The organism is Erythrobacter epiphyticus (assembly GCF_034653295.1).
In the GTDB taxonomy this organism is placed as follows: domain Bacteria; phylum Pseudomonadota; class Alphaproteobacteria; order Sphingomonadales; family Sphingomonadaceae; genus Erythrobacter.
Window position 1 is genome coordinate 732875 of record NZ_JAYEEU010000007.1, and the last position, 56532, is coordinate 789406.

At 63.9% G+C, this 56532-nt stretch carries 52 protein-coding genes, 1 tRNA gene and 1 pseudogene (2 of these 54 only partly in view); 32 read left to right on the forward strand and 22 right to left on the reverse strand.

Annotation, left to right across the window (positions count from 1 at the left end; translation table 11 throughout):
- Positions 1 to 1262, forward strand: the 3' portion of a protein-coding gene (locus SOQ14_RS09045) for a DUF389 domain-containing protein (protein WP_322897744.1). The gene continues 298 nt to the left of window position 1, outside the view; 1262 of the gene's 1560 nt are visible here — the last part of the coding sequence; the start codon falls outside the window, past its left edge; the stop codon is at positions 1260 to 1262.
- Positions 1263 to 1270: 8 nt separating this feature from the next.
- Here SOQ14_RS09045 and SOQ14_RS09050 read toward each other — a convergent pair whose 3' ends face one another.
- Positions 1271 to 3004 (reverse strand): fatty acyl-AMP ligase, encoded by a 1734-nt coding sequence (locus tag SOQ14_RS09050; RefSeq protein ID WP_322897745.1) that lies wholly within the window; start codon positions 3002 to 3004, stop codon positions 1271 to 1273.
- A gap of 140 nt (positions 3005 to 3144) precedes the next feature.
- On the opposite strand from SOQ14_RS09050, the gene SOQ14_RS09055 reads away from it, so the two are divergent.
- From SOQ14_RS09055 to SOQ14_RS09070, 4 genes are read left to right on the forward strand one after another with little or no spacing between them, the layout of a single operon-like run.
- Positions 3145 to 3849 carry a regulatory protein RecX gene (locus SOQ14_RS09055; protein WP_322897746.1) on the forward strand — a complete coding sequence of 235 codons (705 nt, stop codon included), beginning with the start codon at positions 3145 to 3147 and terminating at the stop codon, positions 3847 to 3849.
- Positions 3843 to 4346, forward strand: a complete 504-nt coding sequence (locus tag SOQ14_RS09060; protein ID WP_322897747.1) for a DUF192 domain-containing protein — start codon at positions 3843 to 3845, stop codon at positions 4344 to 4346. The genes SOQ14_RS09055 and SOQ14_RS09060 overlap by 7 nt, the downstream gene beginning before the upstream one ends.
- A 44-nt stretch (positions 4347 to 4390) precedes the next feature.
- Positions 4391 to 4822: an NADH:ubiquinone oxidoreductase subunit NDUFA12 gene (locus SOQ14_RS09065; protein WP_322897748.1), complete on the forward strand. Its 432-nt coding sequence runs from the start codon at positions 4391 to 4393 to the stop codon at positions 4820 to 4822.
- Between the two features lie 9 nt (positions 4823 to 4831).
- Entirely contained in the window at positions 4832 to 5437 is a 606-nt protein-coding gene (locus tag SOQ14_RS09070; protein WP_322897749.1) for a DUF2155 domain-containing protein, read from the forward strand.
- Between the two features lie 74 nt (positions 5438 to 5511).
- Here SOQ14_RS09070 and aat read toward each other — a convergent pair.
- A pseudogene (gene aat / locus SOQ14_RS09075) lies at positions 5512 to 6255 on the reverse strand (leucyl/phenylalanyl-tRNA--protein transferase); the annotation flags it as partial.
- Here aat and SOQ14_RS09080 point away from each other — a divergent pair.
- A tRNA-Trp gene (locus tag SOQ14_RS09080) sits at positions 6229 to 6304 on the forward strand. The pseudogene aat and the gene SOQ14_RS09080 overlap by 27 nt on opposite strands.
- 261 nt (positions 6305 to 6565) lie before the next feature.
- Here SOQ14_RS09080 and SOQ14_RS09085 read toward each other — a convergent pair.
- A complete protein-coding gene (locus SOQ14_RS09085; protein ID WP_322897751.1) occupies positions 6566 to 7402 on the reverse strand; it encodes an oxidoreductase in 837 nt (278 codons plus the stop codon).
- Positions 7403 to 7475: 73 nt separating this feature from the next.
- Between SOQ14_RS09085 and SOQ14_RS09090 the strand changes: the two genes are divergently transcribed.
- A complete protein-coding gene (locus SOQ14_RS09090) occupies positions 7476 to 7910 on the forward strand; it encodes a MerR family transcriptional regulator (RefSeq protein ID WP_322897752.1) in 435 nt (144 codons plus the stop codon).
- A 239-nt stretch (positions 7911 to 8149) separates the two neighbouring features.
- Here SOQ14_RS09090 and SOQ14_RS09095 read toward each other — a convergent pair whose 3' ends face one another.
- The 4 genes from SOQ14_RS09095 to SOQ14_RS09110 form a co-directional block, all read right to left on the reverse strand.
- On the reverse strand, positions 8150 to 9331 hold the full coding sequence (locus tag SOQ14_RS09095; protein WP_322897753.1) for a PQQ-dependent sugar dehydrogenase: 1182 nt from the start codon (positions 9329 to 9331) through the stop codon (positions 8150 to 8152).
- Between the two features lie 456 nt (positions 9332 to 9787).
- On the reverse strand, positions 9788 to 10312 hold the full coding sequence (locus SOQ14_RS09100) for a thioesterase family protein (protein ID WP_322897754.1): 525 nt from the start codon (positions 10310 to 10312) through the stop codon (positions 9788 to 9790).
- Positions 10313 to 10413: 101 nt separating this feature from the next.
- Positions 10414 to 11718 (reverse strand): hypothetical protein, encoded by a 1305-nt coding sequence (locus SOQ14_RS09105; protein ID WP_322897755.1) that lies wholly within the window; start codon positions 11716 to 11718, stop codon positions 10414 to 10416.
- A gap of 4 nt (positions 11719 to 11722) precedes the next feature.
- On the reverse strand, positions 11723 to 14914 hold the full coding sequence (locus SOQ14_RS09110) for an outer membrane lipoprotein-sorting protein (RefSeq protein ID WP_322897756.1): 3192 nt from the start codon (positions 14912 to 14914) through the stop codon (positions 11723 to 11725).
- Between the two features lie 305 nt (positions 14915 to 15219).
- On the opposite strand from SOQ14_RS09110, the gene SOQ14_RS09115 reads away from it, so the two are divergent.
- The 9 genes from SOQ14_RS09115 (at position 15220) to SOQ14_RS09155 (ending at position 26211) form a co-directional block, all read left to right on the forward strand.
- A complete protein-coding gene (locus SOQ14_RS09115) occupies positions 15220 to 18015 on the forward strand; it encodes an AAA family ATPase (RefSeq protein WP_416232751.1) in 2796 nt (931 codons plus the stop codon).
- A 9-nt stretch (positions 18016 to 18024) separates the two neighbouring features.
- Positions 18025 to 18723, forward strand: a complete 699-nt coding sequence (locus SOQ14_RS09120) for a Crp/Fnr family transcriptional regulator (protein WP_322897758.1) — start codon at positions 18025 to 18027, stop codon at positions 18721 to 18723.
- Position 18724: 1 nt separating this feature from the next.
- The gene (locus SOQ14_RS09125) at positions 18725 to 20197 is read left to right on the forward strand and encodes an NAD(P)/FAD-dependent oxidoreductase (RefSeq protein WP_322897759.1); all 1473 of its coding nucleotides are present in this window, start codon (positions 18725 to 18727) and stop codon (positions 20195 to 20197) included.
- Positions 20198 to 20212: 15 nt separating this feature from the next.
- Positions 20213 to 22117 carry an FAD-dependent oxidoreductase gene (locus SOQ14_RS09130; RefSeq protein ID WP_322897760.1) on the forward strand — a complete coding sequence of 635 codons (1905 nt, stop codon included), beginning with the start codon at positions 20213 to 20215 and terminating at the stop codon, positions 22115 to 22117.
- A gap of 34 nt (positions 22118 to 22151) precedes the next feature.
- Entirely contained in the window at positions 22152 to 23081 is a 930-nt protein-coding gene (locus tag SOQ14_RS09135) for a polyprenyl synthetase family protein (RefSeq protein ID WP_322897761.1), read from the forward strand.
- Between the two features lie 211 nt (positions 23082 to 23292).
- Positions 23293 to 23856 (forward strand): hypothetical protein, encoded by a 564-nt coding sequence (locus SOQ14_RS09140; RefSeq protein ID WP_322897762.1) that lies wholly within the window; start codon positions 23293 to 23295, stop codon positions 23854 to 23856.
- Between the two features lie 344 nt (positions 23857 to 24200).
- Positions 24201 to 25616 (forward strand): Ivy family c-type lysozyme inhibitor, encoded by a 1416-nt coding sequence (locus SOQ14_RS09145; protein ID WP_322897763.1) that lies wholly within the window; start codon positions 24201 to 24203, stop codon positions 25614 to 25616.
- 80 nt (positions 25617 to 25696) lie between these two features.
- Positions 25697 to 25972, forward strand: coding sequence for a hypothetical protein (locus SOQ14_RS09150; protein WP_322897764.1), 276 nt, complete (start codon positions 25697 to 25699; stop codon positions 25970 to 25972).
- A gap of 80 nt (positions 25973 to 26052) precedes the next feature.
- Positions 26053 to 26211 carry a hypothetical protein gene (locus SOQ14_RS09155; RefSeq protein ID WP_322897766.1) on the forward strand — a complete coding sequence of 53 codons (159 nt, stop codon included), beginning with the start codon at positions 26053 to 26055 and terminating at the stop codon, positions 26209 to 26211.
- A gap of 10 nt (positions 26212 to 26221) precedes the next feature.
- Here SOQ14_RS09155 and SOQ14_RS09160 read toward each other — a convergent pair whose 3' ends face one another.
- Entirely contained in the window at positions 26222 to 27760 is a 1539-nt protein-coding gene (locus SOQ14_RS09160) for an alanine/glycine:cation symporter family protein (RefSeq protein WP_322897767.1), read from the reverse strand.
- A 261-nt stretch (positions 27761 to 28021) separates the two neighbouring features.
- Here SOQ14_RS09160 and secE point away from each other — a divergent pair, with 261 nt between their 5' ends.
- From secE to SOQ14_RS09175, 3 genes are all read left to right on the forward strand, one after another.
- Positions 28022 to 28234 carry a preprotein translocase subunit SecE gene (secE, locus tag SOQ14_RS09165; protein WP_322897768.1) on the forward strand — a complete coding sequence of 71 codons (213 nt, stop codon included), beginning with the start codon at positions 28022 to 28024 and terminating at the stop codon, positions 28232 to 28234.
- Positions 28235 to 28288: 54 nt separating this feature from the next.
- Entirely contained in the window at positions 28289 to 28825 is a 537-nt protein-coding gene (nusG, locus tag SOQ14_RS09170; protein WP_322897769.1) for a transcription termination/antitermination protein NusG, read from the forward strand.
- Positions 28826 to 28970: 145 nt separating this feature from the next.
- Positions 28971 to 29147, forward strand: a complete 177-nt coding sequence (locus tag SOQ14_RS09175; RefSeq protein ID WP_322897770.1) for a hypothetical protein — start codon at positions 28971 to 28973, stop codon at positions 29145 to 29147.
- A gap of 82 nt (positions 29148 to 29229) precedes the next feature.
- Here SOQ14_RS09175 and SOQ14_RS09180 read toward each other — a convergent pair whose 3' ends face one another.
- A complete protein-coding gene (locus SOQ14_RS09180) occupies positions 29230 to 30141 on the reverse strand; it encodes a LysR substrate-binding domain-containing protein (protein WP_322897771.1) in 912 nt (303 codons plus the stop codon).
- 128 nt (positions 30142 to 30269) lie between these two features.
- On the opposite strand from SOQ14_RS09180, the gene SOQ14_RS09185 reads away from it, so the two are divergent.
- A complete protein-coding gene (locus tag SOQ14_RS09185; protein ID WP_322897772.1) occupies positions 30270 to 31007 on the forward strand; it encodes an SDR family oxidoreductase in 738 nt (245 codons plus the stop codon).
- A 177-nt stretch (positions 31008 to 31184) separates the two neighbouring features.
- On the opposite strand, the gene SOQ14_RS09190 is transcribed toward SOQ14_RS09185, so the two are convergent.
- The 4 genes from SOQ14_RS09190 to SOQ14_RS09205 form a co-directional block, all read right to left on the reverse strand.
- The gene (locus SOQ14_RS09190) at positions 31185 to 31499 is read right to left on the reverse strand and encodes a C45 family peptidase (RefSeq protein ID WP_322897773.1); all 315 of its coding nucleotides are present in this window, start codon (positions 31497 to 31499) and stop codon (positions 31185 to 31187) included.
- A gap of 57 nt (positions 31500 to 31556) precedes the next feature.
- Positions 31557 to 31922 (reverse strand): C45 family peptidase, encoded by a 366-nt coding sequence (locus tag SOQ14_RS09195; protein ID WP_322897774.1) that lies wholly within the window; start codon positions 31920 to 31922, stop codon positions 31557 to 31559.
- A complete protein-coding gene (locus SOQ14_RS09200; protein ID WP_322897775.1) occupies positions 31919 to 33115 on the reverse strand; it encodes a CobW family GTP-binding protein in 1197 nt (398 codons plus the stop codon). Before SOQ14_RS09200 ends, SOQ14_RS09195 begins: the two co-directional genes overlap by 4 nt.
- Positions 33116 to 33254: 139 nt before the next feature.
- Complete coding sequence (locus SOQ14_RS09205; RefSeq protein WP_322897776.1) at positions 33255 to 34133, reverse strand: LysR family transcriptional regulator; 879 nt, start codon at positions 34131 to 34133, stop codon at positions 33255 to 33257.
- A 270-nt stretch (positions 34134 to 34403) separates the two neighbouring features.
- Between SOQ14_RS09205 and SOQ14_RS09210 the strand changes: the two genes are divergently transcribed.
- The 3 genes from SOQ14_RS09210 to SOQ14_RS09220 all read left to right on the forward strand — a co-directional run bounded on the left by SOQ14_RS09210 (position 34404) and on the right by SOQ14_RS09220 (position 36355).
- Positions 34404 to 35003 carry a metal-independent carbonic anhydrase family protein gene (locus SOQ14_RS09210; RefSeq protein ID WP_322897777.1) on the forward strand — a complete coding sequence of 200 codons (600 nt, stop codon included), beginning with the start codon at positions 34404 to 34406 and terminating at the stop codon, positions 35001 to 35003.
- A 67-nt stretch (positions 35004 to 35070) separates the two neighbouring features.
- Entirely contained in the window at positions 35071 to 36039 is a 969-nt protein-coding gene (locus SOQ14_RS09215; protein ID WP_322897778.1) for a sodium-dependent bicarbonate transport family permease, read from the forward strand.
- Between the two features lies 1 nt (position 36040).
- On the forward strand, positions 36041 to 36355 hold the full coding sequence (locus SOQ14_RS09220; protein WP_322897779.1) for a P-II family nitrogen regulator: 315 nt from the start codon (positions 36041 to 36043) through the stop codon (positions 36353 to 36355).
- Positions 36356 to 36467: 112 nt separating this feature from the next.
- Here SOQ14_RS09220 and SOQ14_RS09225 read toward each other — a convergent pair whose 3' ends face one another.
- The 4 genes from SOQ14_RS09225 to folE all read right to left on the reverse strand — a co-directional run bounded on the left by SOQ14_RS09225 (position 36468) and on the right by folE (position 42111).
- Complete coding sequence (locus SOQ14_RS09225; RefSeq protein WP_322897780.1) at positions 36468 to 37148, reverse strand: superoxide dismutase; 681 nt, start codon at positions 37146 to 37148, stop codon at positions 36468 to 36470.
- 75 nt (positions 37149 to 37223) lie between these two features.
- Entirely contained in the window at positions 37224 to 39341 is a 2118-nt protein-coding gene (locus SOQ14_RS09230; RefSeq protein WP_322897781.1) for a M3 family metallopeptidase, read from the reverse strand.
- A 54-nt stretch (positions 39342 to 39395) separates the two neighbouring features.
- Positions 39396 to 41489 carry a TonB-dependent receptor gene (locus SOQ14_RS09235; protein WP_322897782.1) on the reverse strand — a complete coding sequence of 698 codons (2094 nt, stop codon included), beginning with the start codon at positions 41487 to 41489 and terminating at the stop codon, positions 39396 to 39398.
- 19 nt (positions 41490 to 41508) lie between these two features.
- Positions 41509 to 42111, reverse strand: a complete 603-nt coding sequence (gene folE, locus SOQ14_RS09240; RefSeq protein ID WP_322897783.1) for a GTP cyclohydrolase I FolE — start codon at positions 42109 to 42111, stop codon at positions 41509 to 41511.
- Between the two features lie 147 nt (positions 42112 to 42258).
- On the opposite strand from folE, the gene cysS reads away from it, so the two are divergent.
- The 4 genes from cysS to SOQ14_RS09260 are packed head-to-tail and all read left to right on the forward strand — an operon-like array spanning position 42259 to position 45283.
- Complete coding sequence (gene cysS / locus SOQ14_RS09245; RefSeq protein WP_322897784.1) at positions 42259 to 43656, forward strand: cysteine--tRNA ligase; 1398 nt, start codon at positions 42259 to 42261, stop codon at positions 43654 to 43656.
- On the forward strand, positions 43653 to 44138 hold the full coding sequence (gene hisI / locus SOQ14_RS09250; protein ID WP_322897785.1) for a phosphoribosyl-AMP cyclohydrolase: 486 nt from the start codon (positions 43653 to 43655) through the stop codon (positions 44136 to 44138). The genes cysS and hisI overlap by 4 nt, the downstream gene beginning before the upstream one ends.
- Positions 44139 to 44156: 18 nt before the next feature.
- Positions 44157 to 45122, forward strand: a complete 966-nt coding sequence (locus tag SOQ14_RS09255; RefSeq protein WP_322897786.1) for an iron-containing alcohol dehydrogenase — start codon at positions 44157 to 44159, stop codon at positions 45120 to 45122.
- The gene (locus tag SOQ14_RS09260; protein ID WP_322897787.1) at positions 45119 to 45283 is read left to right on the forward strand and encodes a hypothetical protein; all 165 of its coding nucleotides are present in this window, start codon (positions 45119 to 45121) and stop codon (positions 45281 to 45283) included. Before SOQ14_RS09255 ends, SOQ14_RS09260 begins: the two co-directional genes overlap by 4 nt.
- 6 nt (positions 45284 to 45289) lie before the next feature.
- Here SOQ14_RS09260 and SOQ14_RS09265 read toward each other — a convergent pair whose 3' ends face one another.
- On the reverse strand, positions 45290 to 45787 hold the full coding sequence (locus tag SOQ14_RS09265; protein ID WP_322897788.1) for a Fur family transcriptional regulator: 498 nt from the start codon (positions 45785 to 45787) through the stop codon (positions 45290 to 45292).
- 935 nt (positions 45788 to 46722) lie between these two features.
- Here SOQ14_RS09265 and rplK point away from each other — a divergent pair.
- From rplK to SOQ14_RS09280, 3 genes are all read left to right on the forward strand, one after another.
- Positions 46723 to 47154, forward strand: a complete 432-nt coding sequence (gene rplK, locus SOQ14_RS09270) for a 50S ribosomal protein L11 (RefSeq protein ID WP_322897789.1) — start codon at positions 46723 to 46725, stop codon at positions 47152 to 47154.
- A gap of 4 nt (positions 47155 to 47158) precedes the next feature.
- Positions 47159 to 47851, forward strand: a complete 693-nt coding sequence (gene rplA, locus SOQ14_RS09275; RefSeq protein ID WP_322897790.1) for a 50S ribosomal protein L1 — start codon at positions 47159 to 47161, stop codon at positions 47849 to 47851.
- A gap of 191 nt (positions 47852 to 48042) precedes the next feature.
- The gene (locus SOQ14_RS09280; protein ID WP_322897791.1) at positions 48043 to 48366 is read left to right on the forward strand and encodes a hypothetical protein; all 324 of its coding nucleotides are present in this window, start codon (positions 48043 to 48045) and stop codon (positions 48364 to 48366) included.
- A 24-nt stretch (positions 48367 to 48390) separates the two neighbouring features.
- Here SOQ14_RS09280 and SOQ14_RS09285 read toward each other — a convergent pair whose 3' ends face one another.
- Together SOQ14_RS09285 and SOQ14_RS09290 are read right to left on the reverse strand one after the other, a co-directional pair.
- Positions 48391 to 49152, reverse strand: a complete 762-nt coding sequence (locus SOQ14_RS09285; RefSeq protein ID WP_322897792.1) for a competence/damage-inducible protein A — start codon at positions 49150 to 49152, stop codon at positions 48391 to 48393.
- A gap of 87 nt (positions 49153 to 49239) precedes the next feature.
- Positions 49240 to 50748, reverse strand: coding sequence for a flavin-containing monooxygenase (locus SOQ14_RS09290; RefSeq protein WP_322897793.1), 1509 nt, complete (start codon positions 50746 to 50748; stop codon positions 49240 to 49242).
- A gap of 313 nt (positions 50749 to 51061) precedes the next feature.
- Here SOQ14_RS09290 and SOQ14_RS09295 point away from each other — a divergent pair, with 313 nt between their 5' ends.
- Positions 51062 to 53620 (forward strand): TonB-dependent receptor, encoded by a 2559-nt coding sequence (locus SOQ14_RS09295; RefSeq protein WP_322897794.1) that lies wholly within the window; start codon positions 51062 to 51064, stop codon positions 53618 to 53620.
- A gap of 115 nt (positions 53621 to 53735) precedes the next feature.
- Here SOQ14_RS09295 and SOQ14_RS09300 read toward each other — a convergent pair whose 3' ends face one another.
- Positions 53736 to 54899, reverse strand: a complete 1164-nt coding sequence (locus SOQ14_RS09300) for an acyl-CoA dehydrogenase family protein (protein ID WP_322897795.1) — start codon at positions 54897 to 54899, stop codon at positions 53736 to 53738.
- Between the two features lie 120 nt (positions 54900 to 55019).
- Positions 55020 to 55790 (reverse strand): crotonase/enoyl-CoA hydratase family protein, encoded by a 771-nt coding sequence (locus SOQ14_RS09305; RefSeq protein ID WP_322897796.1) that lies wholly within the window; start codon positions 55788 to 55790, stop codon positions 55020 to 55022.
- 139 nt (positions 55791 to 55929) lie between these two features.
- Here SOQ14_RS09305 and SOQ14_RS09310 point away from each other — a divergent pair, with 139 nt between their 5' ends.
- Positions 55930 to 56532, forward strand: partial view of an acetyl-CoA C-acetyltransferase gene (locus SOQ14_RS09310; protein WP_322897797.1) — the start only. The gene runs 666 nt beyond the window's last position; 603 of the gene's 1269 nt are visible here — the first part of the coding sequence; its start codon is at positions 55930 to 55932; the stop codon falls past the right edge of the window.

The following is a 56532-nucleotide window of genomic DNA, read 5'->3' on the forward strand; positions in this document are numbered from 1 at the left end:
ACCCGATCATCGGGCTCGGCTTTGCCTTGGCGATTGGCGATTATCGCTGGCTCAAGCAGGCGGCGCGCACCCTTGCGTGGGGCGCGGTGTTGGCGGTGGGGCTGTGCGCCGTCCTGGTGTTCATCTCGCCGATCCAGACCGTGACGAGCGAGATTGCCGCGCGCACCCGGCCCAATCTGTTTGATCTGTTCGTCGCGCTGTTTTCGGCGCTCGCCGGTGCCTATGCGATGATCCGCGGACGCGAGGGCACCATCGTGGGTGTCGCGATCGCCACCGCGTTGATGCCGCCGCTCGCCACGGTCGGGTTTGGCCTTGCCACGCTCAACTGGACCGTGTTCTCGGGCGCGCTGTTGCTGTTCGCCACCAACTTTCTGACCATCGCGCTGACCGCGTGGGGCATGGCGCGGCTTTACGGATTCAGTCAGGATCTTGGAAAGGAACAGACGCGGGCGCAGAACCTTGCGGTGGCGGCGGTGTTCATCGCGCTCGCCATTCCGCTTGGCTTTTCGCTCCAGCAGATCGCGTGGGAAGCCAATGCCCAGCGCATCGTGCGCAGCGAGCTTAGGCAGACCTTCGACAACCGCTCGCTGATCGATACCTTCGAGATTGATTTCACCACCCAGCCTCTGGCGATCAATGCCACCATGCTCACCCCCCAGTTGAAGCCCGCAGCCGAGGCCGAAATCGCCCGCGCGCTGGAAGAGCGGCTCGGTCGTAAGGTCGATCTGACGCTGAACCAATATCAGGTTGGCACCAGCGCGAGCGCCGCCCAGCAGGCGCAGCTTTCCGCCTCGCGGGCGCGCGACGAAGCCGACGCGCTGGCCCGCGCCGATGCGCTGGCGGTTCGCCTTGGTCTGGTCGCCGGGGTGTCGCAGAACGAGGTGCTGATTGATCGGGCACGCCGGCACGCATTGGTGCGCGCCGCTCGTTTGCCGGGCGCCGGGCTTGCCACCTATCGCGCGCTGGAAGCCCGGATCGCCGCGACCGAGCCGGACTGGACGATTGAGGTGGTGCCGCCGCCGCTGCCCTTGCCGCGCACCATAGCAACCGATGCCGAGGGCCTGACTGCGCAGGGGCAGGAAACCGTGGCGCTGATCGGCTGGGCGGCCAAACGCCTTGGCCAGCCGGTGGCGCTTACGGGAAATGCCGAGCAGGCAACCACCGTCGCCGACTTGCTGCGCGAAGAGCGCGTCGAGGTGGTGCTGGATCCGACGTCAGGTGCGCTGGCAGCCGAATGGAGCGATCCGGCGGCGGCGGAATAGCGCAAAGATCAGGCGGCGAGATCAATCGGGACGATTTCGCCCGCCAGATAGAGCTTCTTCGCCTTGGCGCGCGAGAGCTTGCCCGATGAGGTGCGCGGCAGGGTGCGCGGCGGCACCAGTTCGACCACGCAGCTCATCCCCGTGACCGAACGCACCTTGTCGGCGATCTGGTCGCGCAGCTTGATGCGCTCATCCGGGTCGGAAACGCGGCAATGCACCAGCACGGCGGGGGCTTCCTCGCCGCTCTCGGTCTCGATCGAGAACGCCGCGATATCGCCGTGGTTGAAGCCGGGGAGCTGTTCCACCGCCCATTCGATATCTTGCGGCCAGTGGTTCTTGCCGTTGATGATGATCATGTCCTTCGCCCGGCCGACGATGAACAGATAGCCCTTGGCGGTGTAGCCCATGTCGCCAGTGTCCAGCCAGCCATCAACCAGGCAATCCTCGGTGGCTTCGACATTGCGGAAATAAGAATGCATCACGCTGGGGCCGCGGCACCACACCTTGCCGATCTGGTGATCGCCCTTGGCGGCGCCATCCTCGCCCCGGATCGCGACTTCCATGTCGGGCAGCGGTTTGCCACAATTGACAATCGCGCGGTAGCGGGCAGGGCGCGAAAGATCGCGCGGCGCGCCCGACAGGCGTTCTTCCTCGACCAGTTCGACCCGGATTCCTTCGCCCGGCGGCATCACTGTCACCGCCAGCACTGCTTCGGCAAGGCCATAGGACGGGGTGAAGGCCGCTGCCTTGAAACCCGCCGGGGCAAAGGCGTTGACAAAGTTCTGCATCACGTCCGGGCGGATCATATCCGCGCCATTGCCCGCAATCCGCCAGCGCGACAGATCAAAGCGTTCCGCGACATTGGATTGGCTGGAGATGCGGCGCGCGCAGATATCGTAGCCGAAGGTAGGCGAATAGGAGAGCGAGTTGCCCTTGTTGCGGGTGATCATGTCGAGCCATGCCAGCGGGCGGCGGGCAAAGGCATCGGGCTTGAGATAATCCGCCGACACCTGATTGGCGATCAGCGACAGGAAGCAGCCGACCAGACCCATGTCATGATACCACGGCAGCCAGCTGACGCAGCGATCATTCTCGCCCAGATGCATCGTTGCGGCATGGCCATAGAGGTTATGCAGCAGCGCGCGGTGGGTGACGGCGACCCCCGTCGGGAAACGGGTCGAGCCCGAGGAATATTGCAGATAGCAGATATCATCGGGGCTGGCCTGTGGCAGATCGCAGGGCGGATCGGCGCGGGTGCCAAAATCTTCCCAGCTTTCGGCATGGCAGCCCTGCCGCGCGGCGGCGGTCGCAGCCATTTCGGCGATTTCGGCCGGATAGAGCAGGATCGCCGGGTCCGAGCTTTGCAATTGCACCGCGAGCTGATCGATGAAGCTTTCCTTGCCGCCGAAGCTGGTAGGCAGGGGCAGCGGCACCGGCCACGCGCCGACATAGACACAGGCGCAGAACAGCGCGGCGAAATCCGCCCCGGTTTCCGCGATCAGGGCGACGCGATCCTCGCGCTTGATCCCGAAGGCGACCAGACGGCGCGCCATCGCCAGCGCATCGTCGCGCATTTCGGCATAGGGATAGACGCGCGCCAGTTCTCCACGCATGTCGTGAAAATTGAGGCCCTTCTTGCTGCGGGCAGCATAATCGATCGCCTCGTTGAAGGTTGCGAACTGCGCGCGGATGCGTGGCAAGTCGCAATCATTCGGCGTCGGCATCAAGGCGGCGTCGGTCATAATCTCAGCGAAACCCGTAACTTGTGGAGAGGATCACCGCAGTGTGATGCCTGTCCAGAGTAACCCCGTTACAGTGAGGCGAGCCCCACGTCCTTCCCGTTTTTTGCATTTCCCAAGGAGTGTGGCACGAATAAGGCGAAATGGTTTCAGGTAAAGCGAATTCGTCATCAAGCGGTAGCCATGGCCGCCGCCGCAGCCGTCCCGACAACGCGGCTGAAGGCGCCGATGATCCGCGCGCCGCGCCGCGCCCGCGCAAGGCGAAACGGCCCCCGCGTCCGCTCGATCAGACGGCCTTGCACGATCTCGCGCTGGCCTATGTCGCGCGCTTTGCGACCACGGGCGCAAGGCTCGAGGCGTTTCTTGCGCGCAAGCTGCGCGAGCGGGGGGCGGCGGAAGGCGAGGATGGGCGGGATGCTGCGATCGATATCCCGGCGCTGGTGCGCCGGATGATCGAACTGGGCTATATCGATGATGATGCCTATGCCCGGATGCGCAGCCGTGATCTGGCGGCGCGCGGGTTCGGCGCGCGGCGGATCGAACAGGTCTTGTGGGCGGCCGGGGTTGATGAGCCGACCCGCGCCGATCACGTCCCGGGCGAAGCGGTGCGACGCCGCGCTGCGGTGCGTCTCGCCGAAAAGCGGCGGCTTGGCCCGTTCAGCCGGGACGATACGCCCCACGATCCCCGCATCCGCGAAAAAGCCATTGCAGCAATGCTTCGGGCAGGCCACGAGTTGGCGCATGCCCGCTTCATCCTCGAAGCTGCCACCCAAGACGACATCGCGGATTGGCTGGCCGAGGCTGAAAGCGCTGATGGCAAGGACGAAGGAATAAACACGCCATGGTAAGGATGATCCTCGCAGGCGCCGCATTGGTGCTGGCCGCCTGTTCGCAAGGCGAAAGCGTCGGGGCCCGCGCACCGGCTGCCGCAGGCAGCACCGCCGAGGCGGCGGCGCGTCATCCGGTCTCGGGCCTCAAGGTGATCGATCTGGTGGTGCGCGGCACCGCCGAGCACCGCTTCCGGGTCGAACTGGCGGACACCGTCGCAGCCCAGGCGCGCGGGTTGATGTATCGCACCGAGCTCGGCGACTTCGAAGGCATGATCTTCCCCTCGGCTGCGCCCGAACCGCGCAGTTTCTGGATGAAGAACACACCGCTCTCGCTCGACATCATCTTCATCGGCCCGGATGGCCGCATCACCAATATCGCGGCCAACACCGTGCCCTATTCGCTCGATCCGGTGCCATCGCGCGGGCTGGCCTCGGCAGTGCTCGAACTGCGCGCCGGGCGCGCGGCGGCGCTTGGCATCAAGCCGGGCGACCGGGTCGTCTACACCCAGCCGTGATGGGCGCTTGAAGCCAGCCGCGAATCCCTCTAACCCGCGCGGCCATGGGTATCCTCGCAAAGATCTTCACCTGGTGGGATGGTGCCACCATCGGCACCCTGCTGTTTTCGCGCCGCAAGGGCGAGCATGTCGGCACGGATAGTGCCGGGAACCGCTATTTCCGCGAACGGCATCCGGCGGGCAGCGGCGCGCTGCCCAATGGCTCTTACACTAGCCGCGAAAAGCGCTGGGTGATCTATGCCGGCAGCAATGATGCAAGCCGGGTGCCCTCGGAATGGCACGGCTGGCTCCATGGCACCTATGATGATGTGCCCGAAAGCCATCTGCCCCCGCCCAAGGTGTGGGAAGTCGATTACACGCCCAACGCCACCGGCACGCCTGCCGCCTATCGCCCGCAAGGCGCGCTCGAGCGCGGCGGCCAGCGCGCACGCGCTGTCGGCGATTACGAGGCGTGGTCGCCCGGCGCTGAGGGCTGAGGCAGCGCGATGCGCGGCCTTGTCTTTGGGGTGAGCCGTGCCGCGCTGCTCGCGCCGCTTGCGCTGCTCGCTGCGTGCGAGCAGGCCGCCGAGACACCCGAAACCGTCGAAGTGCCGATCAAACGGCCTGTCAGCGATGCCAGCGGCACGCCTGCGCAGGATAGCGGCGCAACCCCGATGGAAGAGCGCGTCGCGCGGCTTGGCCTGCTTAACAAGCGCAACAATGTCTCAGAAGAGATCGAACTGAAACCGGGCGAGGCCCGCACGCTTGGCCCGGTCACCATCCGGCTTTCCGCATGTGAGCGCACCGCGCCGTGGGAAATGCCCCAGGAAGTCGGCGCATTCGTGCAGGTCGACATCCGCGAGCGCGACAATGCGCCGCCTGCGCGGGTGTTCTCAGGCTGGCTGTTCCGCGAATCGCCGAGCCTCAATGTGGTTGAGCACCCCGTCTATGACGTCTGGGTCAAGGACTGCAAAATGGCCTTCCCGGGTGACAACACCAAAGCGGCCCCGCGACCTGCGGCGAGCCCTTCTCCGGCGGCTGCGCCCACCGCTGCACCGGAACCCGCGCCTGCGGCTGCCCCCGCACCCGAGCCTGCTGCCGACCCTGCCTGATCGGCCGTTCCGGCTTGCATGAAGCAGCGCCATGCCGTGCCGAGGCTGGTGCGCGGCGCGCCGCGCGCGGCATGCACCCGCTGCTGGTATGCGGCCTGCGGAATTTCGACCGCGCCCATGCTGCGCAGATGATCGGTCATGAACTGACAATCGAGCAAGGCGTAGCCCGCTTGCCGCAGGATCGCGACCAGCCAGGCGAGCGAGACCTTGCTGGCATTGTCGGTGCGGCTGAACATGCTCTCGCCGCAGAACACGCGGTCGAATGACACGCCGTAAAGCCCACCGACGAGTTGCCTCTCCCCGGTCTCGTCCGCCAGCCAGCACTCAAGCGAATGGGCATGGCCCACGCGGTGCAGCCCGATATAGCTTTGCACGATGCGTTCCGAGATCCAGGTTTCGGGATGATCCGGGCGCGGCTCGGCACAGGCGCGGATCACCGGCTCGAACGCCTGATTGACCGTGATAGCAAAGCGATCGGCGCGGATCACCTTGCGCAGGCTTTTGGACAGGTGAAGGCCATCGAGTGGCAGGATCGCGCGCTCACGCGGCTCGACCCAGAAAATGTCGTTATCCTCGCGCTTGTCGGCCATCGGGAAGATCCCGCTGCGATAGGCGAGCAGCAGGGTTTCGATCGGGATAGGCGGCGGGGTATGGGGCGCATGCATGGCTGGAAGGCAGAATACCGCGAGCCTGCGTGCTGCACCAGCGAAAGGATTGTGAGGGGGATGCCGGCAAATTCGGATGTTGCCTAAGCGGGTGGGCTTCGATAGAGGAGCCGCCTGCCGCGCTGCAGGGGTGTAGCTCAGCTGGTAGAGCATCGGTCTCCAAAACCGAGGGCCACGGGTTCGAATCCTGTCACCCCTGCCAAGCGACCAAAAATGTGGTTGTTCAAGCGGTAATTTTCCCCGTCCACAGCTGTGTTCGAATTCTGTTGGCCAAATTGCCTCGACCAAATTGCGGCTTTGACTTGATCAGCGGGAATCGAACGCGTGTCAGATCGATTGGCCGCTTTCAGGACCCCCCTGGTGCGCGGCAAATGATCGCACATGGGTGGGGAGCTAAAGGGCGGCTTCACAATTCATCCAAGCCGGCAAAAGGCAAACCGGGTTACGCACATGCAACCATCATTCAACCTGCGCGTCGGGCCATCACCTTGGCAGTGACGTTCATTATCCGATCAAATCCGCGGTCAGTCGCAAGCCAGCGCAAGGCGATCAACGGCCTTGCTCCCGCACCCACGACATACCGGGTCCTGGGCTTGCGGGCGGCCAGCGCCCTGATGACCGCCTCTGCGACCAACTCGGGAGGCGAGCTATTGTTCTTGTCGGCGGCGGCCAGCAAGCTCGCGGTCTGGTGGGCTAAACGAGCATATGCGCCGGTGCCAGAGATCGAAAGCAGGCTATCCCGAGCGATGCCGCTCCACTCGGTCTTGATCGCGCCCGGCTGAACCACGACGACGTCGATTCCGAAGGGTGCCAATTCCATCCGCAGACAATCTGACAGCCCTTCCACAGCGAACTTGGTCGCGTGATACCAGGCACCCATCGGCTCGTGGATTTTTCCGCCAATCGAACTGATGTTGACGATCCGGCCTCTGCCTTGCTGCCGCATGATGGGCAGGGCCAGCTGGATCAGCCGCGCAAGGCCGAACAGATTGACCTCGACCTGCCGCCGGGCCTCGGTCAGCGGCATATCCTCCAAGGCACCATAAGCGCCGTATCCGGCATTGTTGATGAGCGCGTCGACCCGTCCCGACTGATCGCACAACATCGCCATGGCGGCCTTGATGCTGGCATCATCTTCGAGATCGAGCGAAACCAGTCGCGCGCCGCTTTGGCCGAGGGCACTCATCCGCTCAATCCGCCGCGCTGCCGCAAACACCGTCCAGCCCTGTGCGATCAGTCGGATGGCGATAGCCTCGCCGATCCCTGACGATGCGCCGGTGACGAGTGCAACCTTGTTCATGCCAAGCTCCTTGTCTTGTGGAGCTTCGCCGATAAGCTATGGACTATAGTCCACAGTCAAGGCCTTTCATCCCATGCTGATCAAGCAATTTTGCGAGGCGACGGGGCTACCGCGCGACACTGTCCGCTTCTACGTCAAGCGCGGCCTGCTGAAGCCGACCATCGGCTCGGCCAGCGGCAATCGCTATCAGCATTTCGATGCCGCTCAGGTCGAGCGCGCCATGTTGATCCGGTCTGCGCAGAGCCTCGGGTTCACGCTTCGCCAGATTGCCGAGCTGGCAAAGGACTACGAACAAGACGCGTTCTCGGTGGAAGACAAGGCCGGTGTGCTCCGTGCCCAGCTGGCGCAGATCACCGCGCGCGAGCGTGATCTGCGCGAGATGCGGCGATATCTTGAGGCCAAGCTGCGCTGGCTTGAAGCTGGCGCGTCAGGTGCCCAACCCGCGTTTCTCGCGCCGCGCAGCAAGCCGAGCGCTGAAGTCCGCGCGCGACCGCGCAAGAGACCCTGATGGCAACCATGGGGTCGTTTGCATAAGGTCTGCTTTCTGGCGCGAGTGAGGAAATCGGCGCCTGTCCGTTTTCAAGGTCGCGACCGGAAGGCTGGGCAGCCTTGTGCCCATATACCAGAGCCTACCGGACATGGTTCATTCAGAACAACGGCGCTTGCCCGGCGTGCGCCTCGATTGTCCCGTTCGCGTATCTCGGAAATCGAATCATTCGGCAGTTGGCTCGAAGCGGCGATTGGTATTCAGCTCGGGGAAAGCTCGATCAGGTTGCCCGGATTGCCATCCTGTAACACCCAGATCCGGCCATCTGGTGCTTCCTCCAATGCGCGAATGCGGGCACCGAGGCTGATCCGTCCGACCTCTGCGGCACTATTTCCCGAGACCCGCACCCGCACCAGACCCTGCTGAACGAGGCCCGACAGTACAAAGTCACCGTTCCACCCAACGAACCGCGTGCCGCGATACTGGATTAAGTCGCTCGGCGCGATAGCGGGTGTCCAAGCCACAAGCGGGGCGGCGAAAGACGTATTGGTGCTGTGACGGGGGATTGCCGAACCATCGGCGTTATTGCCCTCCGACACGAGCGGCCAGCCGTAATTCGCGCCAGAGGTTATGACATTGAACTCGTCCCCGCCGCTTGGCCCATGCTCGCCGGAAAACAGGCGCCCATCAGCCGCGAAGGCAAGGCTGAGCGGATTGCGATGCCCCAGCGACCAAATCTCCGCGCTTGCTCCCGGAGTGGAGAAGAAGGGATTGCCGGCTGCGGGCCTGCCATCAAGGTTGATACGGATGATCTTCCCTATCGTGTTGGACAGGTCCTGTGCCGGGCTGCCCTGCTGCCGATCACCCGCACTGACGAACAGGAACTGCCCGTTCGGTGCAAAGGCAAGACGTGCAGACAAATGTCCGCCTGTGGTTGCCGGAGCAGAGCGCCAAATGACCGTCAGGCCCTGGAGTTGCGGCGCGCTACCGGCGTTCAACGTCGCCCGTGCCACGGCAAGCCGCTGTCCCCCGGGGGCCGCCTCGGCATAGCTGATCCAGACCAGATTGTTGGTGGCAAAGCCCGGGTCGAGCGCAATGTCGTGGAGCCCTAACTGGCCCGAAGCCACAACCGCAGGCACGCCCGTTACCTGCGCGCGGGACCCGGCGGTGGAGACCAAGAAAAGATTGCCGCCTCGCTCGGTGACCAGCAGACGCCCGTCAGGAAGAAAGGTCATTGCCCAGGGCGCGTTGAATGAGGCGACGATTCGCTGGGTTATTGCCGTGGTCGGCGGTGCCGGCGTCGGCGTCGGTGCAGGCGTTGGTGCCGGGGTCGGCGTGGGAGAAGGCCCACTGATCGGCGGAGGAACACCCGGCTCATCTCCGCCGCAACTGCACAGGACAAACGCGAGCACCGTGGCAGCTGTTCGTGAAAGTTGACGCATGACAGATGCCCTTTGTTGACCATCAAAGAATTGAGTTAATCTGCCAATTTAAACGATGAGTAAAAGTGCCTCGGGCCAATCCGTGTATAATTATCGCCGAACTCGATCGGCATCTGCGTGCGTTCGGAAAAGTCCCGAGGATCAACCAATCGCCTTGCCACCCATATCCCGCACTGAGCGGGGCCGATGCGCGATCCCAAAAGAAGTGTGCGGCTTACCGATAAAGCGGACGTTCCACACGGCGATGGTGGGGGCACAAGCTGCCAGTTCTGTGAGCGCAGGCGTCTTCGCGTAACTTTCCGATTTACCGACATCGGGCCTCGCTGATGTCAGAACAGGGATAAACTGGGCAGAACCCTCGTCAGGTGATTTTGCCAAATCACGCTCCGTTCTGCCGCTTCGAGACCATCATTGCTGTCGAAGGACGGTGCTGCCGCCTGCATCGCCAACAAGCGTTCAACCATCGACGCCGATCTGGAGCTGCGACGCGGCATTGACCCAGCTCACAGCCTGGGACAATTGGCGGCGTCCCATTGCCCGCGCCATCTCATCGCCCATCTGACACCAGGTTGCGACATGCACCGGCAATTGCCGTGGCGGCAGCTCATGCGGAAGGACGGCAAAGACATCCGGCGTTTTGACCCACCCATTGCCATAACGAAACCCGGCGCGGGCGAGCACCAAGGCTGCCGGCCGCCCTTCGGCATTGTCGATCCGGTGTTCGAGAAATATCCAGCGATCATCCCAACCCACAAGCCTGGTGGACACTTTGGCCTCATCCCAGAGTTTCAACTCGCGGCGGAACTGCACGGTTGCCGCACCAAGCACCGGCTTCCAGCCCTGCTTGAGTACCGCCCGCAAGATGCCGGTGCGCACCACCCATTCCATGCGGTTCACATCGGCCCATTGCAGGTAACGGCCATTGTTAAGGTGAAGATTGGCGTCGAGATCATGGGGCATGACGCGCATTCGCGCGGACATGGGCGCATCCGGATGCACCCTCGGCCGGGTCAAGGCGCGGGCCAGCGCTGGCAGCATTCGTCCATAAAGCTTGAACATTGCATTCTCCCTTCGACTTTAGCTCAGAAGCCATGGTTGAGTTGAACGAAGGCCGCAGAGAGGCTGCGAACCTGACCGAAGAAACTCAGTCTCGGGCCAACGAACACGTCGGCCCCCACCGACAGGCGCACGCTGTCGTTGATGGCGATGCTTGCCCGCGGACGGATTGCGGCATCACCGGTGGGAAAGAACACAATCGTGGCCAATTCAGTGTCGATGGTGTCGTTGCGCCATTGACGGGCGACGCGCGCGGTCAGGCCATGCTGGACGCGGTTCAGCTGATTGTTGACCGCCGCTCCAAGCTGCGCGATCGCCACGAAAGCAGGAGAGCCGCCGACTGTGGCAGGGTCCTGCCAGTCAAACTGCCGCCGCCAGCTATATTGCAGGTTGAGGTTCCACGGGCCGAAATCGCGGTCCGCGCCTGCCACCACCCACAGATTGTCACGCCGCCGCAGCGGTGTGTCTTCGCCGCGATATCGGCTCCACGCCGCTTCAACGCGCCACCCGATCTTGCCGATGGTGCCCGCCGCGTCGGCGCCAAACAGATCGAGGCGCGGAAAGACTTGGCGCAAGCCTGCCACCGTGCCGGGCGGGCTGCCTGCCGGAGCGGCTTCCAGGGCGAAGTCGCGTGTTCGGTCAACGCCGTGGAACCATGACACGGACCAGTCCACAGTGCCGCCTGAGCGATCAAGACGTAGCCCGAACTGGCCCCGATCCCGCACCTCTTCATCGGGCAATATGACCAGCCCCGGACGGTCTTGCCGGAGCGGGAAGCGGATGCCGCGAAACTCCGGCAGCCACAGTGCATCAAGAGTAAAATTGCCAAGGCCAAGCCGGGCCTGCGCCACCACACTACCGCGCCTTTGCTCATCATCGCTTGCGACCAGCAGCGTGTAATCCCGCGAAGAGATAATGTCGGTGGGGTTCAGCCGATCGGCGCGACCCCATACGATGATGCGTCGGCCGGCGACCAGATCGAGCGCCCCCAGTCGCAATCTGGCCCAGCCTTCAACGAGATCGGACTCCACACCGCCGACGCGGTCAACCTGTACGAAGCCTTCGACACCAATATCGAGATTGCCCATGCGCGGGGCGAGCTTGGCGCGCACCCCCGCGACCGGGACAATCGTTTGATCGTTGAGGTCGCGGTCGTGGCTCCATGTGCCCACCCGCTCCGAAATGGCGAGCCCGAGGCGGCGGTCCAGCGGCTCCGACAGTTCAGCAGGCTCTTCATATTCCTGCTGATCCGCCTCCTCTTCTATCGTCTGTGCGGCCAAGGGCGCAGCAGGGGCTGCTGCTGCCACCAGCAAGGCGATTACCGCGCGCACAGGATCAGCGCGCCGTCTCAAGCGCACGCGGCTGGAAGTCGGCATCGCTCACCTTCACACTGGTGCGGAAGCTGCTGTATTCGATGACCGTACGGTGGCCGGTGACCATGTTCCGCATTACCTGCCGCATCGGCTGGAACGAGCGGCGGGCCGGATCGACCAGCTTGATATCGCTGGCCTCGTAGATCTTCATCAAGGCTCCGGCGGCGTCATAATATTCAGTCTTGACCGGCACTTGATCGCCCTTGCGCAGCCACGATACGCGCCGACCATATCCGGTAGCCGCCGTCACACCGGGGTCGCGCGGGCGCGATTCGACGACATCGCAATCAGCCCCTGCCACCGTTTCGCGTCGCAGCCAGCGATGGTTCCATTCAGCCACGGGATGCCCCAGCACATCGCCATAGGAAAAGTCGGTGCCGACAAAGCTTTCGCGCCGGGCAGACGCCGTCAGGCGGCGCACCTTCTTCAGGGCAGGCAGGTAAACCCAGATGTCATCGTTTCCACCGTTGTTCTCAACCGTGAGGACCGCTGTGCCAGCGATATCCGCCGGCGCGCTGAAGCGGGTCACGCGGCGATTGCGAACACCATCGGCCAGCAACTGTGACAGGCTGCTGGTTTGGCGCACCCGGCTCTGACCTGCCGCGTTGGTAAGCACAAAGCGGCCATTGGCAAGCGATTGGGCTGGTCGCGTGGCCTTCAGGCTCTGCGCCATCAAGGCCTTGGCATCAACGGTCTCGGCAGCGGCTGCCTTTAAGGGCGTGGCCGGGACCACGACGGCGGCAGCTGCGGTGAGCACCAGCAGCATGGCTGCGCCAGTCGTCATCGCTTCGCGGCGCGGCAGCGGCGCCAATTCTGCTTCATGATCCGGCTTTCCGAAGACCACCGCCGGGCGCAAAGTCAGCAATAGCGCGGCATAGAGGGTCAGGGTCGATACGGCACCGGCCAGCATGGCCACTGTCGTGAGAAGGCCCAACCAGATGTGGATGTTGAAGCCCGGCGATGCCATCAGCACCGCATAGCCACCCGCCACCGCACTCGCGACGAACAGCACCGCCTTGCCGGCTGAGGCGAAGGTGTTGCGCAATGCCACCGCCTCATCGCCTGTGCGGCGCAGCTCTTCGCGCAGGCGCCAGGTGAGATAGATGGCATAATCCGCACCGATGCCCAGGGCGAGCGCCGCGAGGGTCGCCGTAGCGATCTGCAACGGGATATTGAGCGCTCCCATGATCCCGAACACCGCGGCCAAGGTGGCCGTCAGTGGCACGAGGATCAGCAGGCCGAGCTTCAGCGACCGGAACATCACCGCAGACACCAGGAACACGGCCAGGAAAATCTGGGCGATGTTCTGCATTTTGCCACTCACCATCACTTCGTTCATGGCGGTGGGCGTTGTGACCGAGCCCCCGAGACGCACGGTCACATCAGCCGGGAAATTGGCCTCGATCACCGGCAGGAGCCGCGTGTTGAGATCAGCCAGCCAGGCAGAGCTGTCGGTCTTGACGAAAGCCTGGATGATTGCGTTGCGATAGGGATAATCGACGAGACCGTCGAAATCGCCCGGTTCACCCGACATCGAATAGAGCAGCAGATACTGCGAAATCAGATCAGCGCTCGCCGGAAGGGTGGCCGCTTCTTCCGCGCCCCCGTTCATGCCTCGGCCCATCTGCTTGAGCAGATCGACGATCGACAGGGTATGCCCCACCCCGGGTTGAGCGGCCAGAAACGCCTGCGTGCGCTCCATGGCGGCCAGCACCTTCGGATCCTTGATGGCATCGTCGGTCTTGCCTTCAATCAGCACATAGAAGGTGTTGGTGCCGGCCATCGCCTGGTTGAGCTTGGCGTCATCTTGGCGCTGGGGCAGGTCGCTGGTGAAGAAGCTTCGCACCGAATTGTCGATGTGGACCTGTGAGCCGAGCAGAGCCAGCACACCGAAGGTGACCAGCGACGCGGCAAAGACCCGGCTACGCGCCCTGGGCGTGCCGACCATCGCAGCAAGCCGTCCGGCGAGGCGATCCCAGTTGGTCACCGCCTTTTCAGCAGCCATCTCGCGCCGGCGCGGCGGGGCCAGGATGGCCCGCAGCGCGGGTGTGAAGCTGAGTTCGACCACCGCGATGCTGAGGATGCCGAGACCACAGAAGATACCGAAAGTGCGGATCGCCTGGATGTCGAACACGATCAGGGACAGGAAGCTGAGAGCTGCAATCAGACAGGCTGCGACCATAACTGGCCCGACTGCTGCAACCGTGGCTACCACAGCCGCCCGACTGGCGGCACGCGGCGCCATGTCGGAACGGGTGTCGAACTCCTCATAATAGCGCTTCAACATCTGCACGGCATGACCCGCAGCCACTGCCAGAATGAGGATCGGGGTCAGATTGTTGAAGGGATCAAGATGCACACCGGCCATCGTCATGATCCCCAATGACCAGATCAGCGCCAGAATAGCGGTGACCAAAGGCAGGATCAGACCCTGCACCGTCCGGAATGCCTCCAGATGAATAAGACCGATCAGCACGACGGCAATCGGCAGCAGCCAGGCCATCCGCTTGGAAAACGTCTCGAGCGCTGCGAGGAAAGCGGGTTGGCCCGATACGGCGATAGTCACGCTGCCATCGCGCGCCGGGGCAACCGCGGCTTCGACCTTATCCATGACATGGCCGAACCCCTTGGGATCCTTGAGGAACTCGACATAGATGGCCGCAGTCCGGCCATCGCTGCTTACCAGCACATCCTTGTACGCCGGGTTGGCCGCAAGCCGCGCCTTGATGGCCTGCGCCTCCGCGAGAGTGGCCGGCACATGGTCAAGCAGGCGGGTGACAACCAGTCCGTCTGCATTGCCGCTGATGTCCTTGGCGCGCGGTGCGGCCAAGCTCTGGATGTTGCCAGGCGCAACGCCTTCGGTGACACTCAGGCGCTGCGTGATATCGAGCACCTTTTCCAGCGTTGCCGGGGTAAAGACGTCACCGGACTCGGGTGTCACGCCGATCACCACAGTGAAGCGGTTTCCGAAAATCTCCTGCACCCGTTCGGTCACCACCACGAAGGGGTGATCACGGGGCAGCAATTCGTCAGCATCGACGATCACGGACAGGTTGCGCAGTTGCAAACCCATCACCACCGTAATCGCCAGAGTGATGGCAAGCATCACCAGCCGATTACGCACCACCCACTCGCCATAACGCTCCAACATCATCCTGCTCCCACCTGAGCCGGGACAGGCAATCCCGGGCAGGAGCGGTCTCTATTGCAGGCGCATCGCAGCAGAATGTGATGTGCGTCACATCATGTTGCCGGACTGTAGCTTTTCTTTTTCTGTCAGCGGGCTACACATCATCGAATGAGGATAACCCCGGTTGTGGAGAAGACATGCAGGGGGCGCATGTGAATTCCTGTATTTGTCAGGCATGCCAAACCGCGGTTGATCCGCGCGATGCGTTTTGTCGCGCCTGCGGTGCCCGGCTTGCCGAGCAAGTGGGTGAGCGGCGGCATTTGTCCGTGATGTTCTGCGACCTCGTCGGCTCAACATCCCTGGCCAGCCGGATGGATCCCGAGGATGTCCTGCAACTGCTTGAGCTGTACCGACGCGAGGCCGGGCGCATTATTGCCGGGCACGGAGGGCACATCGCGCAATATCTTGGTGATGGCCTGCTGGTTTATTTCGGCTACCCCCAAGCGCAAGAGGACGCCCCGGTACAGGCCACGGCTGCCGGGCTAAGGCTTGCGGAGCGCATCGCCGAACTTTCCGAGGAGATACAGCTTCCTGCCCTTGATGAACCTCTGGCCGTACGGGTGGGCATCCACAGCGGGCAGGTGGCACTGGGGCCGGTCGGTGAAGGCGCCGGCGCCGCCACTCTGGCAATGGGGAACACGGTCAATATCGCGTCGCGCCTCGCAGGATTTGCGCAGCCAGGCGACGTGGTGATCAGTCAGGAACTTGCCGGTCGGCTGAGCAGCACTTTTGAACTGGAATCCATCGGCAGCCAATTTCTGAAGGGATTGGAATCGCCGATGCATTTATGGCGGGCTGTCCGGCCTGCGCGGCAGAACGTGCCGGTCAATGCCTGGCGCACGCCGCTGGTTGGTCGCGAGGCCCAGCTTGCAGAACTTGCCGATGCATTCGCGACTGCGCAGCAGGGGCGCCCGCAGCCGGTTTTGGTGCTCGGCGATGCCGGAATCGGCAAATCCCGTCTGATTGCGGCGTTTCGCAAAACACTCGCCAGTCAGGATCATTTCTGGATCACATGCCGCGGGGTCAGCCTTCATCAGGACACGCCCTTCCACCCTCTGCGGGAGGCCATGCGCGAGCACGCTGCTGAACTTCCGCCGACCCTTCAGGCGATGATCGCCGCTGAAACCCGCACGACAGCCCAGCGCGAAGCCGATCAGAATGCCCTGGCAGATTGGTTGATCGGCAAATCGCGGGGTCGTCCGGTGGTACTGCATTGCGAGGATCTCCACTGGTTCGATCCCTCCAGCCAGGAAGCGCTGGGCGCGCTGGCCGGGAAGCTGGAGGATCAGCCCATTCTCTTGCTGGCAGCATCCCGGCCAGACGGCCCATCGCACGGGCTGATCAACGCGCGTGTGCTGCATCTGCCGCCCTTGGCGACCGACGAATTGCAGCGGTTGATCGCCGAATTGCTGGGCAATTTGCCAACCGATGCCCCGGCTGTGGCAGACCTTGCCCGCCGGGCTGAAGGCATCCCCTTGTTCGCTGAAGAACTCGCACGATCGCTGCTTGAACAGACCGGGGAGTCTGATGCGCCGCCCGAAATTCCGGGCTCATTACAGGACTTGTTCGCCGCCCGCCTCGATCGGCTTGGCCCGCTCAAGGGGGTGGTGCAAACAGCGGCGCTGCTTGGCCGCGCTTTCGACGCGGGCATGCTCGCACGGGTGGTTGGGCAGGCAACGGGCGATGTGGACGCGGTGCTGGGTTTGGCGATTGCCCGGCAAATTCTGCACAAGCGCCCCAACGGGCAATATCAATTTTATCACGCGCTTCTCCAGGAGGCGGCCGCGTCGGCCATGCTGCGACGCGAGCGCAGCGCCGCGCATCGCCGCATTGCCGACGTCATGGTCAACAGCGAAAACGTGCCGGCGGGTATCGTTGCGAGTCATTTTGCTGCGGCCGGGGCAACCGGAGAAGCCATCGCGTGGTATGGCCGAGCCGGTGAGCAAGCGCTCGCGAAGGCCGCGTATATGGAAGCCGAGGCCGCTCTCGCGAAAGCCGTCGCATTGTTCGAGGCTGAGCCTGATGCGGTCAGCGACGTTACCATGCTGCCGCACTACAGCAGGCTTAACCGTGTGCGCCAGTTGACGCGGGGCTATGCCGATCCGCTGACTGTCGGCACAGCGGCCTCCGCGCGCGAATTGGCCCGGCGCAGTGGCAGCCTTTCAGAACTCTTCCGTGAGGAGGAACGGCTGCTTCAGACCGTGCTCACGCAGGGTGACTACCTTGCCGTAACCGCCCATGCCAACGAGCTGGCATCGCTTGCCCAGGCCGCCGGGCGTGATGCCGACATGCTCATGATCGCCAATAATGCCCAGCTACAGGTGAGTTATTTTACCGGCAATCTCGCGGCTGCCGAAGAGCATTTCACCCAGTTTCACCCTCTCGTCGCGGACATCGGGCGTCGTCAACCGCCTGGCAATGTCGTCAGTGGCATCGGGGTGGCCGCGCTGGTCGCAGCGGCGGCCGGTAATGATGATCTGGCACGCGCCCGCATCGCTCATGCCAGCCGCTTCGCTGATCAGAGCGGCCATCCTTATGATCGAGCCATGGCGACCCATTATCATATCTACATGCTGGTCGCGCAGCATGATCGCGAGGCCATCATTCCGCTAGCCGCGCACCAGATCGAATGGGCTGCCGAGCATGGGTTCGCCTATCTCGGACTTTTGGCGCAGGCTGCCGTGGCTTGGGCACGAGGCATCGCCGGCGAAGCGGAACAAGCCGGTGTGCTCGCCAGCATCATTGAAGCCCAGATCGCTGCGGGCGCACGCATTGCCGTGTGCAGGCAATTGCATATGCTCGCGGAACTTCACCTTATTGCCGGTATGCTGCCCGAAGCGGCGGCCACGACCCAGAGGGCTCTGACCTTCAATCCTCAGGAGCGGCTTTTTGCACCGGGCAACCGGATCATCGCGGCCCGCGTTGCGATGGCTACCAATGATATCGACACGGCTGTCGCCGAACTCGGTCAGGCCCATGCTGAGGCTGTCGCCATGGGTGCCTTGGCCGATATGCGGTGTGCCGAGGCGCTTCTTGCCACCATGCCCGCCACCTTTGCGGCCTGAGGGACCGCAATGCCAACCAATGCCGCGCTGCCGACTGTTGCCGAACTGGGGGGCGTTCCGCTGCTGTCGGGATGCGATCCGCGCCGACTGGCCCAATTGGCTCAAAGCCTTCGTTTGCGCTTCTTTGCCAAAGGCGAGACCGTGCTGGCGCAAGGGGAGGCCGGGCAGGATCTCTATTTCCTGTTGTCCGGCCAATTGCTGGCGAACCGCTACAGTATAGACGGCCAGGAAGTGGGGTACCGCCGGCTGGTGGCTCCAACCCATTTCGGAGAACTCTCGGCGCTGGACGGCGCGCCGCGGTCCATCAATGTCACGGCCGCCACCGATGCCCGCGTGGCTACCATGTCGCACGCCGACTTCGGCGCACTTCTTGAAGCTGAGCCCCGCTTGGCACGGCAACTGCTCATCGAATTGGCGGGAAGGGTGCGTGAATTGAGCGACAGGCTGTTCGAAGCCGGCACGGTTGACACGCGTGGCCGCGTTGCAGCGCAGATCGTGCGGATCGCCGTGGCAGCAGGTGCGACGGAGGATGGTGTCGCCTTGTTCCCGGCCCCTACACACGCCGAACTGGCGGCGATGGTGGGGGGCACACGCGAGACCGTGACCCGCTCGCTGAGCCAGCTTGCGGACGCGGGCGTTCTGGTCAAGGAGGGGCGTCGTATCGTGATCCGCCAGTTTGATGCCCTCATGGCACTATCGGGTGGATAAGATGACGCAACGCCGGGTCGATGTGATTGTTGTAGGCGGAGGCCCCGCTGGTGCCACCGCCGCATGGGCTTTGGCCCGCCGCGGCGTGAACGTCAGGCTGGTCGATCGCGCCCGGTTTCCCCGCGAGAAGGTGTGCGGCGATTATCTCGAGCCTGCCGCTCTGCGGATTGCCCGCGCGATGGGTGCGTCGTCCGTGCTGCCGGGTTCTGGCCAGCCGGTCATCAGGCGAAACAGTGTCTATTTCGGCCCTCACCGTGCCTGGTCTGGCAGCATCCCCTATTATGACAGCGCCGATGGGCTACCCGATCATGGGATGATCGTCCCGCGCACCCGCCTTGATGCAGAATTGCTTGCCGCCGCCGCAGCAGCGGGTGCTGTCGTTCGTGAGGATTGCGCCGTTGCCAGCGTGACACGCGATGCTGGCCTGATGCAGGTTGCGCTGGCCAATGGGGAGCTGCTGACAGCCCCTCTCGTCGTGGGCGCAGACGGCGTGGAATCAGTGGTCGCCCGATCGATGGGGATTGTCCGCCGCGACCGAAGACACATCGGTATCGCGCGCCGCCTTTATCTGGAGGGGCTGGACATTGCCGAGGATGAAGCCGTTGTCTGGTTCGACGACGATCAGATCCCTGGTTACGGCTGGCTGTTTCCAACCGGGTGCGGCGGGGGCAATGTTGGCGTTGGCTTGCTTTCGGAAGCGGCATCGAGACAGGATCTGCTGGTGCCCGCGACGCTTGAGGACACGCTGAAACGGCTGGCCATCCGGCATCCGGGATGCGGAAAGGCACGGCCGGTCGGTCCGCCAGTGGGCGGTATCGTCAAGGCCTATGGCGCGATCACCACCAACCATTTTGCCGGAGGCTTGCTGGTGGGTGATGCGGGTTGCTTTGCTGATCCCATCACCGGCGAGGGCATTTCGCAAGGTATGGAGTCAGCCGTCATCGCGACGCGCACCCTCATGGCAGCGCTGGCAGCGGGCCGATTTGAAGCGGCTGATCTGGCGCGCTTTGATCGCGAATTTCGTGCGCATTTCGATCCCGGGATGCGCTGGCTCGGTTTCTGCGCGGCCTTGATGCGAAATTGGCATTTCCGCCACTGGCTGTGGCGCATCACGCGCCGCGGCTTCGAGGAAGCGGCGCGCAATCCTGATGTCGCCCGCGTCGCTGGTTCGGGCTTTGGCGGACTGGACATTCGGCCGCGCGACATCATCGTGCAGCTATGGAGCCGCGTGTTTTCAGCCGGCCTCGAAGATGGCATCCGGCTGCTTGCCGCGCTGATCGCTGGCAGGCCACCGCGCGGTGGTGGTCTGGCAGGGGATGTCGAGGCCTGGCAGCGGGCCTGGCGTGAGTCCCTCGCCGATGACCCGGCCTTCCATGCCCGCTGGTTGGCCGATCTGGGTCAGGCGCTGTTCGCGCTGATCCCGGCGCTGCGTCATGGCGGCATGAACCCGCGCCGCGTTGGCCTTGAACTCTAAGCAGCAGGAACGGACATGGTCAGCAGCAAACAGCAACAAACCGCCGACCCGGCGCAAGTCGCGGTGATCGGTGGCGGTATTGCCGGCATGACGGCGGCGCTTCGTCTTGCGCAGCGGGGGTTTGCCGTCACGCTCTACGAAGCCTCGTCGGTGCTGGGGGGGAATCTCGCCTCGGTCCCGGTTGGCGGCATGCCCCGCGATGTTTACCCGCATATGTTTTGCGACTGGTATGTGAACTTCTGGGACATTGTTGAACGGGATCTGGGACGGCCTCGCGCCAGCCAGTTCCGGTCCTTCGACGGTGTCAGCCTGCTCATGCGCGACGGTCGCAGTCTGGCCATGACCAATCCCAGCACGGTGGAATCCCTGATCGCCAATCTGTTCAGCGGGGTGCTGCCCCCGGCAGAGATGTTCCTGTCAATGTTTGCGCTGCTTGATCTTGCCGCAGAACCGCTCGGAAATGCTGAACTCACGTCCTTGGCGCGGCTTGATGTGAACGGCTTCATCTATGGCAGGCCCTATGCCACCAACGATGTTGCCCGGCTGAACAACTATATCCTCTCAACCGTATGGTCGCTCGATAGCGATATGGTCTCAGCCAAATCCTACCAGCGTTTCCTCCGGCGCTTCTCGAGTTTCCCCACTGGGGCCCCCTTCGCCTGGCTCGCAAAGGCCAGCTGTGCCGATTGCATTATCGATCCGTGGGAACAGCGCCTGCGCGAACTGGGCGTGACCATTCATGTGAGCACCAAAGTGGAAAGGCTTGTCCTCGCTGACAACAAGCCGCTGCTGACCGCCGGGGGCGAAGAGCGGAGCTTTGCTAATGTCGTGCTGGCGGTGCCCGCTCCGCGCATGCTGGATCTGATCATGGACCCGGCGCCGCCTTCCGGCACGCAGGCACTCATCGATCATGTGCCGGACCTCGCGCGGATGCAAACCGCACGATCCGCGGCCATTCCTGTCGTGGACCTCTGGCTGAAGCGTAAGCTTCCCGGTCTGCCTGCCGGGCAGGTCGGCCTTCATGATTCCAAATATGGGCTCAGTTTCTGCGACCTGTCCCAATTGTGGGACACCGATCGCCGCATGGCCGGCATTACCGTGCTGGCCTTGGCCGCATCGCGCGGGGACTTTATCCCCTCTCGCAATCCCGAAACGATGGCATTTGCCATGCTTCAGGAGGCTGCGCCGTATCTGCCCGGTTTCCGGCCGGGCGCCCGATGGGGCGATCCGGAGAGCGACGTGGACTGGGAGCGCACCGCTATGCGCACCAATCAGGATCACCAATTGTTCGTCAACGATGTTGGCAGTCTGGCTTACCGGCCGTCAGCACGCCAACCGCGCTTGCCGTGGCTGGCGCTGGCGGGCGACTATGTGTCGGGCGCAGTGGGGATGGCGACAGTGGAAAGCGCCGTGGAAAGCGGCATATTGGCCGCCGCAGCGGTGCAGGCCGCCGACACCCAGCGCCGTGGCCATATGCGGGGCGCGCCGATCGAATTGATCGCGCCGCATCGCTATTCCGAGACTTTGCTGCTTGCGGCACGCGTGGCGCTGGTGCCCGCAGCCTATGCGGCCACCGCCTGGGCGCTACTCCAAGGTGCCTCACCGCCGCTCGCGCCAATGGGGGGCGGCATGGCCGAACGGCCTGCGCAGAGCCTTGCCGAATTGCCGCTGGCCATGGCGCAGGACTTGCTTACGGGAACCTATGCGCTCGCAAGGCGGCTCAACAGCGAGGATGGCGCGTGGGAGGCTGCCGGGGCTGAGCTTGCAAGCTACGCAGCAGCACTCCTCGCCAAAACCGGCGCATCGGAGCAAGGCATGGCCGGGGCGCTGGCTGAGCTTCTCGACGCTGTAGCATCGCGCCTTTCCGGCCCATCTGATCCGTCTGATACTTCCTACCGCCGCTGGCGCGTGAAGCCGTGATCGCCCTGTTTAACGCCCCAAGTGAAAGCCCCGTATGACCGATATCACTGCTGACATCATCGCCGATCTCGGCTTTGCCGATGCCATCGGCCAGCTCAGATCCACGATCGAGACCTGGGTGATGGGGCAGGGCACCGATATGCGGCCGATGCTCGAGTGGCAGTTTCTCGCACCGTCCAAATATTTCAGGCCGCTCACGATCTTTGCCTGTCACCATGCTGTTACCGGTGAACCGGCAACACCCCAATTGGTGCGATCCGCCGTTGTGCTGGAAATGCTCCACAATGTGTCGCTGATTATCGATGACATTCTCGACGCCTCGCCCACACGGCGGGGCAAGGCGACATTGCACGCCCGTTTCGGACAATTGCCTGCGCTGATGGCATCCGGGCATATCGTGGCCGAGGCCTATCGCATGGTCGCGGACGATCCACACGACATCACATTGTGTTCAGCCTTGCTGACGCGTCTTGGCATTGCGGAATGCATGCAATGGCGGCTGCGACGGCAGCCACTCGGCATTGAAGATTGGCGCGACATTGCCGGGGAGGACACGGGGTCGATGTTTGAAACCTGTGCCTGTCTGGCGACGCGTGACGACAGCCTTCGCCGCTTTGGCGGGCTGCTTGGCACGCTCTATCATGGCTGTGACGATGTGGGAGATGTCCGGGGTCTGGCCTCGCTTGGCGGCGGTGGTGAAGAGGATCTGCGTGACGGTATTCTGACCTTGCCAGCCGCGATTGCGATCCGCGACCCCCACATCAGGGAAAGCTTCTGCAAGCCCTCGCCTTCGCCTGATGAGCTGGCCACCATTTCTGACGCCATGAAGGCAGCGCTGCCCGAGGCGGAGGCGGAGCTTGATCGCCTTGCCACCGAGGCAAGCTGGGATGCGCAGGTTCACAGCAGCCATCCTGCGGTGCTGCTCGCGCTCGTGGCGCATACTCGGGGCTTGGCAGACCGTTAACGGACGGTCTGACGGCTTGTGAGGGGCGGATTTGGGTTGATACCGCATCCGGGCAGGCGAGCTATCCCCGCGCTTCAGCTGGCAGTAACCCCTCCTTACAGGGCTTCGTTGCTCAGGCGACTGTTCCAGGTGCCATGTCAACAATCCATTGACGGAAGGTCGTCAATGGAATATTGACGAATCGTCAGGGAATTATTGACGGAGGCCGACAGTGAATCTCGCAGAGCAACAAGCCATCAGAAAAAGTACGGCAGCAGTAATGGTTGAGTGGGCAAACAACCGCCAACCGCCCTTCACAGGCGAGAGCGCCGACGAATTCAGGGACGCGATCACGGCAGCGTATCTGGTAGCCGATGAAGGGCGGCTTGATCTTCAGCGCTGGGTCGATGCCGCGCGGCGATCAGGGCTGAGCTGGACAGACATCGGAGACGCGCTTGGCATATCGAAACAGGCAGCGCAGCAGCGTTTCAAGCTCAATATTGACGACAATGACCCCACCCAATTTGAGGGCGAAAAGGTTGTCAGGCTCGGAGCGCACGCTTTCAACGAGATGCGCATTCTCCGGGAAGAAGGCGATAACGGCCATGAGCTGATTGATGCGGGCTTGCTCAAACTCATCTTTCGCAAAACCGACCAGCAGTGGGAATACAAGCGGCGGATCGGAGGCGTTTGGATGGTCGACGAGTTACGCGCAGAAATGCGGAAAGCCGGGTGGACCTATGTGTCGAGTTGGCCACCATTCCATTACTTCAAACGGCCCGTAGCCGCGCAATAGGCCAAAGAGACCTTGTCCGGATGAAGATCGGTTACATCGCTACCGGCGGTCGGCTCCGAACACGCGCCTTTGTCATCCAGCAGAAGACAGGCCGACCCATCCAATTCGAACTGCTGCGCGACACGCGCGCCGGTTTGTTGGTAGGGCTCTAACGTCCGGATGGCACGGTGGAAGATTATGTCTTCCCGAGCCGGACCGATCACGAACGGCACGCCGTCTGTCTGGCTTTGCCAAAAGCCTAAGCGCTCCCTCTTCTCTTTGCCGTTCCTTGCCTTCTGCTCATGGCTGGAGCGGGCCGCGCACGTTTGTCACAGCCAATCTTGGTGCTTTGACGGATAAGGGAGATGCGGTTTAACCTGCGTTGCGGCAGATCGATTTGCTTCAAGGTCGACCAGCGATTGGACGCCGATCTACCGGCTCTGGGGGGAGTGGATATGCGAACGCTACACCTGAACGCGACACAAGTTCGCCGATTTCGACTGGTATTGGCAGGCGCCAGCCTTTCTGCGCTCTGTGCGGCCATCGCACAAGCGCTCCCTTTGTCGAATCTAGAGGGTCAGGGCGTCGATCACATCTTCGGCAGCTATGCGCCGGGCGGAGACTGCTCGGAGGAGCCGCGCGTCGTGATTGACCAGAATGGCATGCAGTTTCACGCCAAGGGTCGCGCGGTGAAACCGCAAAGGGTGGAGTATGCGCTCACCTATATGGGCCCGAGCTACGAAGGCATCACAGCGGTCTTTTTCCCCTTCCCGGTCAGCAACAATGACTTTGGGCGGGTGATCATGTTTGTGAACGATGACGAGAAGCCCGGCGTCATCCGCTTTGATGCCGATCTTCCGCCGGGCGGACGCCCCGATCCGTTCCATGCCGCTTTCACCAACGGTGGCCTTTTCACTCTTTGCAAGGGCACCGCCCCTGCCGGCACGCCCCCGCCACCTCCGCGGCCAGAGGCGGCAGTCGCGGTTGAAGGCATTCCGGCAGAATGGAACAATCTCGCCGGTCTCGTCGGGAAATACCCGGGAGAATATTCGAAGGATAACATAGACATCTTCGACAAGGGCGCAGTTGCGGCCGCTCTGAAGACGCTGCTTGGGCCGAAAATGGCTGTATTGCAGAGAAATCTCTCAGCTGTCTCGCCCCTCCAGCGCGCAGGACGCTATTACTATCTTTCCGGCAACGCACCGCATCAGGGAGGCGTCGAGCAAGCCTATCTCATGATTGACCCAACCCGCCGAGACGTGCAGGTCGGCCTTTGGGAGCGAGGCAAGCTGACAGTCTACTCTCCAGCTAGCGGGGCTCGACTGCCCGTGTCCCCGGATATCAAGAAGATGTTGGACAATAGCCCGCCGGAAACGGCGGTTCCCTTGCCTGGAACCCCGTGGGAAGTCGTGCCCGTGCAAGGCCGCGCTCCCATTGCTTATGTCAGCGCTGCCGCGTCGCCGAACATCGAGGCACTCAGCCTTTATTGCGAAGGTGGCAAGCCATTCATGGTGATGCTCCTCAACAAGCCTGCTTCGGTAAATACGATGACCATGACCTGGAATTTCTCCGGGCGCCTCGTCAATATTCCCGTCCAGCGCGCCAATGCAGACGGCACGCAATGGATCGGCAGCGTGTCGGGCTCCGAGCTCGTTCCACTCCTGATGCAACAACGTGGGACCGTGATGCTGCGCATCAACGGCCGTTTGGAAGGCGAAGCGTCACTCGATAATTCTGCTGCCACGCTACGAAGCACTTTGCGGGGTTGCGCAAGGATTTGATTATGCACGCTGCCGTAATTGTTGCACCTCGGGCGCATAGATCGGCAGCCCCCCCCCCCCAATCTTTGGTGGCGAGGCTCATGCACAATCCCGAAATCCGCATGGTGGCTTTGGGCAAATCTGACGTTTGGCGGCACGGCTGTGAATCACCTCATCAGGGTCGGCAGCAAGCGCTGAAGCTTCGCAACATGCTGGGCCGCTTGTCGGCCCCAAGCGACGGGCCCGCAGGCTCGGCCTTCAGCCCATCCTTGCAGGCTGCGGTGACGGCTGATCGCTGGGCATTATCTTCGGTCACCGGGATCACCTTGTTTTGCCTCCGCCTTGTCGTCGCGCGCGCTTGCCTGAACCGCGCCTAAACGCTGCGCTCATATTCCGGTAAGGTGAAGCGTGCAAATTCATCGACGAACCGAATTTGCACGCAATCAAGGAGCCCCGCATGAGCGCTTACACCTTCCGATCCTCGCGCCCCGATCGCTGGGTCAGCCCGCGTCCCTATAGCGATGCCTCGCTGCGCGCGCAGACCTATGGCCGGGTGCAGCCGATGGAAGCCCCCGGCCTTGCCGAAAGGCTGCTGGCCTGCCTCACCGGGCGCTGATCGGCGCCGATCACAAGTCTCCGGGTTCGTCGCGCGTATCGGCGGCGTGATCGGGCCCGGCCTTGCGGTCGCCCCGCGCCAGCGCAAAGACCACGCCCGATAGCACCGCGAGCGCGAGCAGGTTGGGCAAAGCCATGGCCGCATTGGAGATATCGCCAAGCCGCCACACCAGTTCCGAAGGCTGGGTCGCGCCCACGTAGATCGCCACGCACCACACCACGCGCCAAGCCACATGCAAGACCTTTTCGCCGCGTGCGGTCGCGCCGGGGATACGATCATAGATGAAGGTGATCGCCCGTTCCCCGTAATAGCTCCACGTCAGCAGCGTGGTGAAGACAAACAGGATCAGCGCGATCGAGGCAACCAGCGTGCCAAGCGGAATGCCGGCGATCAGCGTCGGGAAAGCCGCGGCAAAGGCCCCTGACGTGGTCACGAAGCCGGCCGCGCCCGTGGTGCCGAGATCGGATTGCCAGACATGCTCGACCGGCATGCCCTGATAGGTGAAGTCGCCCTTCACCGTCAGCAGCACCAGCGCCGTCATGGTGCAGATCACGATGGTATCGATGAAGGTGCCCATCATCGCCATGCGGCCCTGCATTTCCGGGTCGTCAGTCTGCGCGACGGCGTGCGCCATCGCGGTTGAGCCCTGGCCGGCCTCGTTCGAGAACAGCCCGCGCGCGACGCCGGCGCGGATCGCAAGGATCAGCGCCGCGCCAAGGAACCCGCCGCTCGCGCTTTGATAGTTGAAGGCTCCGGCGAAGATCCGGCCGAAGGTTTCGGGCAATTCGCTGGCATTGAGCACCAGCGCTGTCAGCGCCATCGCGACATAGGCAAAGGCCATGAACGGCACGACCTTCTCCGCGATATTGCCGATCGACTTGATCCCGCCGATGATCACCACAAACACCGCGACGGCGACCACCAGTCCGCCAACCCAGCGTTCCCAGCCGAACAATTCCTTGAGCCCGCTTGCCACTTCATTGGCCTGGATCGAATTGCCGGTAACCAGCGCGGAAAACAGCGTGCCGACGCAGAACACCACTGCAAGCCAGGTCCATTTCGGCCCGAGGCCAAGCCTGATGTAAGTCATCGGACCGCCGCGATAGGCCCCGTCCGGGGTGCGTTCGCGATAGCGGATCGACAGGGCCCCTTCGGCAAAGGCCAGCGCCATGCCGAACAGCGCGGTGATCCACATCCAGAACACGGCGCCCGGCCCGCCCAGCGCTATCGCGGTGGCGACACCCGCCAGATTGCCGGTGCCGACTTGCCCGGAAAGCGCGGTCGAGAGGGCGGCAAAGGGCGAAATCTCGCCTTCGCCTTGCCCCTTGCGGCCGGCAAACAGCCCCTTGAATGCGCTGCCCAGCTTGACGATGGGATAGAATTTCAGGCCCACCATGATCCACAGGCCCATGCCCAGCAGGGTCAGAGTCATCGGTGGGAAGGCAAGCACCTCGACGCCATCCCAGGTGCCCGCCCAGATGAAGTCCGAAACATTGCTGACCGGAGCAACCAGCCTTTCCCCAAGGCTTGCGCCGCCGTTTGCTGCCATGTGCCGTGATCCCCGTTTTGCTGCGTCGCGCGCGTCAGACCCTTGGCCTAGTGCGCCCCCGGCCCCTTGCCTAGCCTGCGCCCGCGCGTTTTGCGCGGCTCTCTTGCTTTTGCGGCGGTCGCGGCGTAAGAGCGCAATCGTCTTTTCCGACATCGCTGAACTGAAGAGCCCCTCCGGCAAGCTTGTGCCGGGCGGCGCGGCCTCTTACCTTCGAGCGATGCGGAACGCGCAGGCAGGTTTGATAAAGGAACTGAAGGTCCCATGACCGAAGAGAAAAAGCGCAAAACGAGCGTTGCGGAATTCGTCAATCAGGTGCGCGCCGAAACCGCCAAGGTGGTGTGGCCGACCCGTGAGGAAACCGTGCGCACGGCGATTTTCGTGTTCATCTTCATGGTGATCCTGTCGCTGTTCTTCCTCGGCGTCGACAGTGCCTTTGGCGCGGTGGTGCGCGCCGCGATCGGCCTGCTGCAGTAAGGCCTTCTTCTTTCACGCATTTGCACGACCATCATTTCGCAAGGATCACGCCTCATGGCTCGCTGGTATATCATTCACGCCTATTCGGGTTTCGAGAACAAGGTGCGCGACGCGATCGTCGCCGAAGCCGAACGGCTGGGCCTGTCCGACGGGGTCGAGGAAGTGCAGGTGCCGACCGAAACCGTGATCGAAGTGAAGCGCGGCAAGAAGGTGCAGGTCGAACGCAAGTTCATGCCCGGCTATGTGCTCGCCAAGCTCAACATGACGGATGATATCTACCACCTCGTCAAGAACACCCCGAAGGTGACAGGCTTCCTCGGTTCGGGCAACAAGCCGCAACCGATCTCCGAAAAGGAAGCCGCGCGCTATTTCGGCGGGGTCGAGCAGGCCAAGGCGGCGCCCAAGCGCGAAGTCCACATCGATTACGAGATCGGCGATTCGGTCAAGGTCAATGCCGGCCCGTTCGCGAGCTTCACCGGGGTCGTCGAAGAGCTCGATTTCGACAAGTCGAAGGTCAAGGTGTCGGTCTCGATCTTCGGGCGCGCCACGCCGGTGGAACTGGGCTTCGACGAGGTCGAACTGGTCAAGTGAGGGGGCTGGAGCGCGGGCCCGCCTCCGCGGGCGCGTCCCCGGCGCTGTTCCTTCGCTTCGCTCCGGGCGCCTGCGGGCGGGCGGTCGCCCTTGCGGCCCCTGCGGGGCCGGTGCACCGCCAAACGCCATCCTTTGCTTTGGGCCGGTGAAAACCCGCCTCGGCATCTGTCGGCGCAAGCGCCGCTTTGCCAGCCGTGAGGCGGCGGATGCGGCCGCCTTGCTCTCCCCGCTGTCGCTGCGCACCTACAAGTGCGCTCTGTGCCACCACTTCCACCTCACCAGCCGCACCAAAGGCCTGCGCCGCCCACGGCCTGCGGAATAGGCATGCGCTGCGCGGCGTAACAGCGCTGCGTCCGCTTTCCGGGTTGCGAGCGCTTGGCGGGAATGACCGCAGGTGGGTGGAATCACGGCGCAGCAAGGCCCGTGAGGGTATCGTCAACGAGCCAGTCATAAAAGGCTCTCACCTCGCGCCGCCGATCAGCTCCAGCCGCAGTGACGACATAGTAGGACCAGTTGATGGGCCATTCTTGACCGGGCCAAACCTGCTGCAGTTGCCGCGTAGCAAGGAGGTTCGCCACGAGCGCCCTGCGAACCAGCGCGATGCCATGGCCCGTAACGGCAGCCTGAATTGCTGCGGAAGCCGAGTTGATCTTCATAATTGACGCCGGGCTCTGCTGCTTCATGCCGAACCGGCCGCACCAATCGCGCCAAGAAGGAAAGTCGCCGCCCGGATGAGGCGAGGCATCGTCGATAAGCTGTTGCCGGGCGAACCAGCCGGCATCCGGATCACCGTCGGTCAGCAGGTTCGGACTTGTCACAGCGACAATCACCTCGTCCATAAGCTTTGTCGCCTTGAGGCCACGCCAGCCGCCTGGTCCGCACCGGACCCCGATATCTGCCTCGCCGCGCGCAATATCCAGCGTGCGATCCGATACGTCCAAGCGGATGTCGATGTCGGGATGAAGGTCGGAAAAGCGCTGCAGGCGATAAATCAGCCAATTCGCTGCCAGAGCATGCGAGGTCGTCACCAGAACGGTTGAACGCGTCCCGGGGCTTTTGAGCCGCGCCATGCCGTTCTCGAGAGCGTCCAGTCCTGCGGAGATATCCTCCAGCGCTGCAGTTGCCTCCTCTGTAAGGCTGAGGCGCTCCTTCCCCGAGCGCGAGCGCCGAAACAGCGGTCGGCCGCTCCAGTCCTCAAGCGAACGAACGAGTTGTCCGACAGCCGTGGGGGTAATTCCGAGTTCTTCCGCTGCCCGGATGAAGCTGCGATGCCGCGCGGCTGCCTCAAAAGCCTGAAGCGACCTTAGTCGGGACAAGGATCTCAAGCACTTCCCTCGCGTCACAACGAAGTTTTTCTTCGCCGACAATAGCTTAGTTCGATCTCGCGAAACTGCAAGGATTGCGTCAGCACTGCGCTCAACAGGGAGGATGAACGATGCTTCTGATGAACAAGACTGCGCTGATCACCGGCGGATCGAGCGGCATCGGCCTGGCGACGGCAGAGCTTTTCGCCGCCCACGGCGCGCGGGTGGCTATCACAGGCCGTGACCGCGAAAAGGTCGAGCGGGAAGGCCGGAAGCTGGGAGGCGAACACCTCGCGTTGGCGGCCGATGTTCGCTCGCTTCCAGACCTCGGCACGGTGCGAGGAGCAGTCGAAGACGCATTTGGCGGCCTCGACATTCTGTTTGCCAATGCGGGCGTGGCCTTCGGAACTCCGATCGCCGACACCGGCCAAGAGCGGTTTGACGAGCTGATGGACATCAACGTGAAGGGCGTGTTCTTCACGATCCAGACGATGTTGCCGCTCATGAGCGAAGGCTCGGTCATTATCCTCAACACCTCCTGGCTCAACCAGGTCGGAACCCCGGGGACTGCGGCATTGTCGGCGTCCAAAGCAGCGGTTCGCTCCTTCGCGCGCACTCTTTCGGCCGAGCTTTTGCCACGCGGCATTCGCGTCAACGCGGTCTCGCCTGGCGCCATCGACACACCGATACGCTCCCGTGGCGGTGCTTCTGCCGACGAGCTTCGTGAAACGAATGCGCAACTGGCGCAGCACATCCCCATCCGGCGAATGGGGCGACCCGAGGAGATCGCCAATGCGGCGCTGTTCCTCGCAAGCGATCTGGCGAGCTATGTCGTGGGAGCGGAGCTCGTGGTCGACGGCGGCTTCGCGGAAATCTGAACCGCGACCATGGGAACAGGATGCGATGTCATATGAGCCGGCGTAGGCCCGCTTCGGGGGTCCTCGGCGAATTGCAGCTTTCTCCTGCAATAATTTCAAAGCTGCCATTCGTTCCCACGGGCGAGCACGAAATTTCCTACTGGCGGGCTTCGTGGCATAGGCATCCCGGGATTGCAGTCAAAAGACCCCTTTTGCCCTGCTTCCCTGACCGTCCGCTTGCGAAATGCAGCGACAGACTATTGAAAATAGTGATGAAAATGATGGCAATTCAAACGGACAGGGTGTCTGCTTTGTCCGCATGCCAGCTCGCCGCGCGCCGCGGGTCTTGAGATTGGTCGTGCCGACCGCGAGCCCATGGGCGTTCATGCCCATCAGGGTCTGACACCCGGCGCAGGTCACGGTCCACGTTTCCGGGCCATCATCGGGCAGGCGATGGAGCGCGATCACATAGTCGACGTCCGGCCCGTTGAGGTCCCAGGTCTGGCCCTGCAAGGCTGTGCCCGACGCCGTGATGGCAGGTGGCAGCAGCGTAGCGGTGCAGCCTTCATCTTACACTACCAGCGGATCGCCGGGCAAGATGATGACATCGCGCACGTCAGTCATGTTGGCTGCGGTGAAGAGCACCACGGGATCGATCCCGGCTCCCTCGGCGATGCCGCAATGCTCGGCATGGCCCGCCGGATCGAAGGCGCGCGCTGCTTCGAGACAGGCTGCGCCCGCTGCAAACAGGGGGTCAGTGCCAGTGTGCCCGCGCTCATGCAGGTAGGTTTCCACCGCAGCGATCCGGTCAGCCACGAAGGCGCCGATGAGGACGCGGAAATGCCGGCCATAATGGCGGCCCATCGCCTCCGGCGTGCCGCGCACGGTCAATTGCGGCAGGTCGAGCATCGGCAGGGTCGATTGCGGCTTGGTCACAGGAACTGCGCTGCCAGATCAAACCCCGGATCGCCGGGCAGCAACAGCGAAGTTTCGGACCTGGGCATGGCACCCTTGGGCCCCGATAGCCGATAGTCCTTCACCGATTGCGTCATCATCGCCAGCGTGTCGCGCAGCATCGCCTCGTCCACCCCGCGGGTGATGAACACCATACGGGTGCGGCGATCCTCGGACGGCCAGGCATCGAGCATCACCGGGGGGTGGAAGATCTGCTGGACGCCGTGCAGCACCATCGGCTTGTCGAGATCGGCGATGTTGACGATCCCCTTGATCCGCAGCACGTTCGGCCCCTTGAGCATCATCAGGGTATGAAGCCAGAAATCGAACGCCTCGGCGTCGAGCGGTTCGTCGAAGGTGAGGCACATGGCATGGATCCGCTCATCATGGCGGTTGATGTCGTGGTGATGCCCGTGATCCTGGTGATCATGGTGATCATGGTGATCATGGTGATCATGGTGATCATGGTGATCGTGCCCTTGCGCATAGGCCTCGGCGTTGAGCCAGCGCTGCACATCGTGAGACTTGGTCTCTGGGTTCCACAGCCCGACATCCAGCAGCTGCGCAGGCTCCACCACGCCGCCCAGCGTGCAGATGATCGGCGCGGCGGGATTGAGCGCGTGCAGCCGGGCCTCAATCGCCGCGATCTCCTCGGCGCTGGCGAGATCGGTCTTGGTCAGCAGCAGCCGGTCGGCCACGGCTGCCTGTTTGCGCGATTCCTCCTGGGCATCGAGCGTCGCCATTCCGTTGACGGCATCGACCGCTGTCACCACCCCATCGATGCGATAGAGCGTCACCAGCCGCTCGTCAGTCATAAGCGTGTGGAGGATCGGCGCGGGATCAGCGAGGCCCGTGGTCTCGATCACCACCCGGTCAAACCAGCACACCCCGCCCCGGGCAAAGCGCCAAGGCGCATCGCGCAACGTGCGCACCAGATCGCCCCTGATCGTGCAGCACAGGCACCCGCTCGACATTTCGACGACCACATCCTCTTGGCTCACGCTCATGAGATCATGATCGATCCCGACCGCGCCGAATTCGTTGATGATCACCAGCGTCTTTGCCAGCGCCGGATCGCGCACGAGGTGGTTGAGGATCGTGGTCTTGCCCGCGCCGAGAAAGCCGGTGAGCAAAGTGACGGGAATTTGTGACTGGTTTGCGAACAGAGCGCTCATGCGGGAGCCTTTCGGGCGATGACCGGCGCGGCTGGCCAGGGCGGGAAGCGGGGATGATCGGGGCTGAGACAATCTTGCGGAAATGATGTTATACCATAACATTCTTGCGCGACGAACCAAGCCCTGATCAGCCGGAATTTCAGGCCGTTCCGCGTTCGTCGGGCATGATCGACAGACGGGCCTCGACATGGCGAGCAAAGGCCTCGACCGCGCCGGTCATCCGAGCCGCCGTGAGCAGGCATATCGCGGCCTCGGGCACGGCCGGCCAACCCGCGTCCGCCACCGCCAGATCGGGCGGCAGACGGCGCTCCGGCAAGACGCTCCACCCCAGCCCTGCGCGCACCGCCGCAATCTGTCCGGTCTCGCTGGGCGAGGCATAGACGACATCGGGCAGATGTCCCGCCTGCGCCAGCGCCTCGAGCGCCCTTGCACGATAGACGCAAGGAGCAGGCGCCAGCACCAGCGGCACGGTCTGGCCTTGCGGGAAGCCCCGCGACCGGGGCGGGCCGGCCCAGCACAGCGCCTCGTGCCGCAGCATCCGCGCGCCTGCCATGATCCGTGCGGGGTCCTGCTTGATCAGAATGAGATCGAAGGCCCCTTCCTCGAACTGCTGGGTCAGATGCAACGTCAGGTCGCAGCGCACATGCAGCCGCACGCGGGGGTGCGCGGCGGCGAAATCGGCGAGGATCGCGGGCAAGTCGGCACTGGCGATGTCCTCCGGGCAGCCGAGGCGGACGTCGCCTGCGACATCCTCCTCCTCCCGAAAGCGCGCCGCGAGCGCCGCGGCGGCATCGACCACCGCCTGTGCATGGGGAACCAGTCGCTCGCCCGCAGGGGTCAGCATCACCTGCCGCGTGGTGCGCTCGAACAGGGTCGCGCCGAGCATCGTCTCAAGCCGCCGCACCTGCGCCGAGATCGCCGACTGGCTGCGATGGACGCGGGCGGCAGTGCGGGTGAAGCTGCCGGTTTCAACCAGATCGAGAAAGGTCTCAAGTAGCGGCACATCAAGCGGGAGCATGGTCGGCAAGGTGGTGCGGAGAGCCGCGCAGGTCAAGGCAATTAAGCAACTTCATTGATTAATCGCTGCAGTTTTTTGCGTTTCTCCAACGAAATCACCCGCGTCTATAGGCAAAGCCGCTCGGGGTCGCATCCGGGCATCGTTTCAACCCAGCCTGTTCGCCTACCCCCGGTTACCGCACACCGCGCCGCCTGACGGGCCCTCGCCCGTCAGCATGCACGCCTGCGCGCCGGGGCATGTCCTGGCACCCTGATACAAAGGATGAGCATGATGACCTCTCTTGCCCGCACCCGCCCGCTGGTCGCCGCGCTGGCTCTGCCAATGATCGCCTTGGCGAGCCCCTCGGTGGCCAAGCCCGCCAAGTCAGCCCCGCCTGTCACCGCCGCGCCCGCGCAGCCCTGCATCACCGAACGCGAAGTGGTCGAGGCGCAGAAGGCCTGGGGCGAAGGCATCATCGCCATCGGCAAGGTCTATCGCGAAGGCGGAGACTACACCGCCGCGGCGGCCGCGCACATCAACCGCTTCTACGGCTATGACCTCAGTCTGGTGCTGTTCAAGCCGACGCTCGCCTCAGTGGACCAGTTCCGCACCTCGTTCGATTCGGCCCTGTCATATTTCGTCGGCGGCAACCCCTCCTTCCCCGAGGACAAAGGCTTCGCGATCAAGCCATGGACCAAGGTGCGATGGAAGAACTACGGGATCGTCAACAACAGCTGCAACATGGCCGTCGCCATGGGCAACTACTGGTTCACCCCGGCCGATGGCGGCGCGGATACGAAGGTCGAATACAGCTTCGCCTATGTGCGCGGGGAACAGGGTGACCTCAAGATCGTCGTTCACCATTCGTCGGTGCCGTTCAACCCGAACTGAGCCGCGCGGCCAATCAACCATGGGGGCAAGTCCATGATCTTATCTTCCTCTGTCGGGGGGCGGCGCCATGGCCATTGACGCCCTGTTCCAGCCGGTCGTGCTGTTCTTCCTGCTCGGCGCGCTGGCGGCCTTTGCCCGGTCCGACCTTGCCGTGCCCGAGGCGGTGGCCAAGACTATCGCGCTCTATCTGATGATGTCGATCGGCCTGCGGGGCGGGGGTGAGGTGGCGCATAGCGGCCTCACCAGCGCCATGCTGATCGCCGGCGGCTGTGGGCTGGCCCTGTCCTTCCTGCTGCCGCTGCCGGCCTTCTGGGCCTTGCAGAAGCTGGGCCGGCTCGACCGCACCAATGCCGCCGCGGTCGCCGCGCATTACGGATCGGTCAGCGTCGTCACCTTTGCCGCCGGTTCCGAAGTGCTGCGTGCGGTCGGCATGGCCCCGGCCGGTTTCATGGTCGCAGTGCTGGCCCTGATGGAGACCCCGGCGGTGCTGACCGGGCTGCTGCTCGCCAAGCGCGGACAGGCTGAGGGCGATGCCCTCGCCGCGCGCGGGGGGCTGTGGCACGAGACCTTCTTCAACGGGTCGGTGGTGCTGCTGGTCGGCAGCTTCATCATCGGCGTGATCGCGGGCGAGAAGGGCTTTGCCCCCATCGCCCCGGTGTTCGACACGCTGTTCAAGGGGATGCTGTGCCTGTTCCTGCTCGACATGGGGCTGGTCGCGGCGCGGCGGCTGATGGACCGGCGCGCGCTGACCTTGCGCACCGCGGCGCTCGGCATCGCGCTGCCGGTCACCAACGGCACGCTTGGCGCGGCGCTGGGGGTGTTTGCAGGCCTTGATGCGGGATCGGCGGCGGCGCTCGCCATTCTGGCGGGCAGCGCGAGCTATATCGCGGTGCCGGCGGTGATGCGCCTCGCCTTGCCAGAGGCCAATCCGGGGCTTTATCTGGGCATGAGCCTGGCCGTCACCTTCCCCTTCAACCTGACCCTTGGCATCCCCTACTACGCATGGGTTGCCAGCCACTTGCACGGGATGATCTGAGATGACCGAGACCATCATCCGCCGCCGCATCGAAGTGCTGGCGGACGAGCCGCTGATCCCCGCGATCGAACGCATCGCGGCGAGCGCGGGGATCGAGCACTACACCTTGCTGCCGACGCTGGGCGGCATGGGCCATTCGGGCCGCTGGCGCGACGACCAGATCTCCGGGGCGACAGCCAAGGTGATGTTCATGGCGGTCACCTCGGAAGAGGGCGCCGACAAGCTGACCGATCTGCTCAGCCCGTTGCTGGCCACGCATCATCTGATCCTTCTGGTCAGCAATGTGGAAGTGATCCGCCCGCAGCGCTTTGATTGAGCGGGAGGGTTACAGCAACCCCGGCAGAGCGTCTCTCAAACGGGCGCGCTTCCGGGGTCTGGCGACAGCATCGCCCTGCCATCAACCGATGGCCAACACAAGCAGCGGCGGCTCAGCCGGTTTGCGTCGCCGCCGCATAACGCGCCGAGACCTTGCCCCAATCGACCGCCTGCCACCAGCCATCGAGATAGTCAGCCCGGCGATTCTGCCACTTGAGATAATAGGCGTGTTCCCACACGTCATTGCCCAAAATCGGTACACCCTTGAGCTCGGCCACATCCATCAGCGGATTGTCCTGATTGGGGGTCGAGGTGATCGCGAGCTTCCCGTCCTTGCCGACGATCAGCCATACCCAGCCCGATCCGAACCGCGCCGTGCCTGCCGCTTTGAAGGCCGTCTTGAACTTGTCCATCCCCCCGAACTGCGCGTCGATCGCAGCAGCGAGATGGGGCGAGATCGCGCGCGTCTGCCCGACCGGCGCCATGGTTTGCCAGAAGAAGGTGTGGTTCCAGTGCCCGCCGGCATTGTTGCGGATCGCAGCCGACAGCGTGCCCGCGCGCGCGACCAGCTGTTCGAGCGGCACTCCTGCCAGCGACGGATCGGCTGCTACCGCCTTGTTCAGGTTGTCGACATAGGCCTGATGATGCTTGCCATAGTGGATGCGCATCGTCTCGGCATCGACCACCGGTTCGAGCGCTTCGGGCGCATAGGGCAGCGGGGCGAGCGTGAAGGCGGCTAAGGCCGGGGCAGCGGTCTGCGCCTGCACGGCAGGCACCTCAGACAGTGGAGCCATCGCCGCTGCAAGCGCTGCACAGGTCAGTAGTACGGATCGGAAGTGGGTCATCGGTTCGTTCCTTCCTTTGGCACATCACTTCAGCCCGCGGTTCTTGAGCAACGCATCGGCATTGGGCAGGCGGCCCCGGAAGGCGACATAGCTTTCGGCCGGATCACGGGTGTTCCCGCGCGCCAACACTTCTTGCCGCAGCTTTGCCGCCAGTGCCGGATCGAACAGGTTCCCGCTCTCCTTGAAGGCCTCGAACCCGTCTGCGTCCATCGCCTCGGCCCAGCTATAGGCATAGTATCCCGCCGAATAGCCGCCATCGAAGATATGGCTGAAATGAGCGAGGCGGTGACGCATCCCCACCGCCGCCGGCACACCAATCGCGGCAAGGCGCTGCTTCTCCCACGCGATCGCATCGAAGCCTTCGGGCACCGCCGTCATCCGGTGCAGTTCCATGTCGAGGATCGCCGAGGAAATCTGCTGCACCGTGAGGAAGCCCTGATTGAAGGTGCGCGATTCGAGCAGGGCGGCCAGCATCGGTTCGGGGATCGGCTCGCCCGCGGCATTCTTCGCGTGGGCACGCAGGATTGCAGGCTCGTTGATCCAATGCTCGTGGATCTGCGAGGGCAGTTCGACAAAGTCGCGCGTGACGGAGGTGCCCGACAGGCTGGGGTAGCGCACCTGGCTGAACAGCCCGTGGAGCGCATGGCCGAATTCGTGGAACAGCGTGGTGGCATCATCAAGGCTGATCTCGGCCCGCTCGCCGGGCGCTGGCGGAGTGAAGTTGCAATTGTTCACCACAACCGCCTTGTAGCCCAGGAGTTCGCTCTGTTCGCGCAAGGAGTTCATCCACGCGCCGGGTCGCTTGGTGGGGCGCGCGAACCAGTCGGCAAAGAACAGGCCGACCACGGTGCCATCGGCCTCGCGGATCTCCCACGCCTTCACCCCTTCGGCATAGGCGGGAAGATCGGGGCGGGGTACGAACTGGATGCCATAGAGCCGCCCGGTGGTCTCCATCAGCGCGGCCACCATTCCGTCGAGCGGGAAATATTGCTTCAGCTCGGCCTCATCGAGATTGTAGCGCCGGGCGCGTTCCTTCTCGGCATAGTAGCGCCAATCCCACGCTTCGAGCGTGGTAACGCCGTCGGCCGCTGCCAGCTTTTCGAGCGCGGCCTGCTCTTCCCTCGCGCGTTCGAGCGCGGGGCGGTAGATCTGCATCAGCAAGTCCATCGCTGCATCCGGGGTCTTGGCCATGCTGTCTTCGAGCACGAAATCGGCATGGGTCCTGGCGCCCATCAGCCCGGCACGCTCGATCCTGAGTTCCAGCATCCGGCGGATAATCGCAGCGGTGTTGTTGTCATTGGCATTGGCGCCGCGATTGTCGAAGGCCTTGAACACCTTCTCGCGCGCGGCGCGGTTGGTGGCGGTGGTGAGGAAGGGCTCGACCGCCGAGCGGGTGGCGGTGATGAGATAGCCCTGCTGGCCCTCGGCCTCGGCGGCCTTGGCGGCGGCGCCCTTGGCGCTGGCGGGGATGCCGACCATTTCGGCTTCGGTCAGGATCACGCTGCTCGCCTTCTGGTCGGCCAGCAGCTTCTGCCCGAAGGCGACGCCCAGCTTCGACAGCTCGGCATTGATCTCCGCCACCCGCGCGCGCTGCTCCGGCCCGAGCGCCGCGCCCGCGCGCACAAAGCGGCGGTGGGTTTCTTCGAGCAGGCGGGTCTGTTCAGGTGTAAGGCCGAGGCTGGCGCGCTGGCGATAGACCGCATCGACCCGCGCAAACAGCGCCGGATCGAGCATCATGGCGTTGCTGAAATCGGTCAGCATCGCCGAGATCGGTTCCTCGGCGGCCTGAATTGCCGGGCTGGCATCGGCGCTGGCGACATTGAAGAAGGCCGCCGCAATCGCCTGATAGCGCAGGCCTGCCCGCTCCAGCGCCTCGATCGTGTTGGCAAAGGTCGGGGCGCTGCGTACGCGGGTGATCGCCGCGATCTCGGTGCGCGCCTCAGCCAGCGCCTCGGTCAGGGCGGGCTCGTAATCGGCCGGCTGGATTGTGCCATAGGGCGGAACCCCTTGCGGATCGGTGATCCAGTTGCCCAATAGGGGGTTGGCACGCACAGGGACGCTGGCGGTGGTCTGGGCAAGCGCGGTCATAGTGGGCACAGCTAGCGCGAGGGTGCTGGCCGCGGCAAGGATCAGGTGGCGCATGAGGACATTTCCTTGGATGGATGCGTGAGTGGAAGTGGGTGAGCTCGCAGGGCCCTATAGCCGCCAGCGCAGCGAAAGTCGCAGGTCGCGGCCCGCCATCGGGGCGAAATCCTTGAGTAGGCTGGCATGGCGGCGGGCTTCGACGTCGAACAGGTTGGTCGCCTGAAGCGACAGGTTGAGACCGGGGAAGCGCTCGGCCAGAGGCTGCCAGTCGAGGCTGAGATTGACCAGCGTGAAGGCATCGGTCGGGGTCTCCAGCGCGGCGATGCGGCGCTGGGCGAAGACATGCTCGACCTCGGCCCGTGCGGTGAGAGTGCTGGTGGCGGCGGCGATATCGGCAAGGATGCGCGCAGGCGGGATGCGCGGCGCGGGGCCCTCGCCGGTGATATTGACGCGCACCAGATCGGCGACCAGCGAGGTGCTGATGTCGAACGGCCCGGCAGTGCCAAGCTCCGCGCCAGCGTCCAGTTCCAGCCCCCACAGCCGCGCCTGATCGCTGACGAAGCGGAATTCGGGCAGGCCTTCGTTGAGGTTGCCGGTTTCGATTTGGTAGATGAAGTTGGAAAAGCGCGTGGCATAGGCGCTCAACTCCAGCCGCCAGCCATCGCCCTTGCCGCGCAGCCCGATCTCGCCCCCGGTGCCGCGTTCGATCGCCAGCGTCGGGTCACCGATTTCGAAGGCCTGGGTGCCGACATGGGGGCCATTGGCGAGCAGTTCTTCCGCCGCGGGAGGGCGCGCGGTGGTCGAGAGTGTGCCGACCAGCCGCCAATCCTCGGCCACCCGCCACACCGCGCCGAGCGAGCCGGAGATCTTGCCGAAACTGCGGTCGAAATCGCGGGTGGGCGAGGTGATCCGGCGATGATCGTAGCGCAGCCCGGCCTCGATCCGCAGCGGCCCGGCTTCGAGCTCCTGCACCGCAAACAGGCCGAATTCCTCGGTGAGGTTGGGCGGCACGAAGGCCTCCTCGCCGATTGCCGAGAAATCGCGGCGCACGAATTGCCCGCCGATTGCGCCGCTCCAATTGCCCTGCCGTGCCTGCACCGCCTCCAGCCGCACCTCGAGGCCCTTGTTGGCAAAGCGGGTGCCGACATCGCCGGGGTCCGCGCCGCCTTCGACATGGGAATAATCGGCATAGCCACCGCGCAGGTTGAGCCGCTCGAAGAAGCCGCCGCCCAATCCGATGCTGCCGCGCAGATCGAACCGCGTCTGGCGCGCATCGAGGAATACCTCCTCGGGCGGCCCGCCGCCCGTGAGATCAAAGCGCGGGGGCACGGCATATTCGGTTTCGAGATGGCTGATCGCCGCGCCGAGCGTGTCTTCGCCCGAAATCCACGCGATCCCGGCCGTGGCGATCTGCTGGCTGGCATCACCGTTGGGGATGCGCCCGCGCCGCTGCGCCAGTGCGCGCACCGCCGGATCGGGGCTGGCCGCCGCGCGGGTGCGCAGAGTGGGCGAGAGGATGAAGCCGCCGGTTCTGAGGTCGCCGGTGTCGAGCCAGTTGCCGCCCACCCTCAGCGCGATTTCTGGCGTAAGGCGCGCGGTGATCCCGGCGGCAAGGTTGCGCTCTTTGGCTGCTGTCGCGGCCCCCGCGACAATGTCTGCCGCAACCGGCGCATTCGGAACGCTGGTCGGCACCCGGCCATCAAGCACGTTGACCACGCCCCCGATTGCCGAAGGGCCGAAGCGCAGTGCGGCAGGCCCGCGCACCACCTCGATCCGCTCGGCGTTCAGCGGGTCGATCGCCACGGCATGATCGGCCGAGGTGTTGGAGACATCGAACGCCCCGATCCCGTCGGTCAGCACCCGCACCCGTTCCCCCGTCAACCCGCGCAGCACCGGGCGCGAGGCATTGGGGCCGAAGGTCGCGGCCGAGACGCCGGGGACGCGGGTAATGGTATCGCCGATCTGCGGGCGGGCGCTGCGCAGCAGATCGGCACCCTGAAGAATCGTCACCGGCGATGCGACGTCGATCCGCTCGCGCGCGATGGTGGAGGAAACGACAATCTCGCTCACACCCTCGTCGCTACCCGGCCGCGGTTGTTCGACTTCAGCCTCAGCTCCGGCCTCAGCCTCAGGCGCGGTCCCTGCCAGCGCAGGCACGCCGCCCAGCACTGTCCCGGCGAGCCACAGAGCACCCAGCCTCGTCATCCTGCGCGACGCCATCGGATCAGGCCGGCATGGCAAGCAGTTGCAGGAATTCGGCGCGCGTCACCGGATTGTCGCGGAATTCGCCCAGCATCCGGCTGGTCGTCATCTGCACCCCCGGCTTCTTGATCCCGCGCGTTGTCATGCACTGATGCGCGGCCTGGATCACCACCGCGACCCCGCGCGGCTGGAGCGCGTCGTTGATCGCGTCGGCAATCTGACCGGTCAGCGTCTCCTGGATCTGGAGCCGCTTGGCATAGGCCTCCACCACGCGGGCCAGTTTGGAAATACCGACCACCCGCCCGGCGGGCAAATAGGCGACATGCACCTTGCCGATGATCGGCACCATGTGATGTTCGCAATGCGATTCGAGCCGGATGTCGCGCAGCATGACGATTTCGTCGTAGTCGTTGGTTTCCTCGAAGGTGGTCTCCAGCATCAGCCGGGGATCTTCGTCATAGCCGCCGAAGAATTCCTCGTAGGAGCGCACCACCCGGTCAGGCGTACCGATCAGGCCTTCGCGGTCCGGATCATCGCCTGCCCATTCGATCAGGCAGCGCACCGCCGCTTCGGCCTCGGCACGGGTGCGCCGACGGGCGCGGGAAAGAGTTTCGGGAGCGTTCATGCGAGGGTGGCCTTCAGGAGAAGTTGATACAAATCGGCTAGACGTGATGTTATAAAATAACATAGAAGAAAAGCGCTGTTCGTCGGTTTGTTCCCGCCATCGGTCGATGGAGGCGCCCGGACAGCCGACCGGGATGTTCGACCAACCATGCAAGATCTGGTGTTTCACAACACGCTCGGCGGTCAGCGCCAGAGCTTCGTTCCCGCCGATCCGGGGCACGTGACGATCTATGTCTGCGGGCCGACGGTCTATGATTATGCCCACCTCGGCAACGCCCGGCCCGCGGTGGTGTTCGACGTGCTGGTGCGGCTGCTGCGGCGGCGGTTCGGCCGCGTCACCTATGCCCGCAACATCACCGACATCGACGACAAGATCAACGCGCGCGCTGCCCAGAGCGGGGTGCCGATCGCCGCGATCACCTCTCGCTTTGCCGATGCTTATGTCGAGGACATGGCTGCGATCGGCTGCGCTGCGCCCGATCTCACCCCGCGTGTCACCGATCACGTGCCCGCAATCATCGACCTCGTCACCCGCCTGATCGCGCGTGGGCACGCCTATGCGGCGGAGGGCCATGTGCTGTTCCATGTGCCCTCATTTGCCGATTATGGCCGACTGTCGGGCCGCTCGCTGGAGGACATGATCGCGGGCGCGCGGGTCGAAGTTGCCCCGTTCAAGCGCCATCCGGCCGATTTCGTGCTGTGGAAGCCCTCCACCCCGGACCTACCCGGATGGGACAGCCCCTGGGGGCACGGACGGCCCGGCTGGCATATTGAGTGTTCGGCGATGATCGAGGCGCATCTTGGCCAGACCATCGATATCCATGGCGGCGGCGCGGACCTCATCTTCCCGCACCACGAAAACGAGATCGCGCAAGGCACCGCCGCGCATGACGGGGCATGCTATGCCGGGCTGTGGATGCACAACGGGATGGTGACGGTCGAGGGCCAGAAGATGGCCAAGTCGGCGGGCAATATGCTGACCGTTCGCGCCGCATTGGAACGCTACCCGGCCGAGGCCTTGCGGCTGGTACTGTTGTCGGCCCACTACCGCCAGCCGGTCGACTGGTCGCAGAGCGCGGCCGAACGCGCGGTGGCGACGCTCGACCGGCTCTACGGCCTGCTAGGCGATGCCGGGGATGGCGCGATCGAAGCCGATCCCGCCGATCTTGCCGCAATCGAAGCGGCGCTGGCGGATGATCTCGCCTTCCCCCGCGCGCTGGCCGCGCTGGCGCAGCTGGCGACGGGCATCCGGCAAGCGCCCGATCCGCTCCGGCAGCGGCAATTGCAGGCGGCCCTGCGGGCCGCCGGCAGCATGCTCGGGCTGCTCAACAAGCCCGAAGAATGGCGCGAGCAACGCGCCCGCATGGCCGCAGCCGCGCCGCGCGATCCCGCCGACCACGCCCGGATCGAGGCCGCGATCGCCGCGCGCAACGCTGCCCGCGCGCGCCGCGACTGGGCGGCCGCCGATGCGATCCGCGCCGAGCTCGCTGCGCTTGGCGTGACCCTCACCGATCAGTCTCACACCACCACATGGACCCGCCAATGACCCCTGAGACCCTGCATTTCGCCGCGCGTGAGAGCGTCGAGATGATCGAGCTGGGTGATCAGCTCGCCCCGCGCTTCGATGCGGCCGGACTGATCCCGGTGATCACCTGCGAGGCGGAGACGGGCGCGGTGCTGATGCTCGGCCACATGAGCCCCGAGGCGCTGCGCCTCACGCTGACGACGGGCGAGGTGCATTATTTCTCGCGCACCCGGCGGGCGCTGTGGCGCAAGGGCGAACATAGCGGCTTTGTGCATCGGCTGGTCGAACTCAGGGTCGATGACGATCAGGACTGCCTGCTCGCCCGCGTCGCGCTGGAGGGGCCGGGATCGTGCCATGTCGGCTTCTATTCGTGCTTCTACCGCGCGGTTGACCGCGATGCGCTCGCCGCCGATGCCATCGTGCCGCTGCGCCGGATCGAAGACGAGGCTGCCTTCGATGCCGAAACGGTCTATGCGGGCATGCCCAATCCGACTCTCATCTGACACCGGGAACCCAAGGCCGTGGCGCTGCTGACTTACCTGACCACCAATCATTTCGATTTCGGCGCGATTGCCAAGCTTGCCCCCGAGGCGGCACGGCTCGGCATTACGCGCCCGCTGATCGCCACCGACGCAGGCGTGCGCGCGGCGGGGCTGCTGGGCAAGGTGCTCGACGCGCTGGGCCCGGTGGAGGCGGTGACAATCTATGACGAGACCCCGGGCAACCCGACCGAGCGGGCAGTGCTGGCAGCGCTGGCGCTCTATGAGAGCGAGGGGTGCAACGGCGTGATCTGCCTCGGCGGCGGATCGCCGATGGATCTCGGCAAGGCCGTCGCGCTGCTGGCGCGCTGCGGCGGGCCGCTGGCGCAATATGATCCGCTTGGCGGCGGGCGCGGCAAGGCCACCGACATCGCCCCGCTGATCGCCATTCCCACCACCTCGGGCACGGGCAGCGAGGTCTCGCTCGGGTTTGTGATCATCATGGAGGATGGCCGCAAGCTGACCTTCGCCAGCCCGCTGTTCATCCCCAAGGTGGCGATCTGCGATCCTGACCTGACGCTCGGCCTGCCTGCGACGCTGACCGCGGCGACCGGGATGGACGCGATCACCCACTGCATCGAGGCTTTCCTCACCCCCAACGTCAACCCGCCGGCCGAAGGCGTGGCGCTCGATGGGCTGCGGCGGGGCTGGCGCCATATCGAGCGGGCGGTGGCCGACGGCGCTGACCGGGAGGCGCGCTGGGAGATGATGATGGCGTCAACCGAGGGCGCCTATGCCTTCGTCAAGGGGCTGGGCGCGGTCCATGCGATGAGCCACGCGGCCGGGCGGATCGAGGCGCTGCGGCTCCATCACGGCACGCTCAATGCGCTGTTCCTGCCCGCCGTGCTGCGCTTCAACGCGGATGCCTGCGGCGAGAAATATGCCCGCCTGCGCGAAGCGATGGGCCTCGCCCCGGCGCGGATCTGGCCGATGCCGTGGCGGCGATGAACCAGCGGATCGGGATGCCTTCGGGCCTTGCGGCGCTCGGCGTTACCAATAACCATGTGCCGGGCATTGTCGAATATGCTCAGAAGGATCTGGCGGCGCTGTCCAACCCGGTGCGCGCCGGGGCCGATGATTATGCGGCGATGGTGGCCGCCACGATGTAGCGGGCCTCAGGCCGGGCCCTTACCGGCCTCGTCGCAGGACTGGCAAAGCCCGGTCACTTCCATGACCTTGCGAAGCGTCCGGAAGTGTGCCGCTCTGGTCTGAAGATCGACCGCCTCCGCGATCGCGCTGGCCTCCACCGCCTCAACCGCGCCGCAGCCTTCGCACATCAGCAGGACACTGCCCGCGCCCGCCCCGGGGTCGGCGAGGCAATAGGCCTGCCGGCTTTCCACCCGGCGCACCACGGCGCATGCCATCAGCACTTCGAGCACGCGGTAGACACTGTTCGGCGCAACCTTCTTGCCGAGCGCGCTGCCAAGCCTTGCCGCGATCTCGTAAGCGCCGAGCGGCTGGGCCGAGCAGGCAATCTCGCGTAGCACGGCTTCACGGAACGGCGTGAGGCAGGCGCCGTGGGCGGCAAACTGCGCCGCCGCTCGCGCCCGCTGCTGCTGCCACGGTTCGTCCGTGTTTTCATGCCCTCCGCGAGGAACCGAAGATTCGTTCATCGAGCCAAGTCAGCTTTATGATCCGATAATCAGGCTTTCGCAGCGAAGGTCGCAACGAGAATCGGAGATCGCCCTGAAGCAGGCTAATTCACCAAGGGAGCCATGTCACGCTATAACATATCTATTTGGCGAATGCCTCTCCACTGAGGCTTGCTGGCGCATTGGAGGCCAGTTCTACCGCTTGGCTGCGGTGATTGGCCTTGCCACTCCGTACATCATGAATAGGTGACCGCATTCAGGGAGTGGCAGATTGTGACCCAGTGTCCCCAACTGGGTCGCTTACTGAACGGCAGCAATTTTCCGAAAGCGGGGCAAAGCCGCCATGCCGCTTTCGGGATCGCCCGGCCGCTCCGCGCGTGGTTGGAAGTGGGTGGTTTGTTGTCGCCCGGCCCACTGCCCACCCCGCTGCGACCAGGCGGCAAAGCCGCCAAGTCTCGCTCCCTTCCCGCTTGCGGGAGGGGCTGGGGGTGGGCCCGCGCGACGCCCGTAACGGGGCCGTTTCTGATGCGCGCTGGTGCGCAAAGCGCCGCTGTCTCGGCGCGTCCTACCCGCTCAGCGCGGGATTGCGCGCGGGCTTTCCTACACGCTGCGCAGCGCGCAAGGTGCGGGGCATGGCCTGCCACGACCATCCCCTTCGCCGCGCATCATCCTTGCCGATGGGGCATCACGATCAGAGGACGGTGCGATCAGGGGTCGGTTTTCCTTTCCTGGACAGTGTCTCATGTGTCTCCAACAGCCGCGCATGCCAGCTCGCCGCGCGCTGCGGGTTGCCTTTCCGACCAAGAGCCTCTATCCGCGCGGCCTTGTCCCGGCGCTTGTCGGGTGATTCCGTGCGGGAGCTCGCGGCAATGCACAGGCCGGGGCGTTTGACCGCTTAACATGACCTGCGCCTCTTCACCGGCGCGCAGGAACAGTGCGAACAAGGAGTTGGCCCGATGGCCAAGAAGATTGAAGGCTATATCAAGCTGCAGGTGCCTGCGGGCTCTGCCACCCCCTCACCGCCGATCGGCCCGGCTCTGGGTCAGCGCGGCGTGAACATCATGGAATTCTGCAAGGCGTTCAACGCCGCGACGCAGGAAATGGAAAAGGGCATGCCGATCCCGACCGTGATCACGGTCTATGCGGATCGCTCGTTCACCTTCATCACCAAGACCCCGCCGGCAAGCTTCCTGCTCAAGAAGGCAGCCAAGCTGAAGTCGGGCTCGAAGGAGCCGGGCAAGGTTTCGGCCGGCACCATCACCCAGGCGCAGATCAAGGAAATCGCCGAGGCCAAGATGGTGGATCTCAACGCGAATGACATTGACCAGGCCATGAAGATCATCGCGGGTTCCGCCCGTTCGATGGGCCTCGAAGTGGTGGAGGGCTGAACCGATGGCTAACCTGACCAAGAAGCGCAAGGCGCTCGCCGAACTCGATCGCGAGAAGCTCTACACCATCGACGAAGCGCTCAGCGTGCTGCGCCAGTTCAAGGGCAAGTTCGACGAAACCGTCGAAGTCGCCATGAACCTCGGCGTCGATCCGCGTCATGCCGATCAGATGGTGCGCGGCATGGTGTCGCTGCCCTCGGGCACGGGCAAAGATGTCCGCGTGGCCGTGTTCGCGCGCGGCGACAATGCCGAAAAGGCGCTCGCCGCCGGTGCCGACAAGGTCGGCGCGGAAGATCTGCTCGAAGACATGCAGAACGGCAATCTCGATTACGACCGCGTGATCGCCTCGCCCGACATGATGGGCATTGTCGGCCGCCTCGGTAAGGTGCTGGGCCCCAAGGGTCTGATGCCGAACCCCAAGCTCGGCACCGTGACCCCGAACGTGGCGCAGGCCGTGGCCGATGCCAAGGCTGGCCAGGTGGAATTCCGCGTTGAAAAGCAGGGCATCATCCACTCGGGCATCGGCAAGCTGTCGTTCTCGGACGATGCGCTCAAGGCCAACTTCAAGGCGCTGACCGAAGCCGTGGTGAAGTCGAAGCCGTCGGGTGCCAAGGGCAAGTATGTCCGCAAGGTCTCGCTGACGTCGTCGATGGGTCCGGGCCTCAAGGTCGACCTGTCGGAAGTCGAAGGCGCGTAACATCTATGGTGCGCTGCGGGTCTGCGTAGGGCTGGCGGCTGACCGATAACACGTTCAGACGGGCGCTCCGGTTCAGGCCGGCGTGCCCGTTTGACGTATTGTAATCCGGTGAGGCGATCACCATCTTGCGTGTAAGGCTGTGTTCATGCTCTCTTTTTTATCATGGCCTGCCATAACGATAAGGAATCGCGATGCCCTCACCCTCTCGGAACACATGGTGGCTTGATGCCAAATGGCTGGTGATGGCCAGCGCCATTGCCGCCTTCGCGGTTGTTCTGGGCTATGATGTGCGGCTCGGCATTGCCACGGGTGTCTTGCTGATGGCCACCGGCTTTGCCTGGCTATTGGTGGCGCTCTGGTTTGCGGCTGGCGCGCGTGCGCAGGCGTCACCCGTGCGGAGCCTGACGGAGCGTTATCAGCAACAGCTGCGCCAGCGCTTGCTGGCTGAACAGCGCGCGCGGGAGAGCAAGGCCAAGGCTCTCGTCAAGCCCGGACGGGCCGCCAAGCAGCCCTGATCGCTGGTCGTGGCTTTGGCCGGATCAGATGCCGCCCGGTGTCGCCGGGTAGCCAAGCCCTTCCAGCCCTTCGACCAGCCTTGCGGTGCAGCCTGCGAGATCATCCGCGCAGGTTGATCGCACCACGAAATTCGCGCCCACGCGTCCTTCGCGGAAGAACGGGTAGGAGCCGATCTGGCAATTGGCAAAGGCGGCTTCGGTCTGGCGGAGCAGATCGGCGACTTCGCTTTCGGCAACCCAGCAGCCGATGGTCTCCGACAGGAGCGGAGCGCCGCCTTCGAGCTGGCCCGTCAGCGCGTCGAGCATCCCTGCGGTGATATGCGGTACGCCCGCCATCAGGAAGATGTTGCCGCGCCGGATGCCGGGCGCGCCCGACATGCGGTTGGGGATGAGGTCTGAACCCTCGGGCACCCGTGCCATGCGCAGCCGCCCTTCGTTGAGACCGCCGCGCGTGGCGTAATAGCGTTCCAGCAAAGCGCGGGCATCCGGGTGGATCACCACCGGCACCCCCAGCGCAGCGGCCACCGCATCGACAGTGATATCGTCATGCGTCGGCCCGATGCCCCCGGTGGTGAAGAGGTAATCATAAGCGCTGCGCAGATCATTCACGGCCGCGACGATGCGACTTTCCACATCGGGCACCACGCGCACTTCGGCGAGGCGGATGCCCTGCACCTGAAGCCAGCTGGCGACCTGCGCGATGTTCTTGTCGTGGGTGCGGCCGGAAAGGATTTCGTCGCCGATGACCACAAGGCCAGCGGTCCAGATCTTGTCGGGAGAGGTCATACGATAAGGATTAGGTGAGAATGGCGTTAACGGGAAGAGCTTCGTCATTGCGCGCCGCTTCGCGGCTCGCAATGACGAGGAATGCAGCTATTCCGCCGCTTCCAGCTGCTCCTCGCCCGTGCGCGCATTGGCGCCCGGCTTGGTGAAGGTCAGGATGCCGTCGGTCAGCGGATCATCCTTCATCCGCTTGCGATCGACGACATATTCCTGATTGAGCCGCCACGGATAGCTGACCGAATTGCGCGGCATGATGTGCTTCCCGCGCTGGATATAGCCCGACGAGAAATCGAACACGTCATCCTGGATGATCTTCGCCTCATCAGCCGCGGTCAGCACTGGGGTGGCGATGCTGGTTCCGGTGCTGCGCATATGTTCGAGCACGCGGCACACGTAATCGGAATTGATGTCGGCCCGCAGCGTCCAGCTGGCATTGAGGTAGCCGAATACCACTGCCAAGTTCGGCAGGTTCGAGAACATGCAGCCCTTGTAGTAGAACCGCTCGTTGAACGCGACCGGCACGCCATCGACCCGCACATCGATCTTGCCGGCCACTGCCAGCTTGAGCCCCGTGGCGGTGACGACAATATCAGCAGGCAAGAATTGCCCATCGGTGAGCCTTACACCGCCCTTTTCAAACTTGGCGATGTGCCCGGTGACAACATCGGCCTTGCCTGCCTTCATCGCGCGGAACAGATCTTCGTCGGGCACGAGGCACAGCCGTTGCTCCCACGGATTATAGGGCGGGGTGAAGGCGTCCTTGTTGTAATCCGGGCCGAGGGCTTTCTCGATCTTCTTGTAGAGCGCGTCCTTCACCTTCTGCGGATTGTCGCGCGCCAGCTTGAAGCTGAAATCCTGCATTTTGATGTTCTTGAACCGGGTGAGCCGGTAGGCGAGCTTTTCCGGCAGGATCTTGCGCAGGAAATTGGCAACCGCGTCCTTGGCCGGGCGCGTGAACATCCATGTTGGGGTGCGCTGGAGCATGGTGACATGCGCCGCCTTGCGCGCCATCGCCGGCACGATCGTCACCGCCGTCGCGCCCGAGCCGATCACCACCACGCGCTTGTCTGCATAGTCGAGATCGTCGGGCCAGAACTGCGGGTGCAGCACCTGTCCCTCGAACTCGCCGAAATCGAAGCCCGGATCATAGGGCTCGTCGTAGTCGTAATAGCCCGCGCCGAGGTAGAGGAAGTTCGCGGTCATGCGGGTGCGCGAACCGTCGGCCTTTTCCATCTCGACATGCCAGCGCGCTTCGTCGTGGCGGAAATCGGCGCTGATCACCTTGTGGCCGAGGCGGATGTGCTGGCGGATGCCGCGCTCGTCGACGATCCGGTCGAGATATTCGAGGATCGCGGGGGCATCGGCGATCGACTTCTCGTGCCGCCAGGGCTCGAAATCGAAGCCGAGCGTGTGCATGTCGCTGTCCGAGCGGATGCCGGGATAGCGGAACAGATCCCACGTGCCGCCGAGATTGTCGCGCCGTTCGACGATGCAATAGCTATGGTGCGGGGCCTTCATGCCCATATGCGCGGCCATCCCGATCCCGGAAATGCCGGCGCCGACAATCAGCACATCGAAATGGGGGGGGGTTGCAAGCATGATCGGGCCTCTCTCCCTTATTGACAGCGATGTAACCACATGGGCGGAGCAAAAGCGAGTCCGATATGCAATTTGCAACTGACTTGCAGGCAGGCGCCTTGGCCGCGGGGGTATGAAGGTTTGCGAGGGGTAAGATTATTACGTGCCCGGCGGTCTTTATGAATTCATCCTGCCTCGCGTGGGGTGTTGTTGCATTTTTGCTACGACGCAAAAGAAGTTTGCCAGCACTCTTGTTAGCGAGTCGCGCACTGATACTCTCCTCCCCGCAACACCGGCACGGAACCTAATCGGCCCGGGTTGAGGGGAGAGAGAGATGTCACGGAAATTCGCAGTCTATGCTGCGGGCCTGATGGCTTGCAGCGCGCTTACCACCCCGGCATTCGCGCAGGATCAGGACGAGGCGGAAGCCCAGTCCGCAGTCAACGACACCACCATCATCGTGACGGCGACCCGCCGCGCGCAGGACGTGCAGGATATTCCGCTGGCTGTGACCGCGATCTCGCCGCAGCAGCTTGAGGCGCAGCGCGTCGTCAACATCCAGCAGATCGCTGCTCTGGCCCCCAGCTTTACCGCGAGCCAGGCACAGCTGGCCTCGGGCTCGGTCGTGCTGCGCGTCCGCGGCATCGGGACCACCTCGAACAATATCGGCTTCGAAAGCGCGGTCGGCATCTTCATCGATGGCGCCTATCAGTCGCGCCCCGGCGTCGCGCTCAGCGAATTTGTCGACGTGGAACGGGTTGAAGTGCTGCGCGGCCCGCAAGGCACGCTGTTCGGTCGCAACACTTCGGCTGGTGCGCTCAACATCACCAATGTGCGCCCCGATGTCACCGAATTTGGCGGCTTCGTGAATGCCGAATACGGCAATTTCGACGAAATCAGCCTGCAAGGCGCGATCAACGTGCCGATCGTGCAGGATACGGTCGCGTTGCGCCTGACCGGCGCTTTCCGCCAGCGTGACGGCTTCCTCGATGTGGTTGATCGCACCGGTGCCAAGATTGGCGAGACCAACAGTGTCGATCAATGGCTGGTGCGTGGCCAGATCGGCTGGGATACCGACAGCGGGATGCGCGGCCGGATCATCGCCGATTATTCCAAGAGCAAGTCGAGCTGCTGCGGCGCGATCGAACTGTACCAATCGCCGCTCGTGACGGGCGGTGCTTATGCTGCGGTCGGTCTGGGTCTCAATGGCGGCAACGGACAGCCGGTGGTGGCGACCACCCGCGATGATCAGGGCACCTTCGAGCGCGCGCTGCAGAACCGGACTGTCTCGGCCAACTTCGCTCCGGTTGCCGATATCGACAACTACGGCGTGACCGGCGAACTCGAATTCCCCGTCTCTGACAATGCCGATCTGATCTTCATCGGTTCGTACCGCAAGTATCAGAGCTTCGAGAATTACGATTCGGACTTCACCGCGCTCGATATCTTCAACGTGCCTGCGCTGAACCTTGATATCGATACCTGGACGGCGGAACTGCGGTTTCAGGGCGAAGCCATGGGCGGCAAGCTCAACTACATGTTCGGCGGGTTCTATTCGGACGAAAAGATCGACCAGTCGGTCAGCTTCTCGCTGGGACAGGATTTCGGCGAGAATGTCGGTGCCCTCCTGTTCGTGCCCACCGGCGGGGCGCTCGGCCCCAATCCGCTGACATTGTTCACCGGGATTGATCCGGCGGGCACCAGCAACACCAACCGCTTCCAGCAGGATGCCAAGAGCTACGCGATCTTCACGCACAATTCGCTGGAGCTTACCGATGGGCTCGAACTGACGCTGGGCGCCCGATATTCGTGGGAAGAAAAGTCGGGCGGGTTTGACCAGACGGCGATCAACAACCGGATCTGCCCGGCGACGCTCGGCGCGCTCGGGGCGATCCCGGCAGCGCTGCGGCCTTCGTTCATCGGTCTGGGCTGCTTCGGCTTCACCGCGCCGGCTGATCTGCCGCAAGCGGCCGCCCTGCCACTCGTCCGCACCTTCCAGTCGGAATTCAAGGACGAAGAGCTGATTTACACCGTCAAGCTCGGCTATGAAATCAGCCCGTTTGTGAGCAGCTATGCCAGCTTCACCCACGGCTACAAGGCAGGCGGGATCAACCTCGATACCACGGCTGCCGTTGCCGGGGCTGATCCGACCTTCCTGTCGGAAGAGGTTGATGCCTATGAACTCGGCATCAAGGCGCAGACCCCGAACCGCAATCTGACCGTCAACGTCGCGGCCTTCTATGAGAAGTTCACCAACTTCCAGGTGCTCGAATTCACCGGCACGGCCTTCGCCACGTTCAACGTGCCGATTGCCGAGACCCGCGGGGTCGAAATCGAAAGCCTGTTCCGGCCCAATGATGAGCTGACCTTCAACCTCGGGGCGACCTTCCTTGAGGCGAGCTATCCCGACGATTGCGCCGGGACGCAAACCTCGGTGCAGGTGGTTGCGCTGTGCGGCAATACCCTGACCAACGCGCCGCAAGTCGTCGCACTGCTTGGCGGGATGTGGGAAAAGCCGCTGAACGACTCGACCGAGTTCTTCCTGGCGGGCCAGATCCGGCTTGAAGGCGATCAGCGCACGTCCACCCAGGCGATCATTCTCCCGGATGCCGCGCAGATTGCGGCTGCCGGTGGGCTCCAGCAGGCCATTGATGCCGCACCGCCGATCATCGCCGACATTCAGGATGGCAAGGCCTTCATCAACCTGCGCGCGGGCCTGCGCTTTGCCGGCGGCAAGTATGCGATTGAAGGCTGGGTGACCAACCTGACTGACGAAGTCGTGCGCGGGGTGACCTTCAACACCACGCTGCGTGGCTCGGGTGCGGCCAACTCGCGTTCGGCCTTCTCGCTGCCGCCGCGCCAATACGGGGTGACACTGCGCGCCCAGTTCTGATTGCAAGGATCAGGCATAAACAAACCGGCCCGGAGCGATCCGGGCCGGTTTTTTGTTGGTCATCGTTTCAAAGCAACGGCGCAGCGACCGCAAGGGCCACCGGCAGCAGCTGCGTTCACATGCTTCTCGCGATCAGCATCTTCATGATCTCGTTCGAGCCGCCATAAATCCGCGCGATGCGGGTATCGCGATACATCCGGGCGATGGCGTAATCATTGATATAGCCCGCGCCGCCGTGGAACTGGAGGCACTTGTCGACGACTTCGCTCTGGAGCTCGGTCACCCAGTATTTCGCCATGCTGGCGGTTGCGACATCAAGCTTGCCTTCGAGCAGCTTGGCGATGCAGTCATTGACGAAGACCCGCGCCGCCGTGCCGCGTGCCTTCAGGTCAGCCAGCGTGAACTGGGTGTTCTGGAAATCCCAGATCGTCTTGCCAAACGCCTTGCGGTTCTTGACGTATTCGACGGTCACATCGAGCGCCTTTTCGATCCCGGTGATGGCGTTCATCGCGATGACTAGGCGTTCCTGCGGCAGTTCTCCCATCAGCTGGTAGAACCCGCGCCCTTCCACGCCGCCAAGCAGATTGTCGGCCGGGATGAACACGTTGTCGAAGAACAGCTCGGAGGTGTCCTGCGCGTCGAGCCCGATCTTGTCGAGCTTCTTGCCGCGCTGGAAGCCTTCGGCGCCTTCGGTTTCGAGCAGCAGCAGCGAGATCCCCTTGGCACCTTCCGCCGGATCGGTCTTGGCGACGACGATGATGAAATCGGCAAGCTGCCCGTTCGAGATCCAGGTCTTGGAGCCGTTGAGCCGGTAGCCATTGCCGTCTTTCAAGGCGGTGGTTTTGATCGATTGCAGGTCGGACCCGGCATCGGGTTCGCTCATCGCAATCGCGCTGACGAGATCGCCGGTGACGAGGCGGGGCAGATATCTCTGCTTCTGCTCTTCGGTGCCGTGGCGCACGAGATAGGGCAGGATGATGGTGTTGTGGAGCGAGGCGCCAAAGCCTTCGACCCCGTGCTTGGCCTGTTGATCGATCACCACCATGTCATGGCGGAAATCGCCGCCGTGGCCGCCATATTCGGTCGGCACCGAGACGCCGAGCAGGCCCGCTGCGCCCGCCTCGCGCCAGAATTCACGCTCGACCATGCCATCCTCGCGCCATTTCTCGATGCGCTTTTGCGGGGCATGCTGCTGGTAGAACTTGCCGACGGCATCGGCAAAGATGGCGATTTCCTCGTCTTCCATGAAGGCGGGCTGGGGCACGTCGATGACGGGCATTTTTAGGTCCTCTCTCTCACATCAAAAGTCCGTTCGCCCTGAGCCTGTCGAAGGGCTGCACTTCTCTTCAGAAGAACAGAACGGTGCTTCGACAAGCTCAGCACGAACGGCGCGTCGTTGTTACTTGCCCGTCCAGTTGGGCTTGCGCTTCTCGGCAAAGGCCGCCGCGCCTTCACGCGCGTCATGCGACATGAACACCGGCGCGATCAGCTGGCCCTGCTTGGCGTAGCGCTCTTCGATCGACCAGCCGCGCGATTGCTTCATCACCTGCTTGGAGACCTTGACCGCCAGCGGGCCATTGGCCGCGATCCTCGCTGCCAGCGCCAGCGCCGCATCAAGCGCAGGGCCTTCGGTCACGTCGTTGATGAGACCGAGCTGATAGGCGCGCTCTGCCCCGATGAAATCACCCGTCAGCGCGAGTTCGAGCGCGATCCGCTCGGGGATCTGATCGGGCAGCATCATCACGCCGCCCGCAGCCGCGACAAGGCCGCGCTTCACTTCGGGAATGCCGAACTTCGCATCTTTGTGCGCGACCACGAGATCGCAGGCGATCATCAGCTCAAGCCCGCCTGCCAGCGCATAGCCTTCGACCGCCGCGATCAGCGGCTTCTGCGGCGGCGCTTCGACGACGCCGCCAAATCCGCGCCCTTCGACGCTGGGGCGTTCGCCGCGCAGGAAGCCTTTGAGGTCCATGCCAGAGCAGAAGGTGCCACCCGCACCCGTCAGCACGCCGACGCGCAGATCATCCTCGGCATCCAGCCGGTCCATCGCGGCCGCGATCCCTTCGGCAGCCGCCTTGGTCATCGCATTCTTGGCCTCGGGCCGGTTGATGGTGACGATCAGCACGCCATCGCGCACTTCGGTCAACACTTCGTTTGCAGCGTCGCTCACGGGGGACATCCTCTCTCTTCTGTGTCCTGACAAAAATGACATTGCGAATTGAAACTCAATTCTTGTGCGAGTGGTGCAGGCGGTTTACGGACGCGTCAACTGCAATTTCGCTAAATCACAAGCTGAGAGAGGGATTATCATGGCAGAGGCTTACATCATCGACGCCGTGCGCACGCCGCGCGGGATCGGCAAGCAGGGCAAGGGCGCGCTGGCCGCGTGCCACCCGCAGCACCTGGCCGCCACGGTGCTGAAGGCGATTGCCGAGCGCAACAAGCTTGATACCAGCACGGTCGATGATGTCATCTGGTCGGTCTCGACGCAGGACGGGATGCAGGCGGGCGACATGGGCCGCATGGCGGCGCTCGATGCGGGCTATGACATCACCTCGTCCGGCACCACGCTCGATCGCTTTTGCGGCGGCGGCATCACCAGCGTCGCGCTGGCTTCCGCGCAGGTAATGAGCGGGATGGAAGACTGCGTCATCGCCGGGGGCACAGAGATGATGAGCCTGACTGCCGCGATGAGCCAGGAAAAGATGCGCGCCGGGATCAAGCCGCCGATGATGGGCAGCTATAACGAACGGCTCCAGAAGGTGCACCCGCAGTCGCACCAGGGCATTTGCGGCGATGCGATTGCCAGCATGGAGGGCTTCACCCGCGAGGAGCTGGACGAGGTCGGCTACCGCTCGCAGCAGCGCGCCGCCGAAGCGATTGCCGAAGGCCGCTTCGCCAAGTCGGTGGTG

What these genes read in the sequence shown, in the direction of transcription:
- SOQ14_RS09050 (WP_322897745.1), bottom strand. Translation starts at nt 3,004, where the DNA reads ATGACCGACGCCGCCTTGATGCCGACGCCGAATGATTGCGACTTGCCA.
- SOQ14_RS09055 (WP_322897746.1), top strand. Translation starts at nt 3,145, where the DNA reads ATGGTTTCAGGTAAAGCGAATTCGTCATCAAGCGGTAGCCATGGCCGC.
- SOQ14_RS09060 (WP_322897747.1), top strand. Translation starts at nt 3,843, where the DNA reads ATGGTAAGGATGATCCTCGCAGGCGCCGCATTGGTGCTGGCCGCCTGT.
- SOQ14_RS09065 (WP_322897748.1), top strand. Translation starts at nt 4,391, where the DNA reads ATGGGTATCCTCGCAAAGATCTTCACCTGGTGGGATGGTGCCACCATC.
- SOQ14_RS09070 (WP_322897749.1), top strand. Translation starts at nt 4,832, where the DNA reads ATGCGCGGCCTTGTCTTTGGGGTGAGCCGTGCCGCGCTGCTCGCGCCG.
- SOQ14_RS09085 (WP_322897751.1), bottom strand. Translation starts at nt 7,402, where the DNA reads ATGAACAAGGTTGCACTCGTCACCGGCGCATCGTCAGGGATCGGCGAG.
- SOQ14_RS09090 (WP_322897752.1), top strand. Translation starts at nt 7,476, where the DNA reads ATGCTGATCAAGCAATTTTGCGAGGCGACGGGGCTACCGCGCGACACT.
- SOQ14_RS09095 (WP_322897753.1), bottom strand. Translation starts at nt 9,331, where the DNA reads ATGCGTCAACTTTCACGAACAGCTGCCACGGTGCTCGCGTTTGTCCTG.
- SOQ14_RS09100 (WP_322897754.1), bottom strand. Translation starts at nt 10,312, where the DNA reads ATGTCCGCGCGAATGCGCGTCATGCCCCATGATCTCGACGCCAATCTT.
- SOQ14_RS09110 (WP_322897756.1), bottom strand. Translation starts at nt 14,914, where the DNA reads ATGATGTTGGAGCGTTATGGCGAGTGGGTGGTGCGTAATCGGCTGGTG.
- SOQ14_RS09115 (WP_416232751.1), top strand. Translation starts at nt 15,220, where the DNA reads ATGTTCTGCGACCTCGTCGGCTCAACATCCCTGGCCAGCCGGATGGAT.
- SOQ14_RS09120 (WP_322897758.1), top strand. Translation starts at nt 18,025, where the DNA reads ATGCCAACCAATGCCGCGCTGCCGACTGTTGCCGAACTGGGGGGCGTT.
- SOQ14_RS09125 (WP_322897759.1), top strand. Translation starts at nt 18,725, where the DNA reads ATGACGCAACGCCGGGTCGATGTGATTGTTGTAGGCGGAGGCCCCGCT.
- SOQ14_RS09130 (WP_322897760.1), top strand. Translation starts at nt 20,213, where the DNA reads ATGGTCAGCAGCAAACAGCAACAAACCGCCGACCCGGCGCAAGTCGCG.
- SOQ14_RS09135 (WP_322897761.1), top strand. Translation starts at nt 22,152, where the DNA reads ATGACCGATATCACTGCTGACATCATCGCCGATCTCGGCTTTGCCGAT.
- SOQ14_RS09145 (WP_322897763.1), top strand. Translation starts at nt 24,201, where the DNA reads ATGCGGTTTAACCTGCGTTGCGGCAGATCGATTTGCTTCAAGGTCGAC.
- SOQ14_RS09150 (WP_322897764.1), top strand. Translation starts at nt 25,697, where the DNA reads ATGCACAATCCCGAAATCCGCATGGTGGCTTTGGGCAAATCTGACGTT.
- SOQ14_RS09155 (WP_322897766.1), top strand. Translation starts at nt 26,053, where the DNA reads ATGAGCGCTTACACCTTCCGATCCTCGCGCCCCGATCGCTGGGTCAGC.
- SOQ14_RS09160 (WP_322897767.1), bottom strand. Translation starts at nt 27,760, where the DNA reads ATGGCAGCAAACGGCGGCGCAAGCCTTGGGGAAAGGCTGGTTGCTCCG.
- secE (WP_322897768.1), top strand. Translation starts at nt 28,022, where the DNA reads ATGACCGAAGAGAAAAAGCGCAAAACGAGCGTTGCGGAATTCGTCAAT.
- nusG (WP_322897769.1), top strand. Translation starts at nt 28,289, where the DNA reads ATGGCTCGCTGGTATATCATTCACGCCTATTCGGGTTTCGAGAACAAG.
- SOQ14_RS09185 (WP_322897772.1), top strand. Translation starts at nt 30,270, where the DNA reads ATGAACAAGACTGCGCTGATCACCGGCGGATCGAGCGGCATCGGCCTG.
- SOQ14_RS09200 (WP_322897775.1), bottom strand. Translation starts at nt 33,115, where the DNA reads ATGAGCGCTCTGTTCGCAAACCAGTCACAAATTCCCGTCACTTTGCTC.
- SOQ14_RS09205 (WP_322897776.1), bottom strand. Translation starts at nt 34,133, where the DNA reads ATGCTCCCGCTTGATGTGCCGCTACTTGAGACCTTTCTCGATCTGGTT.
- SOQ14_RS09210 (WP_322897777.1), top strand. Translation starts at nt 34,404, where the DNA reads ATGACCTCTCTTGCCCGCACCCGCCCGCTGGTCGCCGCGCTGGCTCTG.
- SOQ14_RS09215 (WP_322897778.1), top strand. Translation starts at nt 35,071, where the DNA reads ATGGCCATTGACGCCCTGTTCCAGCCGGTCGTGCTGTTCTTCCTGCTC.
- SOQ14_RS09220 (WP_322897779.1), top strand. Translation starts at nt 36,041, where the DNA reads ATGACCGAGACCATCATCCGCCGCCGCATCGAAGTGCTGGCGGACGAG.
- SOQ14_RS09225 (WP_322897780.1), bottom strand. Translation starts at nt 37,148, where the DNA reads ATGGCTCCACTGTCTGAGGTGCCTGCCGTGCAGGCGCAGACCGCTGCC.
- SOQ14_RS09230 (WP_322897781.1), bottom strand. Translation starts at nt 39,341, where the DNA reads ATGCGCCACCTGATCCTTGCCGCGGCCAGCACCCTCGCGCTAGCTGTG.
- SOQ14_RS09235 (WP_322897782.1), bottom strand. Translation starts at nt 41,489, where the DNA reads ATGACGAGGCTGGGTGCTCTGTGGCTCGCCGGGACAGTGCTGGGCGGC.
- folE (WP_322897783.1), bottom strand. Translation starts at nt 42,111, where the DNA reads ATGAACGCTCCCGAAACTCTTTCCCGCGCCCGTCGGCGCACCCGTGCC.
- cysS (WP_322897784.1), top strand. Translation starts at nt 42,259, where the DNA reads ATGCAAGATCTGGTGTTTCACAACACGCTCGGCGGTCAGCGCCAGAGC.
- hisI (WP_322897785.1), top strand. Translation starts at nt 43,653, where the DNA reads ATGACCCCTGAGACCCTGCATTTCGCCGCGCGTGAGAGCGTCGAGATG.
- SOQ14_RS09260 (WP_322897787.1), top strand. Translation starts at nt 45,119, where the DNA reads ATGAACCAGCGGATCGGGATGCCTTCGGGCCTTGCGGCGCTCGGCGTT.
- SOQ14_RS09265 (WP_322897788.1), bottom strand. Translation starts at nt 45,787, where the DNA reads ATGAACGAATCTTCGGTTCCTCGCGGAGGGCATGAAAACACGGACGAA.
- rplK (WP_322897789.1), top strand. Translation starts at nt 46,723, where the DNA reads ATGGCCAAGAAGATTGAAGGCTATATCAAGCTGCAGGTGCCTGCGGGC.
- rplA (WP_322897790.1), top strand. Translation starts at nt 47,159, where the DNA reads ATGGCTAACCTGACCAAGAAGCGCAAGGCGCTCGCCGAACTCGATCGC.
- SOQ14_RS09280 (WP_322897791.1), top strand. Translation starts at nt 48,043, where the DNA reads ATGCCCTCACCCTCTCGGAACACATGGTGGCTTGATGCCAAATGGCTG.
- SOQ14_RS09285 (WP_322897792.1), bottom strand. Translation starts at nt 49,152, where the DNA reads ATGACCTCTCCCGACAAGATCTGGACCGCTGGCCTTGTGGTCATCGGC.
- SOQ14_RS09290 (WP_322897793.1), bottom strand. Translation starts at nt 50,748, where the DNA reads ATGCTTGCAACCCCCCCCCATTTCGATGTGCTGATTGTCGGCGCCGGC.
- SOQ14_RS09295 (WP_322897794.1), top strand. Translation starts at nt 51,062, where the DNA reads ATGTCACGGAAATTCGCAGTCTATGCTGCGGGCCTGATGGCTTGCAGC.
- SOQ14_RS09300 (WP_322897795.1), bottom strand. Translation starts at nt 54,899, where the DNA reads ATGCCCGTCATCGACGTGCCCCAGCCCGCCTTCATGGAAGACGAGGAA.